The organism is Streptomyces montanus, from assembly GCF_005786655.1.
GTDB classification, from domain to species: domain Bacteria; phylum Actinomycetota; class Actinomycetes; order Streptomycetales; family Streptomycetaceae; genus Streptomyces; species Streptomyces sporangiiformans.
The window spans coordinates 43,709-91,487 of sequence record NZ_VBZC01000040.1 but is presented as its reverse complement, the minus strand read 5'-3'; the positions used below and the strand labels follow the sequence as shown (position 1 = coordinate 91,487).

Below are 47,779 nucleotides of genomic sequence, written 5' to 3'. Positions count from 1 at the left end.
GGGGCCCACCGCGGGCGCCGCGTCCAGCAGGGCCCGGGCGAGCCGCGGATGCAGCCCCAGCCGGGCCATGCGCGCGCCCCGCTCGGTGGCCCGCCCCGCGGAGTCGACCGCCCCGATGGAACGCAACACGGCCCGCGCCGCCGCCATCGCCCCACCCGGCGGTGGATCCAGCAACGCGAGCCCGGACGCCTCCGGATCGCCCCAGCACGCCGTCTGCAGGGCGAACGCCGTCAGGTCGGCCACCTTGATCTCCGGCGCGGGGAAACGCGGCAGACGGGCATCCTCCGCCTCCGCCCAGCACCGGTACACGCTCCCCGGCGCCTCACGCCCGGCCCGCCCCGCACGCTGGCGTCCGGCCGCCTGCGACGCCCGTACGGTCGTCAGCGCGCTCAGCCCGCGCGCATGATCGACGCGCGGCTCCCGGGCGAGCCCCGAGTCCACGACGACCCGTACGCCGGGCACGGTGAGGGAGGACTCGGCCACGGATGTCGTGAGCACGACCCGGCGCCGTGCACCGGGGGAGAGCACCGCGTCCTGCACGGCAGCGGGCGCCCTCCCGTGCACCTGGAGTACCTCGACACCGGCCGTGTCCCCCAACTGCCCGGCGACACGGGCGATCTCCCCGACGCCGGGCAGAAAGCACAGCACGTCCCCCTCACGCTCGGCCAGCGCCCGCCGCACCACCGACGCCACATGCGTCAGCAGCGCCGGATCCACCCGCATCCCGTGCGGCGGCCGCACCGGCCGCGCTGGCGGCGCCCACACCACCTCGACCGGGTGGGAGGCATCCTGTGACGCGATCACGGGGGCATCGCCCAGCAGTCGCGCCCACCCCTGCGCGTCCGTCGTCGCGGAGGCGGCCACCAGCCGCAGTTCGGGGCGGAGGGCGGCCCGTACGTCGCACAGGAAGGCCGCGACCGTATCGGCGTCCAGATGCCGCTCATGGCACTCGTCGAGGACCACCACATCGACACCGGCCAACTCCTGATCCCGTTGCAGCCGCTGCAACAGGACGCCGGTCGTCACGACCTCCACGCGCGCGTGGCGCCCCACGACACGCTCTCCACGCACCGTGTAGCCCACGCGCCCGCCGACTTTCTCGCCCAGCAGCCACGCCATCCGCCGCGCGGCGGCACGGGCGGCGATCCGCCGCGGCTCGGCGACGACGACACGACGCCCCGGACGAGCCGCACCCGCATCCGCCCCCGGCTCCAGCAGCCCGGCCAGCTCCAGCGGCACCAGCGTCGTCTTGCCCGTCCCCGGCGGCGCACACAGGACCGCCGTGCCGTGCCCCTCCAGGGCTTCCCGCAGCGCGGGCACGGCGGAACGGACGGGCAGCCGGTCGAGGGCGTCGGTACGGATCACGCGTCCCGCTCGTCCCGCACGCACACGAAGATCGCCGTCCCCGGGATCAGATTCCCGCGCAGCGGCGACCAGCCGCCCCACTCCTGGCTGTTCCAGGAGGGCCACTCCGGCTCGACCAGGTCCACCAGCCGGAAGCCCGCCGTCACCACGTCCCGGACCCGGTCACCGAGCGTCCTGTGGTGCTCCACGTACACCGCGTGGCCCGCCTCGTCCTGCTCCACGTACGGCGTGCGGTCGAAGTAGGAGGCGGCCACGCTCAGCCCCTCGGGGCCCGGCTCGTCGGGAAAGGCCCAGCGGATCGGATGCGTGACGGAGAAGACGAACCGGCCGCCGGGGCGCAGTACGCGGCGCACCTCCCGCAGGACCGGCACCGGATCCGCCACGAACGGCAGCGCCCCGTACGCCGAGCAGGCCAGGTCGAACGTGCTGTCCCGGAAGGGCAGCGCCCCGGCGTCCGCCTCCACGAGAGCGATGCCCTCAGTGCCGATGCGCAGGGCGTGCTGGAGCTGCCGGTGCGAGAGGTCCAGAGCCACCGGACGGGCCCCCTGGGCGGCCAGCCAGCGCGAGCACTGGGCGGCCCCCGCACCGATCTCCAGGACGGCCTTGCCCTTCAGTTCCTCGGGCGGCCCCAGCAGCTCCGCCTCGGTCTCGTCGAGCCCCTCGGGCCCCCATACGAAGCGGTCGTCGCCGAGGAACGTGCCGTGCTCGACCTGATAGTCGTCCGCGTTCCGGTCCCACCAGCCACGATTGGCGCGGGAACTCTCCGTGGCCCCTGCCGTGCGCCGGGTCGCCTCGGGCTCGAAGGGTTCAGGCTCTTGGATGATCGGCTCCCTCGTCGTACTCTTCCGTCCAGCCCGTCCCGGTAGTGACACGGAAGGGGCCTGTCAGGTCTGCGTGACTTCCATGCGGTGCCTGATGTGCGGCTGCCGCCGCATGGCGTCTTGTGCCGGGTATGCGACATTCCGCCCTGGGTGTGCGCGTTCGCGCATTGACCCTGTCCGGCCACCCCCGTATGCTACAAGTTGCGCTGCGGGCCTGCGCTCCTCAGACGTAGCAGGCTGCGCTCGCATCTGTATGTATGTCCCCTCGGTTGTCGAGGCGCCATCCGGTCATCGGAATTCGGCGCTTCCTAGGCTGTCCGGCTTCTGCAGAGCGATAACGGGCTCCCGGCGTAAGCAGTACCTACGACTCACTGTCCGTACCGGAGCCCTTTCCCACATGACGAGCAGCACCGAGACCACCGCCACCACCCCGCAGGTAGCGGTCAACGACATCGGTAACGAGGAAGCCTTCCTCGCCGCGATCGACGAGACGATCAAGTACTTCAACGACGGCGACATCGTCGACGGCGTCATCGTGAAGGTCGACCGGGACGAGGTCCTGCTCGACATTGGTTACAAGACCGAAGGTGTCATCCCGAGCCGCGAGCTCTCGATCAAGCACGACGTCGACCCGAACGAGGTCGTCGCCGTCGGTGACGAGATCGAGGCCCTTGTTCTCCAGAAGGAGGACAAGGAAGGCCGCCTGATCCTCTCGAAGAAGCGTGCCCAGTACGAGCGTGCCTGGGGCACCATCGAGAAGATCAAGGAAGAGGACGGCATCGTCACCGGTACCGTCATCGAGGTCGTCAAGGGTGGTCTCATCCTCGACATCGGCCTCCGTGGCTTCCTGCCGGCCTCCCTCGTGGAGATGCGCCGCGTCCGCGACCTCCAGCCCTACGTGGGCAAGGAGCTCGAGGCCAAGATCATCGAGCTGGACAAGAACCGCAACAACGTGGTCCTGTCCCGCCGTGCCTGGCTGGAGCAGACCCAGTCCGAGGTCCGCCAGACCTTCCTCACGACCCTCCAGAAGGGTCAGGTCCGTTCCGGTGTGGTCTCCTCGATCGTCAACTTCGGTGCCTTCGTGGACCTGGGTGGCGTCGACGGTCTGGTCCACGTCTCCGAGCTGTCCTGGAAGCACATCGACCACCCGTCCGAGGTCGTCGAGGTCGGCCAGGAGGTCACGGTCGAGGTCCTGGACGTCGACATGGACCGCGAGCGCGTCTCCCTGTCGCTGAAGGCGACGCAGGAAGACCCGTGGCAGCAGTTCGCCCGCACCCACCAGATCGGCCAGGTCGTGCCCGGCAAGGTCACGAAGCTGGTTCCGTTCGGTGCGTTCGTCCGCGTGGACGAGGGCATCGAGGGTCTGGTCCACATCTCCGAGCTGGCCGAGCGCCACGTGGAGATCCCGGAGCAGGTCGTCCAGGTCAACGACGAGATCTTCGTCAAGGTCATCGACATCGACCTCGAGCGTCGCCGGATCTCGCTGTCCCTGAAGCAGGCCAACGAGTCCTTCGGTGCCGACCCGGCCTCGGTGGAGTTCGACCCGACGCTGTACGGCATGGCCGCGTCGTACGACGACCAGGGCAACTACATCTACCCCGAGGGCTTCGACCCCGAGACCAACGACTGGCTCGAGGGTTACGAGAAGCAGCGCGAGGAGTGGGAGCGCCAGTACGCCGAGGCGCAGACGCGCTTCGAGCAGCACCAGGCGCAGGTCATCAAGTCCCGCGAGGCCGACGCGCAGGCCGAGGCCGAGGGCACGGCCACCCCGGGTGCGGCTCCGGCCGCCGCCGGTGGCGGCGGTTCGTACTCCTCGGAGTCGGACGACAACTCCGGCGCCCTGGCGTCGGACGAGGCGCTGGCAGCCCTCCGCGAGAAGCTGGCCGGCGGCCAGAGCTGATCGCTCGCCCTGGCTCCAACAGCAGGTAACGCTCCAGCAGGTAACTGGGCCCGCATCCCCTCGGGGGTGCGGGCCCCGTGCTTTGCCCCGCCGGCCCCTCCACGCGCGCGGTCTGCTCCCGGCGCAGCTGATGAAGGCCAGTAAGAGGGCCAGGAAGCGGTGTGAGCCGGGAATGCCCGCGTCCCAGAGCGCGTTGTGGAGTACGGACACGAGGAGGAGCGGTCACAGTGCTTGATCCGCAGGGTTTGTACGCATGGGAGCCGAAGGGCCTGGCCGTCGTCGACATGGCGCTGGCGCAGGAATCGGCGGGACTTGTCATGCTCTACCACTTCGACGGATACATCGACGCGGGCGAGACCGGCGACCAGATCGTCGACCGGCTCCTCGGCTCGCTGCCCCACCAGGTCGTCGCCCGCTTCGACCACGACCGGCTCGTGGACTACCGGGCCCGCCGCCCGCTGCTGACGTTCAAGCGCGACCGCTGGACCGACTACGAAGAGCCCACACTCGACGTCCGGCTCGTCCAGGACGCCACAGGCGCCCCCTTCCTGCTCCTCTCCGGACCCGAGCCGGACGTCGAGTGGGAGCGCTTCGCGGCAGCCGTCCAGCAGATCGTGGAGCGGCTCGGCGTCCGCCTGTCCGTGAACTTCCACGGCATCCCCATGGGTGTCCCGCACACCCGCCCCGTGGGCCTCACTCCGCACGGCAACCGCAATGAACTGGTGCCCGGCCACCGCAGCCCCTTCGACGAGGCCCAGGTGCCCGGCAGCGCCGAGGCGCTGGTCGAGTACCGCCTCATGGAGGCCGGACACGACGTCCTGGGCGTCGCCGCGCATGTCCCGCACTACATCGCCCGCTCCCCGTACCCGGACGCCGCGCTGACCGTCCTGGAGGCCATCACCGCCGCGACCGGCCTGGTCCTGCCCGGCATCGCGCACTCCCTGCGCACCGAGGCGCACCGCACCCAGACCGAGATCGACCGGCAGATCCAGGAGGGCGACGAGGAACTCGTCTCGCTCGTTCAGGGGCTTGAGCACCAGTACGACGCGGCCGCGGGCGCCGAGTCGCGGGGCAACATGCTCGCCGAGCCCGCGGACATCCCGTCGGCGGACGAGATCGGGCTCGAGTTCGAGCGCTTCCTGGCGGAGCGGGAAGGCGACGCGTAGCGGCCCCCCGGGCCGCCGGGGTTGCCCTGTCGGTGGCGTTGTCCGAGGCAGGTCCTAAGCTTTCGAGCATGCTGAAGGTGGGCCTGACCGGCGGGATCGGCGCCGGCAAGAGCGAGGTGTCGCGGCTGCTGGTGAAGCACGGTGCCGTGCTGATCGACGCCGACAAGATCGCGCGCGAGGTCGTCGAGCCGGGAACTCCCGGTCTCGCGGCGGTCGTCGAGGCCTTCGGGGAGGACGTGCTGGCCCCGGACGGCAGCCTGGACCGGCCGAAGCTCGGTTCCATCGTCTTCGCGGACGCGGAGAGGCGCGCGGTGCTGAACTCGATCGTGCACCCCCTCGTCGGCGCCCGTTCCGGCGAACTCGAAGCCGCCGCCGCGCAGGACTCCGTCGTCGTGCACGACGTCCCGCTGCTCGCCGAGAACGGCCTCGCGCCGCTGTACGACGTCGTCGTGGTCGTCGACGCCGCCCCGGAGACCCAGCTCGACCGTCTCGTACGGCTGCGGGGGATGACCGAGGAGGAGGCCCGCGCCCGTATGGCCGCCCAGGCCACCCGCGAGAAGCGCCTCGCAACGGCGGACATCGTCATCGACAACGACGTACCGCTGGAGACACTGGAGGGGCGTGTACGAGAGGTGTGGGCGGAGCTGGTGAGGCGGGCGCAGGAGCAGACCCCCTTGGAATAGCGGGCCCCGACCGGGGCGTTGAACGGGGGCAGTGAGGGAAGGACTCAGGGGTGCCCGAGATCAGCGGTTCGACCGGACCTACTCCGGAGACACATGTCATCGACTTCCGCGCCGCCGAGCAGCTGCTGGCCGCGCGTGATCCGCAGGGCGCGGTGAAGCTGCTCGACGGAGTCATCGCCGCGCACCCGGAGAACACGGCGGCGCGGCTGCTGCGTGCGCGTGCCTTCTTCGCGGCCGCCCAACTGCGGCCCGCCGAACTGGAGTTCACGATCGTGCTGGAGCGCGAGCCGGACAACGCGTTCGCGCATTTCGCGCTGGCCCGCACCTATGAGCGCTCGGGCCGCCCCCATCAGGCCATCCGCCACTTCCGGCTCGCCGCGGCGCTGGACCCGCAGCCGGAGTATCTGGCCGCGGCGCGGTTCGACTCCTGACTCCTGAGGTCTTTCCGGGGGCCGGTGATGGCCGGAGGGAGTGCGTGGCTAGGGCCTGGGTTCGGGCGGCCGGTACGGCGGGACATCGGGTCCCGGCTGGTAGTGAGGTCCCTGGCGGATGTGCCGGAGGATCACCGCCAGATCGATCGTGATGATCAGCCACAGGACCCCGAAGGCGGCTGCCCATCCGGGCCGGCCGACCAGGGCGAACGCCACGGTCCCCGCGATCGCCCAGACCAGACCCCACAGACTGAGCCAGAGGCGCGCGCGCAGCGCACTGCGTGCGGTCGCGGGTTCACTGCCGGTACGCATCGGGCTCACTCCTCCTACTCGAAAACGTACTCTTCGTGGTGCACGGTCACCAAAAAGCGGACGAACGGGGGAGCGGGCTGTGCTGCTGGAGGCGTTGCGGGCGGACAAGAGGCTCGCCGAGTGGCTGAGGGACCTGGAGAGGGAGGGCGACCCGCCGCCGGCGACCGGCCGGGGGGATCCCCATCCGGCTTCGCTCGCGGATGCCGTCCTTCCAGATGTGCCCCCTCCGGATGTGGCCCTTCCGGATGTGGTCCTTCCGGATGCGGCCGAGTTGCCGGACATACTCCTCGACCTGACCGTGCCGCACGAGTTCATCAATGAACTCGTCGCGCTGCGCGGTGCGTTGGCGGCGGATCCGGAGGCGATGAGGCTGCTGCGGCGGTGCGTCGGCCGGTTCGTACGCGACATGGGGGAGATCGGCAAGGGATGGGAACCGCCGGCGTTTCCCGAGTCCACGGGACCTCTCGGCCGTAATTTCCACGCGTTCGTCTTCGTCGCCGCGCTGCCGTACGTGCGCGCGTACCACCGGGCCCGGGGCATCCCGGAGGCGGTCTCCCGGCGTACCTTCGCGGATCTGGGCCGGCACATGGCCGTGCACCGGAGGCGTTTCGGCACCTGCGGACTCTTCGTCCCGTGGTGGCTCGCCCTGCATTTCCACGGGGAGCTGTACCAGCTGGGGCGGCTGCAGTTCCAGCGTGCGCGGCTCGGTGGGCGCACCGGACGGGCGGCCGCGGCCACGGGCCTCGAGACCGGACCGGGCGACCTCTGTCTGAGCCTGCACATCGCCGACTTCCGCGGGCCCCTGTCGCCGGAGGCCTGCGACCACTCACTGCGCTTGGCACGGGAGTTCTTCGCCCGGCACTATCCGGACGAGCGGTACACGGTGGCGGTCTGCCACTCCTGGCTGCTCGACCCGCAGTTGAAGCGGTACCTGCCGACGGACTCCAACATCGTCCGCTTCCAGGAGCGGTTTCAGGTCGCGTACCAGGAGACGCAAGCGGACGACAAGAGCCCTCTGGGCTTCGTCTTCGGCGATACGGAACTGCCGGTGGAGGGGCTGCCGAGGCATACCGGTGTGCAGCGGGCCGTCGGGGACCACCTGCGGGCAGGCGGTCACTGGTACGGCGGTCATGGCTGGTTCGCGTGGTAACTCGAACGGGTGATACGGCGGGGAGGGGGAACGGGGCGTCGGGCACGGGCCGTTGGACGGGTATGACGATCGAGATGCGTGAGGGATACGAGGGGACCGGGCCCGGAGCGATCACACCGGACGGCTGCGCGGTGGAGCTGTACTCGCGCCTGCCCCTGTGGGGCGAGCCGGACATCATCACCGCGGCCGTGCCCGCGGGCGCGCACATCCTCGAACTGGGCTGCGGTGTGGGGCGGATGACGCATCCGCTGCAGGAGCGGGGGTTCACGGTCACGGCCGTGGACGAGTCGGCCGAGATGCTGGAGCGGGTGCGTGGCGCGCGCACGATATGCGGCCCCATCGAGTCGCTCGACCTGGGAGAGAAGTTCGACGTGGTGATGCTCGCGTCGTTCTTGGTGCACAGCGGCGATGTCGAGGTGCGACGCGGGATGCTGGATGTGTGCCGGCGCCATGTCGCGGACGACGGGTGCGTGCTGATTCAGCGCGAAGGGGAGGACTACCACACGAATCTGCCGCGCGAGCGAAGCGTGACGGCGGTATCCCCGGCCGACGGCTCGGGGCGGGGCGATCCGAGCGCGTTCACGATCCGGATGCTGTCCTCGGAGCCGGTCGGGGACGGGGTGAACTCGGTGCGTGCGGAGTATGTCTTCCCGGACGCGACGTGGACCCAGACGTTCCTTGCCCGACCGCTCACGAAGGAGCAGTTCGAGGGGGCGCTGGCGGAGGCGGGACTGAAGGTCGACCGGTATCTGACGGAGGACGAGGTATGGGTGCGGGCAGTCCCTGTGGGGGCGTGAGGTTGGTTCTCGCCGTTCGGCACTGAAGCCTGTGTGGCGTGTGGCGTGTGGTTTGTGGCGCGGGCGATGAGTTTCGGGCGTCGGGTCGGTCTGCCTTTGTGACAGCAACACGAACCGCTTCACACGGGAGATTCTCATGTCCGACAGCACCGCTTCCGTCAGCTCGGCCGCCTCTGCCGCGGCCGTCGCCCCCGCGACCTCCGGCACCGGCATTGTCATCGCCGAGTCCGCGACGGCTCGTGGCCGCCGTGCCCGGATCGCGCTGCGCGCCCTGCAGGTGGTGCTCGCGCTGTTCTACGGCCTCGCGAGCGCGCTGCCCAAGCTGATCGCCCACCCGTCGGCGGTCGAGCCCTTCGAAAAGATCGGCTGGGGCAGCGCGGGCATGTACAGCATCGGAGTGCTTGAACTGCTGGGCGCTGTCGCGCTGTTGATCCCCGTGCTGTCGTCCGTGGCGGCGGTGTCGTTGAGCGCGCTGATGGTGGGGGCGTTCATCACGCAGGTCGTCGTCTTCGACGGGCAGTACGCGGCGACTCCGCTGATCCTGATCGTCCCGCTCTCCCTGATCGCCTGGGCCAGGCGGGGGCACAACGCCGAACTGCTGCGGCTCATACGACGGCGGTCGTAAGCACATGGGCCGACGACCGGCGTGAGCACGTGGGTCGGTTGAGCTTGCGAGGGACGCTTTCGGTGGGGCGAGCACGCGGGCTGTGCCGGATGGTGGCATCCGGCACAGCCCGCGTGCTCGACCGCTGCGGTCAAGGCGTACCGGGGCCAGGTCCCGCGCCGGAGGGGCCGGGTCCCGCGAGGCCGCGCAGCCGTTCCATTTCGCGGCGGTCGCGTTTCGTGGGGCGGCCTGTGCCGCGGTCGCGGATGCCCGCGGGGGCGACGGCTTCGCGAGGCGGGGGTGGTGGGCTGTTGTCGATGTAGCACTCGGCGGCGACCGGGGCTCCCACCCGCTTGCGGATCAGGCGCTTCACGACGACGATCCGTTCGCGGCCGCCGTGGCGCAGCCGCACCTCGTCGCCGACACGGACCGCGTGTGCGGGCTTGACACGCTCACCGTTCACACGGACATGGCCGCCGCGGCAGGCGGTGGCGCCCATCGAGCGAGTCTTGACGAGACGAACGGACCAGATCCAGCTGTCGACGCGAACGGTCTCACCGTTCGCGGGTGCGGCAGCCTTCGCGGCGGCCACCGCCTCCTCGGAGCCGCCCGCGTCCACGGAGCCGCTCGCGCCGATGGAGCCGGTGTCGGCGGCGGAGGCCTTCGCCCCGTTCCCCTGAGTCCCTGAAGCCATGCTTCGACCTTAGCCCTCGGGGAGCGGGCAGCCGGAACCCTTTTCGGTCCCGGCTCCCGGCTTCCGCTCCCAGCGCCCGCTGCCGGCTTCCGCCCTTCTCTGAACGGGCGGCGGCCGAGCGTTCACCGCTCGCCGGACACGGCACCCTCGCGCAGTTCCAGCCGGGAGCCGGTGAACCGCGTCCGCATCCGACGGTCGTGGGTGACCAGCACCAGCGCGCCCGCGTAGCCGGCAAGCGCCGCCTCCAGCTCCTCCACGAGTGCCGGCGAGAGGTGGTTGGTGGGCTCGTCCAGCAGAAGCAGGTCCACCGGTTCACTGACCAGCCGGGCCAGCTCGATGCGGCGGCGCTGTCCGTACGACAGTTCCCCGACGCGCAGCCGCAGCGCCTCCGGCTCGAACAGGCCGAGCGACAGGAGCCGGTCGGCGTGCTCGTCCCGGTCGCCGGGGCGGCCGTGGGTGAACGCCTCCAGCACGGTCAGTCCCGGCGGCCACGGTGTCTCCTCCTGCCGCAGGTGGCCCACACGCCCGGGAACACTTACCGTGCCCGCGTCCGGCCGCAGTTCCCCGGCCAGGACCCGCAGCAGGGTGCTCTTGCCCGCCCCGTTGGGACCGGTGACCAGCAGCCGCTCGGCCGGGCCGAGCCGTAGCTCCGGCACATGCAGCCGGCCTTCCACCATGACCCCGTCGAGCTGTGCGGCCGGCGCCACGCCCGGCCCGGCGGGCCCCTCGTGCCCGCTCGCCGTGGCGATACGGGCCGTGAAGGACAGCGGGTCGGGCGGCGGCGTGACCGGATTCGCGGTGAGCCGCTCCACCCGCTCCTTGGCGTTGCGGATACGGCTCATCGCGCCGTGCGCACGCCCGCGCATCCGGAACCCGCCGTGACCGAAACAGGCCTTCGGCATCTTGCGCGGGATACCGTCCAGGCGAGCCACGCCTGCCTCGGCCAGCCGACGGCTGCGGTCGAGCTCCGCATGCCACTCGTCGTACTGCTGCTGGCGCCGTCGGCGTTCGGCGGCCTTGGCGGCGCGGTATCCGGCGTAGCCGTTGCCGTGGCGGGAGACGCGACCGCCGTCGACCTCCAGGACCGTGGTGGTGATCCGCTCCAGGAACACCCGGTCGTGGGTGACCGCGACGACGGTGCCGCGATGGGCCCGCAGATGCTCCTCCAGCCAGCACACGGCCCGGTCGTCCAGGTCGTTGGTCGGCTCGTCGAGCAGCAGCAACTCCGGCCGGGACGCCAGCGTCGCGGCCAGCGCCAGCCGTGACCGCTCGCCGCCGGAGAGCGTCCCCAGCCGCCGGCGCCGCTCCAGCCCCGGCAGACCGAGCCCGTGCAGCGCGGCATCCACGCGAGCGTCGGCCCCGTACCCGTCGCGGGCCTCGTACTGCTCGGTCAGCCGCGCGTACGCGGCGAGGGCATCCTCCAACTCCGCGTCCGAGGTCGCTTCGGCCAGCGCGACCTCGGTCCGCCGCAGTGCCGCCTCGAGCGCACGCAGCTCCGCCAGCGCCAGATCGACGGCGTCCTGGACGGTGGACTCCGCCGGCAGGCCGAGCGTCTGGGCGAGGTACCCGACCCCGCCGGGCGCGGCCACGGTCACCTCACCCACGTCGGGCCGCTCCTCGCGGGCGAGGAGCCGGAGCAGCGTGGACTTCCCGGCCCCGTTGTCACCGACGACGCCGGCCTTATCACCGGGGGCCAGGCTGAAGGAAACCTGGTCGAGCACGGTGCGGTCGCCATATCGCTTGGTGACACCGTGCAAGGAAAGCTGGGAGGAGTGGGAGGAGTGGGAGGAGTGGGAGGAGTGGAAGGAGTGGGAGGAGTGTTCGGAATGGATGGAATGCGAGGAAGGTAACGCACGCATGTGAAAGCCCCTGTTCTCGGCCATGCCGACAGAACGGTTCGTGAGGACGAGTGAGTGCCACGACGGCGGAGCAGAGCTCTACGCGGTCGGGCGCGGGGCTGTCACAGAGTTCCCATGCGGATCACCGTACGTGAGCACCCGTCACCGGGCTACTCACTTTTCCGCCGATCACACCGCTCTGTGGCTGAAGTGTTCCCTACGGTCATTCTTTTCTGTCATTCCTTACGGTGGAGGGTATGGACCGGGGCCTGGCCGAGCTGGATGAGCGCATCGCAGGGTGTCGGGCCTGCCCGCGGCTGGTCAGCTGGCGCGAGGAGGTGGCCCGGACCAAGCGTGCCGCCTTCGCCGACTGGACGTACTGGGGCCGGCCGGTGCCCGGCTTCGGGCCGCCGGACGCCTCGCTGCTCGTCGTCGGGCTCGCGCCCGCGGCGCACGGCGGAAACCGGACCGGGCGGATGTTCACGGGCGATCGGTCCGGGGACGTGCTGTACGCGGCGCTGCACGACGTGGGGCTGGCGTCGCGCCCGACGTCCGTGAGCGTGGACGACGGGCTGACGCTGTACGGCGTGCGCGTCACCTCGCCCGTGCACTGCGCGCCGCCCGCCAACAAGCCGACCCCGAAGGAACGCGACACCTGCCGCCCCTGGCTGGTGACCGAGCTGAGGCTGCTCAAGCCCACCCTCCGGGCGGTCGTCGTGCTCGGGGCCTTCGGGTGGCAGGCCGCGCTGCCCGCGTTCGCCGAGGCGGGCTGGACCGTGCCCCGGCCCCGGCCGGCCTTCTCCCACGGCGCGCGGGTCGGGCTGGAGAGCCCGGGGGACAGGCCCGTGGAGCTCTTCGGATGCTTCCACGTCAGCCAGCGCAACACCTTCACCGGGCGACTCACGCCCGAGATGCTGCGGACCGTGCTGCGTACGGCCGCCGCGGCGGCAGGGCTTCCGACCAGCCCATACGCGGGCTAGGGTCGCCCGATGCCTCTGTACCCAGAGATCGAACCGTACGACCACGGCATGCTCGACGTCGGTGACGGCAACCACGTGTACTGGGAGGTGTGCGGCAATCCGCGCGGCAAGCCCGCGGTGATGCTGCACGGCGGGCCCGGCTCGGGCTGCAACCCCGGCTTCCGGCGCTACTTCGACCCGGCCGCGTACCGCATCGTCCTGCTGGACCAGCGCGGCTGCGGCCGCTCGACGCCGCACGCGAGCGCGTACGAGACGGACATGAGCGTCAACACGACGGCACACCTGATCGCGGACCTGGAGCGGCTGCGGGCCCATCTCGGTATCGGGCGATGGCTGGTGTGGGGTGTGTCGTGGGGCTCTGTGCTCGGGCTGCGGTACGCGCAGACGCATCCGGAAGCCGTGTCCGAGCTGGTGCTGACCGGTGTGGCCACCGCCGCCTCCCGCGAAGTGGCCTTGCTGACCCGGGGGTTGGGGAAGATCTTCCCCGAGGCCTTCGAGCGGTTCCTGGAGCTCGTCCCCGAGGACGAGCGCGACGGCAACCTCGCGGCGGCGTACAACCGGCTGATCGAATCGCCCGATCCCGACCTGCGGGCGAGGGCGGCACGCGGCTGGACCGACTGGGAGACGGCCTTCGCTCCCGCGCCGCCCCGTTCCATCCCGCGCTACGAGGACCCTGCGTTCCGCCTGTCCTTCGCGCGCACCGTCACCCACTACTTCGGCAACGACCACTTCCTCGGCGAGGGCAATGATCAGGGCGTCGTCCTCCGTGACGCCCCGCTCCTGAAGGACATCCCCGGCACACTCGTCCAGGGCAGCCTCGACTTCGGCAACCTCCTCGGCACCGTCTGGCACCTCCACCAGGCCTGGCCCGGGAGTCAGTTGGTCATGATCGACGACGTGGGGCACCACGCGGGAGCGGCGGGCGTTGTGGACGCGCTGGTCGCGGCGACGGACAAGTACGCGGCGGTCGGCTAGTGCCAAGCCCCGCCGGCGCCCTGCCCCGCCCTGCTTACTCGTGTCCCTCGAGACCGGCGTCGGCTCCAGCTTCGGCTCCGGCGTCGGCTCCAGTTTCGGCTCCAGGGTTGGCTTCGGTGTCGCCGAAGAGCTGGCGCACCGTCGACCGGTAGTTGGCCTGGACGTGCGTGAGGGCGTGGGCGCGGGCGCGTTCGGGGTCGCCGGAGGCGATGGCGGCGTACAGCTCGCGGTGCTCGACGAGGAGCCGGGGCCATTCCTCGTTCTGGTGGGTGAGCCAGCGCAACCGGCCGCCGACCGGCTCCATGACCGAGACGAGCAGGGTGTTGCCGGCCATCGCCAGGATGCGTTCGTGGACGCGCGTGTTGATCTCGGTGATCGTCTCCGCTTCCTGGGCTCGGGTCGCGATCGCCGCGCGGTCGAGCAGCTCCTCCAGTTCGGCGAGGTCGGCCCGTGTGGCACGCTGAGCGGCGAGACCGGCGGCGTACACCTCCAGGGCCTCGCGGAGCTCGAAGAGCTCCTTGACGTCAGTGGGGGTCAGTCGGCGTACGACCGTGCGGCGCGGTGTCGCGAAGACGACGAACCCCTCGGCGACCAGAGACCGGATCGCCTCGCGGACCGGGACCCGGGAAACCGCGAAGCGGTCGGCCAGCTCGCGTTCGACGAGCCGGTCGCCGGGCCGAAGCCGACCGGTGATGATCTCCTGACGCAGCGTGGCCAGCACCCGCTCACGCACCGCCCCCAGCGGTTCCACCGTTGTCATGAGTCCATCCTCGCCGAGCCAGGGGCCGTTTTACCCAGTCGTAACCCTACGGACATTGCCGGATGCCCTTGACGGGAGCAGTATGGCGCAAGTTTGGTATACCAAAGGCTTTCCAAGCCTGAGCCTGCCTCGTCCCCCATGTCCCCGCGTCCCCCACTCCCCGCCCTCCGCCCCCTCGCTCCATGGAGGCCTCGTGTCCCTCGCCGACCCGACAGCAGCCCCCGGCCGAACCGAGTTCGTCCCCGATCCCCGGCTCACCAACGAAGACCTCGCGCCCGCCGGCGAGCGCAAGTGGAAGGTCTTCGACCTCTTCGCCATGTGGATGTCCGACGTCCACAACCTCGGCAACTACACGTTCGCGGCGGGGCTGCTGGTCCTCGGCATGAACGTATGGCAGGTCTTCACGTCCCTGCTCGTCGGCTTCGTCCTGATCTACATAGGGATGAACTGGATGGGGAAGATCGGCCAGCGCCACGGCGTGCCCTTCCCCGTCGTCAGCCGCATCAGCTTCGGCGTCTGGGGTGCCAACATCCCCGCGCTGATCAGGGCCGTCATCGCCATCATGTGGTACGGCATCCAGACCTATCTGGCCTCCGTCGCCGTCAACGTCATGCTGCTCGCGGCCTGGCCCAGTCTGGAGTCCTGGACCCACAACTCCTTCCTCGGCCTCCACGGGCTGGGCTGGATGTCGTTCATCACGCTGTGGCTGGTCCAGGCGATGATCATCAGTCGGGGCATGGAATCCGTCAGGAAGTTCCAGGACTTCTGCGGTCCGGCCATCTGGATCGTCATGATCGCGCTCGCCATCTGGATCCTTGCCAAGGCCGGCTGGACCATCTCGCTCACCTCGACCCCGCACCCGGTCTCCACGGGGGAGCAGTGGCGGCAGTGGTTCGGAGCGATCGGTCTGATCCTCGCCACGTACGGCACGCTGATGCTCAACTTCTGCGACTTCTCGCGCTTCGCGCCCAGCTACAGGACCGTCAAGCGCGGCAACTTCTGGGGCCTGCCCATCAACTCGACCGCCTTCGTGGTCGTGTCGGTCATCGTCACGGCGGGCTCCATCGAGGTGTTCGGCAAGGCCATCACCGACCCGGCAAACCTCGTCGCCGAGATCGGCAACACCTGGGTGCTGGTGATCGGCGCGCTGACCTTCGCGATCGCCACCATGGGCGTCAACATCGTCGCCAACTTCGTCTCACCGGCGTACGACCTGGCGAACGTCTGGCCGCAGAAGATCACCTTCAAGGTCGGCGGCATGATCAGCACCGTGGCCGCGCTGGTCGTGACCCCGTGGAACCTCTTCTCCAACCCCACGGTCGTCAACTACTTCCTCGGCGGCCTCGGCGCCTTCCTCGGACCGCTGTTCGGTGTGATCATGCTCGACTACTTCTGGGTCAAGCGCGGCCGCATCGACGTCAACCAGCTCTTCAACGCCGAGCCGGGATCGCCGTACTACTACCGCAAGGGCGTCAACCCCAAGGCCCTGTGGGCGTTCCTGCCCTCGGCGGCGGTCTCCGCGGTGCTCGCGCTGGACAAGGACTTCAACGCGGTGGCCCCGTACTCGTGGTTCATCGGAACGGCGATGGCCGCCGGACTGTACATGGTGCTGTGCCGCTCCGAACGCGCCGCTGCCGAACCGGAGCCACTGGCCTCCGCCTCCGCCTCCGCCTCGGCCTCCGCCTCCGGCGAGAAACTGGCGGAGGGCTGAACGTGCGGATCGTCGTCACCAACTGCAACACGACGCAGGAGATGACCGAGGAGATCGTGCGAGGTGCCCGGGCCGCCGCAGGCCCGGGCACCACCGTGACCGGACTGACCCCGGCCTGGGGGCCCGAGTCCGTCGAGGGCTGGCTCGACAGCTACCTCTCCGCGGCGGCCGTCATCGACACGCTGCGCACATACGACGGCGCGTACGACGCCGTCGTCATGGCAGGGTTCGGCGAGCACGGGCGCGAGGGCGTACGGGAACTCGTGGACGTGCCCGTCGTCGACATCACCGAGGCCGCCGCCCATCTCGCGTGCCTGCTCGGGCGTCGCTACGGCGTCGTCACCACACTGGAGCGCTCGCGCGGCCAGATCGAGGACAGTCTGCACGCGGCGGGAGTCGCCCAGAACTGCGCCGTCGTCGTGGGCACGGGGCTGGGCGTCCTCGACCTGGGCGACACGCAACGCACGGAGGAGGCCTTCGTGGCCGCCGCCGTACAGGCGCGTGACGCCGGCGCGGAGGTGCTGGTGCTCGGCTGCGCCGGGATGACGGGGCTCCAGCGGCTGGTGGGGGACAAGGTGGGGCTGCCGGTCGTCGACGGGGTGGCCGCGGCCGTGAAACTCGCCGAGTCACTGGTCAGCCTGGGGCTGACGACGAGCCGGGCGGGCAGCTACGCGAAACCGCTGCCCAAGAGACGGACTTGGCGGCCGGGGGCAGGGCCAGGATCGGGGCCAGGGGTGTGATGACCTTCTACGGGGCGGTCGGCGGCCGCTCATCCAACGGCTGATCGTCGAGGTGGGCGCCGAAGTGGTCCGCCTGGCGGGCCATGATCTCCCGCATCGGCGTGCCGCGCGGGACACCGTAGACGGTTCCCGGAAAGTCCAACCCCCTTTGCACTTCCCAGAGTTCATCATGCCGGTCGGGTGCGAAGAGCTGTGCTTCCGGGGCCCCGGCGGCGACCCATCCGATGGGGACGACGGTGCCGGGCGGGAGTACGGAATTGACGTGGAGCACGCTGTTGATCCGCAGCTCCGAACCGGCGCCCGCGACGGCTCCGGGGAACGCCGAGGCGCCGGTGGCCACGAACACCTCGTCCCCGATACGGGCGCCGTTGATGTGGGCGTGCGGCCCGATGAGCACGGCGTCACCGATGATCGCGGGGTGCCGTGCCCGGCCCCGTACAAGCGCGTTCTCCATGACGACGACGTTCGCACCGACGCGTACCTCGCCGTCCTCGGCGGTGAGCACCGCACCGTGCAGCACGCGGGCGCCTTCGCCCAGGGTGACCGCGCCACAGAGGACGGCGCTCGGCGCGACGTAGGCGGAGGCGGGGACGACGGGGCGCCGCCCGCGGTGTTCGATCAGCATGGGGCGACCCTAGGCCTGACTGCCCGGTGCGGGCACGACGGCCGTCGCGGTGATCTCCACGAGCTGGCCCGTGTAGCCGAGGCAGGCCACACCGAGGAGTGTCGACGAGTGCGGGCCGGTGCTGAGACCGGAAGCCGCCACGACGTCCCAGACCTGGGAGAGCACGGTGGGCTCGCTCGTCACGACGTACACGTCGGTATACGCGACGTGCTCCAAGTCGCTCCCGATCGCGTGCAGTTGCTCGCAGAGGTTGGCCATGACCTGCTCGGCCTGCCGTACGGGGTCGCCCACGCCGACGATATTTCCGTCGGCGTCGAGCGGGACGGACCCGGCGAGAAACGCGAGGCGAGTGCCTGCCTCGACGACGGAGGCGTGAGAGTAGGTCGGGGGCGGAAAGAGGGTGGGGACGGTGACGCGGTGGAGCATGGGGCCTCCCGGGATCGGCGGGATATTCGGCAAGCGGCTGTGGCTTGCTGAGGAACAACCTGCCGATCGTGCGGGTGGCGGGGGTGGTCGCGCATCCGAATATCCGGGCGGCAACGCTCGGTCAGGGGGCTGCGAAGAGGTCAGCCACAAGGACTGCGCCGGTCGGTCAAAGGGCCGCGGCGGTCGGTCCGTCCGGCCGGCTCCGGCGCTGCTCGACCATTTCGCGGCTCAGCTCCTCCGTCTCCGACTCGGGCAGCCGCTCGAAGCCTTCCTCGGTGATGACCGACACGATGGGGAAGATCCGGCGACTGATGTCCGGACCGCCGGTGGCGGAGTCGTCGTCCGCCGCGTCGTAGAGAGCCTGGAGCGCGGCCAGTGCCGCCTCGCGTCGGGACATGCCCTCCCGGAACAGCTTCTTCAGCGCGCCCCGGGCATAGGGGGAGCCGGAGCCCTCGGCGTGGAAGCCGGGCTTCTCGTAAGGGCCTCCGGTGACGTCGAAACTGAAGATGCGTCCGTTCTCACCGTCGGGGGCCTTGTCGTCGTAGCCGACGAGCAGGGGCACCACGGCGAGGCCCTGCATGGCCTGGCCGAGGTTCTGCCGGATCATGCCGGCCAGCCGAGTCGCCTTCGCGTTGAGGGTCATCGGGATGCCCTCGATCTTCTCGAAGTGCGTCAGCTCGACCTGATAGAGCTTCACCATGTCCACCGCGAGCCCTACGGTGCCCGCGAAGGCCACCGCGGTGTAGTCGTCCGCGGGATGCACCTTCTCCAGGTCGCGCTGCGCGATGAGGTTCCCCATCGTGGCCCTGCGGTCACCGGCGATCATGACGCCGTCGCGGTAGGTGAGAGCCAGCACAGTGGTGCCGTGCGGAAACTGGTCGGGCGCGGCCCGCGCGCCCTCCGGGAGGATCCGCCGCGTACTCAGCATGTCCGGCCGGTGAGCGGTCAGAAACTCGGTGAAGGACGAACTGCCGGGGCTGAGGAATTCCTCGCCTAACCGGCCGCCGATCTCATTCCGTGCCACGTCACACTCCCCCTCAGTTGTATGCGCATGCATGTGCGCAACCGACTCCTACCATGAGCGAACAGAGGGGAAACGCGGCGGCCTCGGCGACCACGATTTCGGGGTTGTCACTGTGCGGGGCCGGCCCGATCAGCTGTCGAGGCGTTCGCGCACCGAAAGCGGCTCCCTCCCCTCCCAGCCCTGCCGCCGCAGAACCTCCGACACATCCGGTGCCCGATAGTGATCCCCTTTGAGGACCTTGCCGTCGGCCCGTCGGCTCACCCGCCCGTCGGGACCCAGCTTCGTCATATTGGCGCGGTGGATCTCGGCGATCACCGCGTCGAGGTCGATGCCGTGCACGAGCGCGGTGCCGTACGCGACGTAGACGACATCCGCCAACTCGTGCGCGAGCCTGTCGAGTGGGCCGGTGACGGACACTTCCGCCACTTCGGCGGCCTCCTCGGCCAGCAACTCCCCGCGGTGGGCGGCGAGTTCCGGCGAGACCTCCGTGGGCGTCGTACGAGCGTCGAGTCCGAAGGCAACGTGGAATTCACGGACGAGTCGGGCGGGAGAGAAGTGCATCGGGCGACTTTAACGAGGACATGCTTCAGCCGACGAGTGGGCGGAACTCCGGTGCCGACGAGCCGCCGGCACCGGAGTCCTTTGTTGTCGCGTGGCGGGCGGACCTCAACTCTTGACGGCCTCTGCGATCTGCAGGGCGGCCTGGGCGGGCGTGAGGTGCGTGGTGTCGACGACCTCGGCCTCGCCGTGCAGCCACGTGCGGGCCGCCTCGGCGTAGGGCTCGAGGTATTTGAGGCGGAACGGAGAGGGGCCAAGAACAGTGTCCTCCTCGATGCGCCCGCGGAGGGTGTCTTGGTCAGCGTGGAGGACGAAGTGCCTTACTGGGATGGCATGTTGGGCGAGACCCGTGCTGATCTCGCGCCAGTACTGCTCGACCAGGACAGTCATGGGCATCACCAGAGTGCCGCCGGTGTAGTCGAGTACGCGGCGGGCGGTCTCGACTACGAGCGGCCGCCACGGCGGCCAGTGCTGGAAGTTGTCCGTCCCGGGCCCGGGCAGCCCCGGCGTGATGTCCATGAGTGTCTCGCCGACCTTCTCGGCGTCGAACACCCGTGAATCCGGGATCAGCTGCTGCACGAGTGCACTGGTCGTCGTCTTGCCTGCGCCGTGGGTGCCGTTGAGCCATACGATCACGGGACCCGATGCTAGCGCTGTGCGAGCCGGGGGACGGCAGAACAAGACCGTCGAAAGACCCGAAGTGCGTCAGGCGCGCGGCCCGGCCTCCGGGTAGCGAACCGAGAACGACCCCGGCTTCTGGCCGCACCGCCCGGTCCGTGACGAACCCGACCTCCAGATCCAGGGTCATTGACGACTTTCCCCAGCCTCAGGAACACAGAGAGGCGACCGAAGCGGCTCGCACCGTTCTCCGCCGTGACCTCGGTTCCCTGGTCATCTCACCGGATGGTGACTCTGCGGCAGGCGAGGATCGGTGGGTCCGGCTAACGTAGATCTCCGGAACCGCGATGAAGGGGGCCCGATGGACGCGGAGTTGACGGCACTGGCGGCGGCGGGTGCGACAGCGCTGGTCCAGCAGATGGTGACCGACGGGTGGGGGAACGTACGGGATCGCGTCGTCGCCTTCTTCTCGCGGGGGAGGGACGAGGAGATCGTCGAGGGGGAGTTGGAGGAGTCGCGGGCGGAGCTGGTAGCCGCGCAGGACGCCGAGGACGAGGAGGCCGCGGCCGACGTACAGGCGTCGTGGCGCAGCCGGCTCAGGCGCACACTCCGCGACGATCCCGAGGCCGCCGCGGAACTCCGAGCACTGCTGGACGAGTTGGCGCCCCCGTCCGCGGCCCTCGCCCCAGGCACCGTCCACAACACCATCAGCGGTGGCGTAGTGAACGGCCCCGTGATCCAGGCGTACACGGTCACACGGTCGGGCGACGTGACGAGCGGAGAGTCGGGCCGCGGGGCGTAACGCCTCGCACCTAGGCGTTGTCGCGACCGAGCCTGAAATGGAAGATTCCCCAGGTGATGTGCTCGTTGCGGCCGCCGTCGACCCAGTGGCCGAGGCCCTTTTTCATCTGGGCCAGGTAGTCGTGGCTGACCTTCTTGGCCAGTCCTTCGGCCTCCTGGTGTCCGGTCTCCTCAAGCACGCGCGCGTAGTGGGTCACCAACTGCTCGCGGTGTTCCTCGAAGCCGCCGTCGACGGCGGTGAAGCCGAGTCGGGTCAGCTCGCGTGTGTAGAAGGCGGGGGAGCCCATGTCGTCCAGGTGAATGCGGTCGAGAATCGGCTGCAGGAGGCCAGGGGGGCAGCCGTCCGCCGCCATCGGGTCGGTGAAGATGAGACGGCCGCCCGGCCGCAGCACCCGGGCGATCTCCGTCAGCACCTGGACGCGGTTTCCGCTGTGCAGGAAAGCGTCCTGGGACCAGACGACGTCGACCGAGGCGTCCGGGTACGGGATGTCCTCGAAGGAGCCGTCCATGACCTCGATCCTGCCGGTGAGACCGCGGGCCGAGTTGAGCTCCTTGTGGCGCCGGTTCTCCACCTCGCTGAGGTTGAGGGCGAGGACCCGGCAGCCGTACGTGTCGGCCAGATACCGTGCCGAACCGCCGTAGCCCGAGCCGAGGTCGAGCACCACGGACTCCGGTGTCAGCTCCAGCTTCGAGGCCATCCGCTGGACGGTGCGGCGGCTGGCGTCCGCGATGGGCTCCCCATGGCGCTCGTAGAGGCCGATATGGATGTCCTCGCCGCCCCACACCGTGGCATAGAAGGTGTCGGCGTCAGACGAGTTGTAGTAACTGCGGGCGGTGCTGACCGCGCCGGTGTATCGCCCCTCCTTCTCGTCATCCATCCGGTATTCCTTCTCCGCCACATGCACGAAGAAGTCCGGCTGCTCGCCCCGGTAGGTGTGCTGGAAGTCGCCGTAGGTCTGGATGCGCTGGAAGCCTACGTCGGACATGAGCCGACGGGCGTATTCCTTCCGCAGCGGGAACATGTTGAGGTGATACACGGATTCGTCCGGGAAGCTGTACCGCATGCGGCACAAACCCTCGTCGACATACTCCGGCTCCACGGTGACGTCGTCACCACAGTAGTAATACGTGTGCTTGCTGGTGTACCCGTCGTCCAGAATCGCATCGTAATTGCGCTGGTCCAGAACGAGGATTCCGTCGTGCTTGAGCATCGCGTAGAACTCGGCCAGTGCCTTGCGCCGGTCGCGCTCCGAGAAGAGATGCGTGAAGGAGTTGCCGAGGCAGACGATGGCGTCGTACTCGCCGTGGACATCCCTGTTGAGCCAGCGCCAGTCCGCCTGGACGACGCGCAGGATATGGCCCCCCTGCTTGGTGCCGTTCTCGAAGGCCATCGCCAGCATTTCCGCGCTGCCGTCCGCACTTACTGTTTCGAATCCGGCCGACAGCAGTCGCACGGAGTGAAATCCGGTCCCCGTGGCGACGTCGAGCACGCTCTTCACGCCCCACTTGCGCAGCAGGTCGATGAAGAAATTCCCTTCGCTTTCTGCTCTCTTCTCCCAATCTATGAGTGAGTCCCATTTCTCGACGAAGCTGGGGACGTACTCCTCGGTGTAGTGCCCGGTTTCTCGTACCTCGACGGGGTTGTCGCCGAACTCTTGGGCCGGTTGCACGGTGGAGGAACCCTTCGGTTGTGGGGAATCACGCCCGGGCGCAGCAGCCTCGCACGGCTCAGGCTCCCGGCCTCAGGAGCCGTGCGGTCTGAGCGCATCGCTATCCAGGGTTCGAGAGTTCCATGCGTCCAAAGTTCGTATACAGATGCGGAGTTGACGCGAATCGCCGCCTTGGCCAGCGCCTTTCCGTTCTGAGATTCTTTGGGTGGTAGGAGTCCTGGATTTGCCCCATATCGGATGCCAAATGCCCACTGGGCAGTCGACGATATCCAGCCGGTCACTCGAGGAGCCGCCGCACCCGGGCGGCCGCCCCTGCCGGGTCCGCGACCGGTACGCCTCCGGGAGGGCAACGCCGCTGTCCTTCGTGGCCAGGACGTCGATGCGATGGCGGCGCAGCAGCTCCCGTTCGCCGCCGAGGGCGAAGGGCTCGAATACAACAGCGCGTCTCGCGGCGCGATTTCGCGTCATTCAGCCCAGGAACATGCTCCGAATTCCTCCCGGCTCAACCGGGAATACATCAAGGCGGGCGCTTCTCTGGCGCACTCGGCCCATACGGTCTTTCCGGGAGCGGTCGGGCGAGGGGCGACACCCCAGTGGCGGGCCGCCGGGGTCCCGGGGTCGGTGGTGGAGCGGGAACCGAGGGCCGGAGGATCAGAGGGCGCACAACCCGATTGCGTTCATAAAGAACGCGGGTCTCCCGAGGATCGTCACATCGTGGAAACATCTGGGTTCCAGTTCCTCCAGGACCGCGATCTAACGTGGAGACCACACCCACCCACCGCCCGGCCGACGTCGCCCGAAGGCACACCCCCGCCCTCGTCCTGACAGGAGCCCCGTGTCCCGCCTCGCCCTTGCTCTGCCGCCATGGCTTGCTCATGCCCTCCGTGCACAGAGGGGGCCTGTGCCGTGGAGTGCCGTCGTGCGGGGTGCGCTTGCCGCTGGGCCGCTGTTGCTCGCGGCTGTTCTGGTCGACCGGGTTTCCGTCGGGGTCGTGGCCGCGCTCGGGGCCATGCTGGCCGGGATCAATGACCGGCCCGGGAGCCGGAGGGTTTCGATCAAGCGGCTCGGTGTGCCCGCGCTGGCCGGGGCCGGGGGGATGTTCATAGGGACGTACCTCGGGGCGCATGCCGGAGCGGTTGTGCTGACCTTGGGGCTGACCGGGCTCGGGCTGGTCGCCGGGGCTGTCAGTGCTGTGGGGACCGTGGCGTCGGGTGCCGGGACGCAGCTGCTGGTGGCCGCCGCCATCGGGGCCGGGATGCCGTTGCCCGAGGCGGGGTGGCAGCGGGCGCTGTTCTTCGCCGGGGGTGCGGGCTGGCTGATGGTGTTGCGGCTCGCGCTGCCCACGCCCTCGGCCCTGGTCAGTGACTTTCGGTTCGATGGGGAGCGCGATGCCGTTGCCGCCGTGTACGACGCCATCGCAGCGCTGCTCACCGCCGTGGGCGGGGAAGCGGCCACAAGTCGTCGTGCCGCGCTGACCGCCGCGCTCGATCACGCTCAGGACGCTCTCGCGGGACCGCGGCTGCGGCGGTACGCCAGTTCCTCGGCCGAGCGGCGGTTGCGGGCGCAGTACGCCGCCGCCCTGCCCCTCGCCGAGGCGGCGACCGCTCTCGCCTGGGCGGAGGACGCGTTGCCCGAGCGTGCGGCGGAGGGCCCGCGGCGGCTCGCCGTCGCCGTACGGACGGGGGAGCCCTGTGGGCCGTTGCCCGCGCCCTCGCGATCCGTGCCGGGGTTGCGCGCCCTCGATGACGCCCTGCTGCATGCCGCCGAGGCCTTCGACAAAGGCCGTCCGGGGGCACGGAGTTCCCAGGGCGACGCTTCCGAGACCAGCCCTCTCGATCTCGGTACCCAGCGGACCGCGCGCTACGGTCCGCGCCTGCGTCCCCTCCGGGCCAAGGTCCCGCTCCTGATCCGTACCGTCACCGGCGCCGGTGGCCGTGAGTACGGGTTCCGGGTAGCGCTGTGCTTCGGTGCGAGCGCCGCTGTCGCGCAGGCGCTGCATCACGTGCACTGGTACTGGCTCCCGGCCACCACCGTCTTCCTCGTCAAGCCCGACCTCGGGCCGCTCGTCTCGCGCGTACTGAACCGGGCGGCGGGCACCGTCTTCGGTGCCCTCGTCTTCGCCGGGTTCGCCGCCGTGCTGCCCCGGCCGGAAGGGCTCGTGGCGCTCGTCGCCCTCAGTGGCGCGCTGATTCCTGTCGCCACGCGGCACTTCGCCGCCCAGACCGCCGTCGTCACCGTCCTGGTGCTCTCGCTCGTCATGGTGGGCGGGGATCCGCAGGCCTCCTGGAGCCGGATCGGCGAGACGCTGCTGGCCTGCGCGATCGTGCTGCTCGTCGGGCATCTGCCGGTGCCGGGGCAGCGCGGCGGGAACGTACGGGCCCGGCTGGGGCGTGCGACCGAGGCGGCGCACGCGTACCTGGCGCACGTGCTGAGCGGAGCCGACGACCGTGCCGCGCGCTGGGCACTGCGCCGCGAGGCCTATCGGACGCTGGCCGAGGCCCGTGCCGCGATCGACCGCGCCTCCGCCGAACTTCCCGCCCTGGCACGGCACACGGAAGGCACCGACGAGGTCGCCGCCACGCTCGAACGTCTCGTGGACACCACCACCGCCTGCGCCGTCCACCTCGACGACACAGGGCGGCTCACCCCACGGCACACCGGGCGTCTCGCCACGCTCCTCGACGAGCTCGTGGAGCAGCGCGAGCGCGCCGGGCTCGCGGAGCCCCCGGCCAATCTCCTCAGCGCCTGAGCACCGTGTGCACCAACGCCGTCCCGGGCGCCGTCCGCCCGCCCGGGCCCGCCGTGTGCGTCACCTCCTCGGGTGTCAGCTCACCCCCACAGTGCCCGCACGTCACCCGCGGATCGGCCGGCCGGCCGCACGCGCTGTGCACCGGGACCAACGGCGGCCCCGCCACCACCCGATGCCGGTCGCCCCATGTGAGAAGGGTCAGTACGACCCCGTACAACTCCCGGCCCGCAGGCGTGAGTACGTACTCGTGGCGCGCAGGCCGTTCCTGATACGCGACCCGCTCCACGACCTCCTCGGCGACCAGGTGATCGAGCCGGTCCGCCAGGATGTTGGTCGCGATCCCCAGGTCGGCGCGCAGATCCTCGTAGCGGTTCAGGCCGAGGAAGAGGTCGCGGAGGATCAGCACCGTCCACTGGTCGGCCACGACCGCCGAGGCCCGCGCCACCGAGCAGTGCATTCCTGCAAAACGTTCGCCTCTCACACCCACCACCGTACTTCCTTGTGGTTTGCAAGGGACCTGCCTAGCCTCTACGTAGCAAGTCACTTGCAATCAGCAAGTCAGTTGGCGAGGCAGATCAGGGAGGGCTCGGATGTACCACGCCATCGTCCGTAGCAAGGTCCGCAAGATGTGGCGCACCGTCGGCAGCGGCGACGGCGCGTACCGCCAGGCCGTCGAACTCGCCTCCCCGGACGTGCACTTCCGCTTCGTCGGCGACACCCCGATGGGCGCCGACCTGCACGGCCGCGCGGCCTTCGCCGACTGGTTCGAGCGGTTCCAGAGGGTCTTCCCGGGGTTGCGGCTGACGCTCACGGACGTCGTCGTCAAGGGCTGGCCCTGGAACACCACCGTCGTGACGCGGCTGCGCGTCCGCGGAAGGCTCGCGGACGGCAGCGCGTACGAGAACGAGGCCTTTCAGTGGGTACGGATCCGCTGGGGGCGCATGGTCGAGGACACGGTCCTGGAGGACACCCTGCGTCTCAACGAGGCCTACCGTCGGCAGGAGTTGGCGAACGCGACCTGAGCAACAGCAGGGAAACGCCGGCCGCGGAAGAGGATCACGACTGTCACGGCTGTCACGGCTGTATACGCACCCACACCGGTGCGTGGTCCGACGCCGGCTTGCCCCTCCGCTTGCCAGGCTCGGGGCCCACGGACGGCAGATCGGGGGCCTTCGTGTCCGGCAGCCCCGTACCGGCGGCCGTGACCCGGTGGACCAGGCGGTGGCTGGTCAGTATGTGGTCGATGAGTTCGGGGCGCCCCTCGTGGATCCGTGAGAAGCGCTGCTCGGCGGGTATGAGCGGCGCCACGTTCCACAGGCGGAACCGGTCGCCCTTGTCCTTGATCTTGAATCCCGGCCTGTCGATCTCGGAACCGGGCGGGCCGAGCAGGATCTGTGTGGTCGCGGCGCCGGCCTCGTCGTTGAGGTCGCCGAGCACCGCCACGTCGCGATCGCGGCCGTCGCCGTCCAGAAGCTGGTCCGCGAGCGCGCGCAGCGCCGTCGCCTCCGCGGCCCGCCGGTAGAGGGCGTACGCGCCGTAGCGGGCCCGTTCGCCCTCGTCACGAGGGTTGAAGCGGCCACCCGGGTACGTCAGCAGCTTCGACTTCAGATGGCAGACCGCCACCTTCAGCGTCATCGCCCGCGTCGCGATCTCCACGGCCAGGAAGCCACGGCCCGACGCGGACACGGGCTCGCCTTCGTCGTCGCCCTGGACGGGCCGGAGCGGCGCGGGGAATGTGTTCGTGTCGGCGAGCACCCGCGGGACGACGTCGCGGCTGAGGAAGCCGACCCTGATGCCGCGGCCGTCCGGGTGCTCCGAGAGCGCGACGTGCCAGTCGCCGTCCAGCTTTTTGGCCAGGTCCTCCAGCGCCTCCGGGTCGCCGACCTCCTGCACGCCGAGCAGGGTCGGGTCGAGTGCGCTGATGGTGGAGGCCAGGGAGGTGAGTTTGGCCTCGTACTCGGCCTCGGTCTTCGGACCGAACTCCCCATCGGGCCGGTACAGGTTCTCCAGGTTCCAGGTGCCGAGAAGCATGCCGGGCTCCCTTCCGGAAGCGCTGCCGAAGCGCCGCCTGTGGAAATGGTGTGGCCAGCGTGCGCGCGAAACCGTTACGGCGACAGGGCGGGGAACGGGATGCGCGGTTAACGTCACCCGGCGGCACGACCCCGTCGTACCGTGGCGTGATGACCTCGTCCGACATCTCGCCCGAAGCGGAGACTGCCGCCGATCTCATCATCACCGGATGCACCGCCCTCGTGCACGACGATCATGAACAGATCGACTTCGTCGAGGGCGCCACCATCGTCGTACGGGACGGGATCATCGAGGCCGTCACGACCGACCCCGAGGACCTCTCCGGCCTTCCTGACCCGACCGGCCTCCCCGAGGCCGGGGGAATGACACGCATCGACGCGCGCGGCCAGGTCGCGATGCCCGGACTGGTCAACTGCCATACGCACACGCCGATGGTCGCGCTGCGCGGCATCGCCGAGGACCTCCCGATCGAGGAGTGGTTCAACGACGTCATCTGGCCCATCGAGTCCAACCTCACGGACAAGGACGTGGAGTTGGGAGCGCGGCTCGCCTGTGCCGAGATGATCCGGGGCGGCGTCACCTGCTTCGCGGATCACTACTTCTCGATGGACACGGTCGCGGCCGTCACCGCGGAGAGCGGGATGCGTGCCAATCTCGGGCAGGCCTTCTTCTCCTCCCAGGGGGCCGAAGGGCGCGAGCGGTCACTGGACTTCGCGCTGCGCCACCGGGGAGGAGCCGCCGGCCGCATCAGTACCTCGCTCGCCCCGCACGCCCCCTACACCGTCGACGACGCCGACCTCGCCGCCACCGCTGAACTCGCCCGTGAGAACGGTCTGTTGGTGCACATCCACGCCTCCGAGAACCGCGACCAGACCGACACCAGCCTGACCCGGCACGGCCGTACGCCGATCGAGATCCTTCAGGGCGCGGGGCTGCTCGACGTCGACCTGCTCATCGCCCACGGCACGGGCATCGTGGAACGCGACCTGCCCGTTCTCGCCGGTGCGACGGGACGCGTCGCCGTGGCCGGCGCACCCCGCGGCTACCTCAAGTTCGCCTGGCCCACCACGACTCCGGTACGTGCCCTGCGGGAACTCGGGATCCCCGTCGGGCTCGGCACGGACGGGGCCGCCTCGAACGGTTCCCTGGACGTGTGGGACGCCATGGCCCTCACCGCGCTGGTGCAGAAGTCGACCGAGGGCGACCCACGCTGGCTCACATCCCGTCAAGCCCTGCACCACGCCACGCTCCAGAGCGCGCGGGCGGTCGGACTCGGCCAGGAGATCGGCAGCCTGGCTCCGGGACGCAGGGCCGACATCATCCTCGTCGACCTGACCGGCCCGCACACCCAGCCCGTGCACGACCTCGCGGCCACACTCGTGCACAGCGCCCGCTCCAGCGACGTACGCACGACGATCGTCAACGGGCGGGTGCTCATGCGCGAGCGCGAGCTGCTGACGCTCGATGTCCCGGGAATCGTGGGGGAGTTGGGGGAGCGGATGCCCTCCCTGCTCGACCGGAGCCACGGCAGGAAAATCCAGGAGTACGACACCTAGGGTGGAGCGCATGCCGAACATGCAGAACAGGGCGCACACGCCGAACAGGGCGCAAACGCCGAACATGGCGCACACGTCGAACCAGGACCCGGCCGCAGACCTGCTCGCCGACCCCTACGCCGTCTACGAGCGTCTGCGCGACACCGCCCCCGTTCACCGCATCGCCGGCACGGACGGCAGGCCTGCCTGGCTTGTCACGCGCTACGAGGACGTGCGCGAGGCCCTGGGGAACCCGCTCCTGTCGCTGGACAAGAGCCATGCCCTCCCGGGTAATTACAAGGGCCTGTCTCTGCCTCCGGCCCTGGACGCCAACCTCCTCAACATGGATCCGCCCGACCACACCCGCATCCGCCGCCTGGTCGTGCGGGCCTTCACGCCCCGGCGCGTCGAGCAACTGCGTGTCCCCATCAGGCAGACCGCCGACCGGCTCCTCGACGCGCTCGGGCCGCACGGCAGCACGGATCTGATCACCACATACGCCGCGACCCTGCCGATCACCGTCATCTGCGACCTGCTCGGGGTACCGGACGAGCACCGCAGGGACTTCCGGTCCTGGACCGACGTGCTCGTCACCCCGGACCCGGAGAAACCGCAGGCCGTCAAGGAAGCGGTCGTGGCGATGCTCGGCTTCCTCACCCAGCTCCTCGTCGACAAGAGGAAAGAGCCCGCCGACGATCTGCTCTCCGACCTGATCGCGGTCCGGGACGAGGGCGACCGGCTCACCGAGGACGAGCTGATGTCGCTCGCCTTCCTGATCCTCTTCGCGGGATACGAGAACACGGTGCAGCTCATCGGCAACGCGGTCCTGGCGCTGCTCCAGCACCCCGAACAGCTCGCGGCCCTCCGCGCCGACCCGGCCCGATTGCCCGCCGCCGTCGAGGAGATCGCCCGCTACGACGGACCCGCCCTGCTCGCCATCCGGCGCTTTCCGTTGGAGGACGTGACGATCGGCGACGTCACCGTCCCCGCGGGCGAGACCGTCCTGCTGTCCCTGTCCGCCGCCAACCGCGACCCGCACCGCTTCCCGGACGCCGACCGGTTCGACCTCGGCCGCGACGCCTCCGGGCATCTCGCGCTCGGCCACGGCATCCACTACTGCGTGGGCGCACCGCTGGCCCGACTGGAGACGGAGATCGCCCTGTCGGCACTCCTGGAGCGCTTCCCGGATCTCGCGCTCGCAACCGAACCCCACGACGTGCGGTGGCGCCCCTCCCTCCGGTCACGCGGCCTGCTCGCGCTCCCGGTGACCTACTGACGAAGCTGAGAGTTCACTCACACCGGGCATGTCACCGAGTGTCAGCTACGTCTCAGTACGGTTACTTTGCGAGACGTTCACGCGCGGATTGGCGTTTAACTCTATGAGAACAGCGCTGGAACGGAACAGCGCTACATGGAGGTGCAGGGTGAACGGGCGAACGGTGCTGGAGCGGTTTCCCGCCGGTGGGCCTCGTGGCTCGTGGCCGGCGGAGGAGTTTGCGCAGGCGCGCCGCCTGGAGGGGCAGATGGCGGAGGTCGTGATGGATCTGACGTCGGACGCGTTCCTGGTGGTCGTACGGGACCTGGACCTCACGGAGTGAGCCGCGAGCGGGGGCGCGGCCCGGGCCCGGGTACCTTCACCGCGAACTGGTCGGCCTGCAGGGAGTAGAGCTCCGCGTAGACCCCGCCCGTGGCGAGGAGTTCGTCCGGGGTGCCGGACTCCACGAGACGGCCCTGGTCGAGGACGTACACCAGGTCGGCGTGGCGTACCGAGGCGAGGCGGTGCGTGATGAGGATGACCGTCTGGCCGGTGCCCGCCAGGGCCCGGATCTTCTCGAACACCTCCAGTTCGGCGCGGGCGTCGAGGGCCGCCGTCGGCTCGTCGACGACCAGGATCGCCCCCCGCCGGTACGCGGCCCGCGCGATGCCGAGCCGCTGCCACTGACCGCCCGACAGCTCGTGCCCGCCGCTGAACATGCGGGCCAGCAGCGTGTCGAACCCGTGCGGCAGATCGGCCACGACGTCCTCGGCGCCGGCTTCGGTGACGGACGCGGACAACCGCTCCTCGGTGAGCGGAGCCGAGGTCCGGCCGATCGCGACGTTCACGCGTGCGGTGAACGGCCATCGTTTGAAGTCCTGCGCCACCATCGCGATGCGCTCGGCGAGTTGGTGCCGGTCGGCGGTCGCCGCGTCGACGTCGTCCCACATGATCCGGCCGCTCTGCGGCGCGTACAGACCCGACAGAAGTTTGACCAGGGTGGTCTTGCCGGAGCCGTTCTCGCCGACCAGCGCCACGATCTTGCCGAGCGGCACGGTCAGCGTCACCTCGGAGAGGGCGGGGCGCGAGGCGCTGCCCGGGTAGGTGAACGTGACGTTCTCGAAGCGGACCTCGCGCGGGTTCTCGGGCAGCGGCTCGCCGCCGGCCGGGATCGCGCGGCGCGCCGCCTCGGCATACAGGCGTTGCAGGTCTCCGACGAACAGGGCTTCCTCGTGCAGCCTGTTGACCTCCAGGACGAGCGTGTCCAGGTTCGCGGAGCCCGTACGGATGGCGATCACGGCCGTGCCCGCCACGGACAGCGACATCGCGCCGACGAGCAGCAGTCCGCCGAGCGTCGTGTACGTCGCCACGGTCGCGAGGCCCGTCCACGCGGCCGCGATCAGGCCGGTACGGGCCGCGAGCCGGGCCAGCCGTGCCTGCTCCTCCTCCGCGGACTCCGACATCGCGCGGTAGTGGCGCAGCAGGAAGGGACCGACCCCGTGGACGCGGATCTCCGGGGCGGCGGCCGGTTCGGTCAGCAGCCCGCTGATCAAGTGGCCGGCCCGGGCGTGCTGCACCCAGGTGTGGAACGACTCGTAGCGGCGCCGGGCGATCGTCAGCGCGCTCCACGCGCTCGGCAGGGTCATCGTCACCAGCAGCGGCAACAGCGACGGGTGCAGCACCGTCAGGACGCCCGCCGCCGCGACGAGCGAGATCATCGCGTTCACGACGCGCGTGGCGATCGCGATCATGCGCCGGGCCGACGAGGCGCCGTACTGCGCGGTGTCCAGCAGCTTGTGGAAGGCGTCGTCCTCGATCGCGGACAGCTCGACCGCCGCCGCCCGTTCCAGATACAGCTCCGTCGCGACGCGCTCCACCTTCGGTTCGAGGCGGCCGGTGGCGTAGGTCGACGCGGCCCGCAGCAGCGCGGCGAGCAGCATCACGACGGCGACCGTGACGAGCGCGGGCACCGCGCCACGCAGCCGGTCGTCTACGGGCCCCTCCGCCATCAGCCGGGCCAGCACGACGTTGACCGCGAGCAGACTCACCGCCTGGACCACGCCGCGGCCCACCTCCGCGCCCACGACGGTCCGGGCGGCCCGCCGGTCCGCCTGCCAGGCCAGGCGGAAGCTGGCCGCGAGGAGCGAGGGGAGCTGCGTCACCATGGCGCGGAAGCCCAGTTCCAAGAACGCGTCGGAGTGTTGCGACCAGCCGGTGTCGTAGCGTAACGGGCCGCCGAACAGCAGCCGCTCCGACTCGGAGGGCTCGGGCCTGCCCGCGCCGCGTTTCCGTTTCGTCGATCCTGAACTCAACGGCTCTCCCCCGCTCGTGGGCGAAACGGCCACTATCGCGGTGCCGGAGGCCGCCGGGGAAGGCGCGCGTCCCGTGCGCCCCGGCGCAACCGGAGCACACCCGGCGCTCGACGCCGCGCTGTGCCATGCGCCGCGTGCTCGGCCATGCCGAGGAACGCGACCCTCCACCCGGGCGGGCAACCGGATTTCTTCACGACCAGCACACTTTGGACACCATGCGATGTCACAGGCGTCTCATACACTGCTGGCGCGTCAGCCAGAGCCATCATCGGGGGAGTTGGACAGATGAACGCCTGGAATCCGCCGGGGTCGGGGCCGGGGCAGCCACAAGGGCCGTATCCACCGCAGGGGCCGTATCCGCCTCAGGGTCCGTACCCGCCCCAGGGCGGGTATCCGCCCCAGGGTCCTTACCTGCCGCAGGGGCCCTATCCGCCTCAGGGGCCTTACCCACCCGCGCCCGCTCGCGTGGGTCTCGGGCGCAGACTGTGGAGCACGGTGGGGCCGATCGCCGTCGGTCGGCGGGTGTTCAGGCCGTCGCGGCCGGACCGCGTCGAGGACGAGACCGTCGGCAGAATCCAGAAGATCCGTACGGCCGTGGGACTGGCCGCGGTCGTCGGGGTGATGCTCGCCTACAGGCTCGTCGACTCGGCCGAGGGCGTGGCGAGCGACCGCGGCAAGCAGGCCTGGCTCAGCATCTGCGTGCTTGCCGCCACCTTCCCGGTCGTGGTCGGTGGCTTCATCGCCATGGCCCGCCCGCCCGTCAGGCGGGAGCTGCTGCGCCGGACGGCCAAACCGATCGGCTCCCTCGTGGCGCTCTTCGCCGCGATGGCGACGTTCCCGTTCGCCGTGTTGACGGCCAGCCAGTGGACTTTGACGCCCGCAGTCAAGGCGGCGGTGATATTCGGCAATGTGCTCATATTCCTGTGGGTGCTGCCGTTCGTGGTCTACGGCGTCGCCATGTCGCTCGTGCACGTCTTCCGCACGGCCGACATCCACGAGGTGGTGCCACCCCTGCTGGCCACCGTACTGGTGTGGGAGATGGCCGTCCTCGACGTTGTCAACGGAGCCTACGAAGGTGCGCCGTTCATCGTGCGCGTGGTGTTCGTCCTGGGAGCGCCCGTCTCCGTGACCGCGGTGGCGCTCTGGGAACTCCGCAGACTGCGCACCCTTCACGCCCTCACGATCCGCGGGGCGCTGATGCGGTGACCGGGGCCCACAGGCCGAGGCCGACAAGAGGAAGAAGCAGGAAGGGAAAGAACGTACCGATCAGGTGCTGACCGGCCGCGACCACGAGGGGGCCGCCCCCATGATCCGGCACAGCGCCAGATAGAGCGGGATCGGCGGAGTGTACGGAATCTCGCTGTCAGGTTTGTGGATGAGGCCGGGCAGACGCGGTGCGTCGTGCACCACCGCTCCCGTGGCGTAGTGCGCGGGAGCCGGCCACTCGAGGGAGACGTCGGAGTCGGAGGGGACGAGCCACCACCACTGGGTCCCGTCGGCGTACACGCACCCGACGCGCGGCAGCCGGGGTATCAGCAGTGGCCCGAATCTGGCGGGCATCGCCACCGCGTCGCAGCCGAGGGGCACCTGCATGCCCTCCGGGACGGCGAGCTGCTGCGGTGACCCTGCATGGGACGTCCGCAGTCCACGCCGCAGACGGACCAGCGTGTCCAGGTTCAGTACCCGGGGAGTTCCGGCTGACGTAGCCCTCACACTCATTCAGCCCCCGTCCGATCTCAAGGTCGCGGCACCATCAGAACCATTCGTGTCCGGCCGAGGGCGGCGTCCTGGCCTCGGTCCGCGAGGAGCCGGCTGGGGTCGGCCGGCTCCTCGCACTCCAGCCCAGATCCGACCGCGGCTCGGCGCCGTTGTTCGCCGAGCGCGGTAGATCGGCCCAGACCAGCAGTCCGGGACCGGTCTCCTGGGCGCCCCAGGCACTGCACACCGCCGCAACGAGGAGCAGTCCCCTTCCGTGCTCCTCCTCGGGGCGCTGTGGCGACGGGTGGGGTTCACCCGGCGCACACCCCTCATCACGTACGGCTATCCGAACCTGGTCGTCGCTGTCGTGCAGCTCGCACACCACCTGGCGGCTCGCCGTGTGCACGACCGCGTTGGTGACCAGCTCGGAGACGACCAGCTCCGCCGTCGCGCAGGTGTCCTCGCAGACGGCCCACCCCGAAAGCCGGGCACGGGTCAGGCGCCGGGCCTGCGCTGCAGAACCCGGGTGCGCGGCCAGCTCGAAGCTGAATCGGCGATGGTGGGCCGCATCGGGGCGCACCCCGGCGGCACCGAGACCGAACCAGTCCTCGGCGGCGTCTGCTCTTAACGGCGCGGGCGGAGTCACGCTTGCCACTATCTCCCCGCCGTGAACACTTGGCAAGTGTCACTCTGAAAATTGCAGAGTGCAGTGTGACGTCCCGAAGGGCCATGGCACACTGCTCGCAACAGCATGTGGCGCGGCGTCAGTTGGGTACCCGGCCTGGGTACGCACCGGGCGCCGCCCGGGCTGTCAGGACTATGTGGAGGTGGACGTGAGCGAGCCGCGGTCCGCACCGACGGTCGGTCAGGTCGTCCTCGGACGGCGCCTGTTGGACCTGCGGGAGCGCGCGGGGCTCAAGCGCGAGGAGGCCGCGCGCATCCTTCGCGTCACGGCCGCCACCGTCCGCCGCATGGAGACGGCCGAAGTCGCCCTGAAGATCCCGTATCTTCAACTTCTGCTGAAGTCGTACGGTGTTTCCGACGGCGAAGCTGAGGCCTTCGTCACACTCGCCGAGGAGGCCAACCAACCCGGCTGGTGGCAGCGGTTCCACGACATCCTGCCGGGCTGGTTCTCGATGTACGTGAGCCTGGAGGGCGCGGCCACCCTCATCCGGGCGTACGAGCCCCACTTCGTACCCGGTCTGATGCAGACCCAGGAGTACGCCCGGGGCGTCATGGAATCAGGCGCCCTCGGTCAGACGAGACCAGAAGACATCGAGCGCCATGTGGCGCTGCGCATGCAACGTCAGCAACTGCTCACGCGCGAGGACGCGCCGCGGTTGTGGGTCGTGATGGACGAGACCGCGCTGCGCCGGCCCGTCGGAGGCCCCGAGGTGATGCGCGCGCAGATCGACAAGTTGCTCGAGACCACGAAGCTGCCCAATGTGACGCTGCAGATCGCCCCGTTCTCCTCGGGGCCGCACGCGGGCACGTACGGGCCTTTCGTGCTCTTCCGATTTGCCATGCCCGAACTGCCGGACATGGTCTACAGCGAGTACCTGACCGGCGCCGTCTACCTGGACGCGCGTGCCGAGGTGGCCACCCACCTCGAGGTCATGGACCGCATGGCGGCGCACGCCGCCACAGCACATCGCACGAAGGAGATCCTCACCGATCTCCGCAAGGAGCTGTGAATGAATCCCATCAAGGCCCGGGTACACAACGCGCCGATCTACAACGGCATGCCCGCACGGGAACTGGGCAGCGAAGGCTGGCACAAGCCGTGGAGCGGGGGCAACGGCGGCAACTGCCTGGAGGCGATGAAGCTCGCCGACGGCCGCATCGCGGTCCGTCAGTCGGCGGACCCGGACGGACCCGCCCTCATCTACACCCCCGGTGAGATGACCGCGTTCATCCAGGGCGCCAAGGCCGGAGAGGCGGACTTCCTGCTCTCTTGACGCTGTTGATGTCCCCGCATCGCGCATGTGTGCGCATTTGATTGATGACTAACCACGGCAGACGCCGCAGATGCTTACGGAGTACCTCATGACCGTGACCGAGGAGGACCCCTCTCAGGACACCGGCCGGGCCGTCCGGACCGTCCGGATCGACGTGTGTACTACAGCCATGACCCCATGCGACGTGGCGCGTCCACGAGGCGGCTGAGCGCGATCACCGGGAACGGCGGCTGCTCTGCGCGGTCCCGGCCCAGGCTCAGCCCGTAGTAGATCTGCTCGATCGACGGCGGTCCGACCGCGAGGTTGCGGCGGACCGCCGCCGTCGGTGACTCCTGTCCGGCGTGGACGAGATACGCGGCCGCCATCGTCCCTGTACGCCCCACGCCTGCGCCACAGTGCACGAACACCGGCCCCGGCACCGAGCCGACGACGTTCAGGAAACGTCGTACCTGGTGAGGTGTCGGGGTCTGTCCGTCGCGGATGGGCAGACGGACGACATCGAGCCCGGCCTTGTGGGGGCCGGCGAGCTGGGCGGCGCTCAGGTTCTCGGCGCGCAGATCGACGACGGTGGTGAAGCCGAGGCGCGCCAGCGCCCGGTAGCCCGCGGGGGAGGGGGCCGCACCGCGCCACAGTTGCCCGTCGGTGTCCACGGGCTGGAAGTGGTGGATGCCCCTCACGGGGCGAGTTCCCTCGGGTGGCGGGGTGTGTTCGCGCATCCAGTACGACACCGCGAGGATGCCCAGCGCGCCGGTCGCCCAGAGGGCGAGATAGCCGAGAGCGAGGGTGGCGAGCGCCCGGAGGAGGACTCGGCGGCGAGGCATGCGGGGCCGACCGGTCGGCAGCGTGAGTCGGGGCGAGGACGGGGCGATGACAGCCATGGGCGAGCCGGGGTGCTCTCGGGGACGAGGGGCGCGCAGGCATCGTAACCTCGGGTGCTGGGGCGGGAGCGGCCTGTGATGACAGTGGGGCGGTTGTAGTCATATGGGCCCGCTGGGATTCAGTCAATCGGGCTGCGGGCTGCGGGCAGCAGGGCGGCGCCGACGGCGGTGACGGCGGTCAGGCGGCTGTGCTGCCTCGCTGCCCCGGGGCACCGAGCGGCGGCAGTCTTCGGGTCGGAGTAGGTGCTCACCCGTTGCCGCCGGGCGGCGGAAGTCCGAGAGACAGTCCAGGGCTCATACCGTCATCGGCCGGTCGTGCGGCCCTATCGGTGCCGGAAGCCGGGAGTTCCCCGTCAGATGACGGTCCACCGCTGCCGCGACCGCCCGCCCCTCGGCGATGGCCCACACGATCAGGGACTGGCCGCGGGCGGCGTCCCCGGCGGCGTACACGCCCGGGACGTTGGTCGCGAAGTCCGCGTCGCGGCTGATCGTGCCGCGGGGGGTGAGGGCGAGGCCGAGCTGGTCGACGAGGCCGTCGGTGCGGTCGGGGCCGGAGAAGCCCAGGGCGAGCAGGACCAGGTCGGCGGGGATCGAGCGCTCGGTGCCGGGGAGTGGCCGGCGCTCGGGGTCGACCTCGACGATATGCAGTGCGCGGACGTGCGCATTCGCGTCGCCGGTGAAGCGGAGCGTGGACGCCGCGAAGAGCCGCGCGTCCGCGTCCGCCGCGGGCGCGGTCCGCAGGTCGCGAGCCTCCTCGTGCGCGGCCGACAGGCGGTAGATCTTCGGATAGACCGGCCACGGCTCGGTGTCCTCGTCGCGCTCCGCGCCCGGCTGCGCGTAGATGTCCAGCTGGGTCACGGACGCCGCGCCCTCGCGCACCGCCGTGCCCAGGCAGTCGGCCCCCGTGTCGCCGCCGCCGACTATCACGACGTGCTTGCCGGCAGCGGACAGCGGGGACGTCTCCAGGTCTCCCTCGCACACCCGGTTGGCCAGCGGCAGATACTCCATCGCCTGATGAATGCCGTCCAACTCCCTCCCGGGCACAGGGAGTTCACGCCAGGCAGTGGCACCCACGGCGAGGACCACAGCGTCGTAACGGGCCCGCAGCTCGGCAGCTCCCAGGTCCCTGCCGACGGCCACTGACGTGCGGAACTTGGTTCCCTCCGCCCCCATTTGACCGAGCCGTCGCTCCAAGTGCCGCTTCTCCATCTTGAACTCGGGGATCCCGTACCGCATCAGCCCGCCGATCCGGTCGTCCCGTTCGTACACGGCGACGGTGTGCCCGGCCCGGGTCAACTGCTGGGCCGCGGCGAGCCCGGTGGGCCCCGAGCCGATCACCGCGACCGTCCGCCCGGACAGCCGGTCCGGCGGTCGCGGCGGCGTGAACCCGTCCTCCCAGGCCCGGTCGGCGATGGCGGCCTCGACGTTCTTGATGGTGACCGCGGGCTGGTTGATCGCCAGCACACAGCCCGCCTCGCACGGCGCGGGACACAACCGCCCGGTGAACTCGGGAAAGTTGTTGGTGGCGTGGAGCCGGTCGCTGGCCGCGCGCCAGTCGTCGCGCGAGACGAGGTCGTTCCACTCGGGGATCAGGTTGCCGAGCGGACAGGCCTCGTGGCAGAAGGGAATGCCGCAGTCCATGCAGCGGTCGGCCTGCGTGCGGATGATGGGCAGCAGCGCCCCGGGGACGTACACCTCGTCCCAGTCACGGACCCGCTCCTCGACGGGGCGGCGTGGCCACTCCTCACGGGAGGCGTTGAGAAAACCCTTGGGATCGGCCATGGCCGTCTCACTCACGTACGCGTACGGGGGCCCGTGCGCCTCCGGCCTACGACCTCCGGGCGGCGGCCGGGGCGGCAGGGAGCAGGGCCTTCGGTTGACTCTCCCCGCCACGATACGTCGCCCGCGCCGCGCACGCCTCAGGCATGCGCCGGCCTGTGCGCCCAAGGCGTGCGCGCCCGGCGTGTATGCCTCAGGTGAGGGCCAGCACGTACGAGATCGCCGCGGCGGCCGACGCGACCATGCGGACGTGGTTCCACATCGTCCACTCGCTCACGAACGTGGGCCAGTACCTGGCGGCCTCCGGGGTGCCGGGGTCCATCTTGGCCAGCGCGTCGTTGCGCGGGACGTTCGCGACCATCGTGACTCCGAACGAGCCGAACAGATACAGCGCGCTGCCGAGCAGCAGCTCCACCGTGCCCTCGTCGGGCCACAGCACGAACGTGACCACCGCGAGCACGGTACACAGCACCGCCGACCCGACGAACACGACCATGAAAGCCGGCATCAACGCGGTCACGTTGATCGCCTGCATCGCCGCGACGCCCTGCGCGGGCGGCAGTGCGGCGAGCCCCTTCATCACGAACGTCGAGAACGCGCAGAAGACCCCGGCCACCAGCCCGGTGCCGAGCACACCCAGCAACGTGAACACGAAGTACGGTCCATCGATCATGGCAACTCCCGCATAGAGCAAGCCCGTGGGCAACAACTCGGCGCACCGCTCCCAGAACCGTCGGGCCGAACGCTCCCGAACCCCAAGATCCTGCCCGGAACTCCCTGTCACTACTAGTGAAACCCGGTACCAGAAGAGTGACCATGGTTGAGAGGCTCGGGGCCATACGCGGGCGTCTTGGACGCTGAGCGTATGCGCCTTCGAATGCCGCCCGGCCGACCTGCCGCCGAGCGGCCCGTCGAGTGGGCCGAGCGGCCGCCGAACGGAGCCGAGAGCCGCCTGGCATGTCGGCCCGCGCGGCATCATGGGCCTTGTGCGACTCGAAGCGATCACCTGGGAACGGCTCGGCGACCTCCTCGCCGAGCGGCTGCTCGACCTGAAGCCGGGCGACGGCAGTCCGTGGCCGCGCATCGCCTTCGACGGAGCACCGGCCGCACAGCCCGGCCACCTCGCCGAGAGCGTGGCCGAGGCGCTGCGCATACGTGGCCGCTCCGCACTGGTCATCGGCACAGAGGGCTTTCTGCGCCCCGCGTCACTCCGGTTCGAGTACGGCCACCAGGACGTGGAGGCCTACTACAACGGCTGGTTCGACACCGCAGCCCTGTGGCGCGAGGTCTTCGGCCCGCTGGAACCGGCGGGCGACGGCCGTGTCCTGCCCGACCTCTGGGACCCCGCCACCGACCGCGCCACCCGCAGCCCCTACGTCCAACTCCCTCCCGGCGCCCTGCTGTTGCTGCACGGCCCGCTGCTCCTGCGCCACTGGTTCCCGTTCGACCTGGCCGTCCACGTGCGCCTCTCCCCGGGCGCTCTGCGGCGGCGCACCCCCGAGAGCGAGCACTGGACGCTGCCCGCGTACGAGCGCTACGAGAGCGAGGTCGCCCCGGGTGACACGGCCGACGTCCTGGTGCGTGCCGATGACCCGCGCCGCCCGGCGTGGAACGGCTGACGTCGGCGAACTCCAGGTGCGTATCTCTCCGTCCTTCGCGAGAATGTAGAGGCGCCGGGACCAGCGGTGCGTCCCCGCGCCGCGCCGGCCCGCCGGCAACGGGAGGTATTACATGACCACCGCCGGAGACATCATGCACCGCGGCGCCCAGTGGATCCCCGCTCACGAGACGCTGGACCGTGCCGCCCAGCTGATGCGGGAGCTCAACGTGGGCGCGCTGCCCATCAGCGACCAGAACGAACGGCTCTGCGGCATCCTCACGGACCGCGACATCGTGGTCGGCTGCGTGGCCATGGGGCACGACCCGGCCCGCGTCACCGCGGGCGAGATGGCCAAGGGCACGCCGCGCTGGATCGACGCCGACGCCGATGTCAGTGAAGTGCTCGGCGAAATGCAAGGACACCAGATCCGCCGCCTTCCTGTGATCAAGAACAAGCGCCTGGTCGGAATGATCAGCGAGGCCGATCTGGCCTCGCATCTGACGGAGGAACAGCTCGCGGGCTGGGCCGAGAGCGTCTACGCGAAGGCCACGACACGCTGACACCGGGAACGCGCCCTCGTCCGGCACGAGCCGCCCTCGTCCGGCCGGCCGTGCCGGACGAGGGGCACACGCTTGTCACAACCAGCCGTTGCGCTTGAAGCCTCGGTGCAGGAAGAAGCAGGCGACACCGATCACACCGAGCGCCCAGGCGTAACCGAACTTCCAGTGCAGCTCCGGCATGAATTCGAAGTTCATGCCATAGACACCGCAGACCATCGTCGGCACGGCGATCAGCGCCGCCCACGCCGTGATCTTCCGCATGTCCTCGTTCTGCGCGACGCTGACCTGCGCGAGGTGCGCCTGCAGAATCGAGTTGAGCAGGTCGTCGAACGCGGCTATCTGCTCGGTCACCCGCAGTAGATGGTCGGAGACATCCCGGAAGTACGCCTGTATCTCCTGGTCGACCACCCGTATCGGCCGGGTGGCGAGATCCGTGATCGGGCGGCTCAGTGGCACCACCGCCCGCTTCAGCTCTAGGAGTTCGCGCTTGAGCTGGTAGATGCGCCCGGGGTCGGCCCGCGCGCCGTTCTCCGCGAACACGTCGGTCTCGACCTGGTCGATGTCCGCCTGCACCGCGTCGGTGACGTTCAGATAGTCGTCGACCACATGGTCCGCGATCGCGTGCAGTACCGCGGCCGGCCCCTTGGCGAGCTGCTGAGGGTCGGCCTCCAGCTCCTCGCGCAGCGGGCCCAGCGAACCGTGCAGGCCGTGCCGCACCGTGATCACGAAGTCGGGGCCGACGAAGACCATGATCTCGCCGGTGTTCACCACCTCGCTGGTCGCGGTCAGTTCAGTGTGCTCGACGTAGCAGACCGTCTTGAACACCGCGAACAGGGTCTCGCCGTACCGCTCCAGTTTTGGGCGCTGATGGGCGTGCACCGAGTCCTCGACCGCCAGCGGGTGCAGGTCGAAGAGCTGGGCGATGACCGCGAACTCCGCCTCGGTCGGCTCGTGCAGCCCGAGCCAGACGAAGCCTTCGTCGTCCTTGCGGATCTTCTCCACCGTCTCGACGAGGTCCCGGCCGCCGGGCACTCTGACCCCGTCCTCGTACGCCACGCAGTTCACCACCGAGGAGCCCAGTGGGGACCGGGCGGGGTGGCTGAGGTCCACACGGGCCCGCCGCCGTCCCAACCGCGCCACCTTGCGAAGGCCACCGGCCCTGCCCAAGCCCGTGACCTTCCGCAGATTCCCTGCCATGGACATCTGGATCTCCTCGTGTGGATCTCCTCGCGCCGCGCTCTGCGCCTTGCCGCGGCCAGTTTGCCAGGATGTACCGATGGCCGGGAAAAGGCTGGGGGAACGGAACGTTCCGTTCCGCAGCCTGCCACGACACGTGAAGAACGGGAGAGTCGGCCATCGTGGGCAAGCCGGACAACTGGGATGATCTACGCATGACGCGAACCCACGGGTATCTCCTCGACAACCGGCAGACCGAGGCGAGTCAGCGCTTCCAGGCCCTCGCCACCCTCTTCGACCCCACGACGTTCCGGCACATCGAGCGGCTCGGCATCGGATCCGGCTGGCGCTGCTGGGAGGTCGGCGCCGGCGGCACGTCCGTGGTGTCGTGGCTCGCCAAGAAGGTCGGCCCCACCGGACGGGTCGTCGCGACCGACACCGACGACTCGTGGGCTACGTCGCCCGCCCGCCCGCCGGTCGAGGTGCGCGTCCATGACGTGGGCGTGGACGAGCCGCCGGGCGACGGCTTCGATCTCGTGCACGCCCGGCTCGTCCTGTCCCATGTGCCGGACAGGGAACGGGCATTGCGGTCGATGGCCGGGGCGCTGCGGTCCGGCGGACGACTCCTGATCGAGGACGCCGATCCCGCGCTGCAATCGCGGCTCTGCCCCGACGAGCAGGGCCCTGAGCAGCAGCTGGCCAACAAGCTGCGCCACGCCTGCGACAAACTGCTCGCCAAGCGCGGCGCCGACCTGGCGTACGGACGTCAACTCCCGCGCCTGCTCCGCGAGGCCGGACTGCGGCGGGTGGAGGCCGAGGCATGCTTCGCGATCGCCTCGCCGGCCTGCGCCGCGCTGGAGTCCATGACGGTCGGCCAGGTCCGCGAAGAGCTCGTCGCGGCGGGCCTTGCCTCGGACCAGGACATCGAGCGTCACTTGGCGAACGTGACAGCAGGCGTCATGGATCTGACGACGGCACCACTGGTCTCGGCGTGGGGGCGCAAGCCGTAGCCCAGGCGCCGTCACGCGCCCCTCTCCGGCCTCCCGCCCACCCGCTCCACCGCCCGGGCTCCCGCCCGGCACCCCTCCGCCGCCGCCTCGCCGGGGCGGCTGCCCGAGAGCACGGCAGCGAGGAAGGCGCCGGTGAAAGCGTCCCCGGCCCCCGTGGTGTCGACGGGTGTCGCGGGCGCCGCCCGAACGTGATCCCGTACGGCACCCGACTCGGCCACCAGTGCCCCGGCTCCGCCTTGCTTGACCACCACCAGCGGGACGTGGCGGCTCAACTTGGCCGCCGCGTCCCCCGGATCGGGCAGCCCGGTGAGCAGGCAGGCCTCGTCCCGGCTCGGCAGCAGTACGTCGATGCCCTCGGCGAGTGCCAGAAAGCGGTCGACGCCGAGCACGGTGAGGAACCCCGCCGACGCGGGATCCAGACTCACCGGCACGCCACGGGCGCGTGCCGATTCCAGAGCCACCGCGACCAGTGCCCGGCCCGGCTCGGAGAAGAACAGGTAGCCCGACAGGTGCAGCCACGCGACGTTGTCGAGCAGCGACGGCGACCAGTCGCCGGGGTCGAGCCGCAGGGAAGCGCCGCTGTCCGTGAGGAAGGTGCGCTCCGCCGCCGCATCCGTGTCCACCAGGCAGATCACCGTGCCTGTCGGTGCCGTGGGATCGACGACCAGGTGGGGACGCACCCCTGAAGCGGTCAGCTCCCGCTCGTGCCACGCGGCCGAGTCGGCGCCCACCCGGCCGAGGATCCGCACGTCCGGACAGCCCCAATGGGCCGCCCAGCACGCGACGTTGGCGCCCGCACCGCCCGGCATGGTCCGGATGGCGGCGGCCGTGTCGGTGCCCGAGGCGAGCGGTCCTCGATGCCGGGCGACGACGTCGGTGACGATGTCACCGACGACCAGCAGGGCCCCGTCATGACGACCCTGCCCCGTCGTCTCCCAGCCGGGCCCCGTCATACCCGTCCCCGTCGTCTCCCAGCCGGGCCCCGTCATGCTCGAGCCCGGCGCTCTCGCGGCCCCGTCGGCCTCGCCCTCGCCTCCGCCTGCCCCGGTCACGCCCCGGCCCAGGCCGCCGCGATCCGCCCCGCGAGTCGTACGTTGCCGCGTACGGCCGCCAGATTGGCGCTCAGGGACGCCCCGTCGGTGTGCCGCACCAGATAGTCGAGCAGGAACGGCGTGACCGCCTGGCCGGTCACGCCCTCCGCCTCGCACGCGTGCAGCGCGTCGGCCAGCACGCGCGCGTGGAGCTCGGGATCCAGTTGCTCCGCCTCGGGAACCGGATTGGCGACGATCAGCGCGGACTCGGGTCCGTCGAGCGCGTCCTGCGCGTGCATGACAGCCGCGACCTCGTCGGGCGACTCCAGCGTCCAGTCGACCGGGTGCCCCGAGTCGGACAGATAGAAGCCGGGAAAGCGCGCCGTCGCGTACCCGGCGACCGCGACGCCCAGTGTCTCCAGGCGCTGCAGGGTCGCCGGCACGTCAAGGATGGACTTCACGCCCGTGCACACCACCGTGATCCGGGTACGCGCGAGGAGACCCAGGTCGGCGGACTCGTCCTGGGTGAGCGTCCACTCCCGGTGCACTCCACCGAGCCCGCCCGTCGCGAACACCCGGACGCCCGCCCGCGCGGCCAGCAGCGCTGTCGCCGACACCGTCGTCGCCCCGCTCGCCCTCGTGGCGACGGCGAGCGGCAGATCGCGATGGCCGAGCTTGCGCATGGCGTCCTCGTTCGCCACCCGCTCCAACTGCTCCTTGTCGAGGCCCACCCGGGGCTCCCCGTCCAGGACGGCGATCGTCGCGGGAACGGCACCCTCCTGGCGTACGGCCGTCTCCAGCTCCAGCGCCACCTGGAGGTTGCGCGGGCGCGGCAGCCCGTGCGCGATGATCGTGGACTCAAGGGCCACCACCGGCCGGTGCGCGGCGAGCGCCTCCCGTACCTCTTCGGACACCACCAGCACGCGCCTGCCTCCTGTCTGTCGGTTCTCCCCTCATCCCTGGCGGGCGGCGCGCCCGGCCAAACCCTTGCGACGGCCGGAAGAGGGCAGCAGCCTGGGGGCATGACGGACAACTCGGCACGTCTCGACCATGTCGTCCTCTGGGTGCGCGACCCGGTCGCCTCGGCCGACTTCTACGAGAAGTCGGTCGGGCTGGAGCCCCTCAGAATCACCGAATTCACCGCGGGGAAGGTCTCATTCCCCTCCGTACGCCTCAACGAGGAGACCATCTTCGACCTCGCACCACTGTCGATGGCAGCGGGTATGGACATCGTCCCCGGGGCGGCCGAGAGCGCGGGGCACCCGGTCAACCATGTATGCCTGTCCCTTCGGGGCGAGGACTTCGATGAGCTCCGCGCTCGTCTGGAGCAGCGGGCCGTCCCGGTCTCCGACTTCTCGTACGACGCGTTCGGGGCCCGGGGAACGGCCAAGCGAAGCTTCTACTTCCGGGACCCGGACGGAAACGTCTTCGAGGCACGGCACTACGAGTAGCGCTCAGACAGGAGACGCCGGGTCTGCGACGCGCTTGCCTCGGGTGAACAGGGCCAGCGCGCCGAGCGGCAGCAACAGGCAGGCGGCGATGAGGTTCAGCCAGCCGTAGCTCGCCTGCGCGACGATGAGGCCCGCGGCCGCGCCGCCGACGCCCGCCGAGGTGTTCATGGTCAGGTCGGACAGCCCCTGTGCGGCGGCGCGCGCGGGCTGGGGCACGGAGTCCGTGAGGAGCGCGGAGCCGGAGACGAGGCCGGCCGACCAGCCGAGGCCCAGCAGGAAGAGCCCGGCGGCGCTCTGCTCGTGACTGGCGCCCGCGGTACCCGCGAGCAGTGCCGCACAGGCCAGCAGGGCCACCGCGAGTCCTATCACCGAGAGCCGCCCGAGGCGGTCCGACAATCGCCCCATGATCGGCGAGAACGCGTACATGCCCGCGATATGGCCACTGATGACCAACCCGATCAGGTCGATGCTCGCGCCATGGTGACCGAGGTCGACCGGCGTCATCGACATGACCGAGACCATCGCCGTGTGCGAGACGGCCACCGTCACCAGGGCGAGACGGGCGCGCGGCGAGGCCCGTACCGCGGCCAGCCCGGCCCGGATCGAGCGCGCGTCGGCTGACTGCTCCTCGACCGGCGCGAGCGCGCGGGCGGTGAGCAGCGGGTCGGGCCGCAGCAGCATCGCGACCAGGAGCGCCGAGACGAGGAAGACGCCGGCCGCCCACAGGAAGGGGCCCGCCGTCTCCGGTATGCCGAGCCCGGAGACGCTGCGTCCCGCGGGCGCGGCGATGTTGGGACCGAGAACCGCACCGATGGTGGTGGCCCACACGACGTTCGAGATGGCCCGGGCCCGCCGCTGGGGTTCGGCCAGGTCGGCGGCCGCGAACCGGGCCTGCAGATTCGCGGACGAGGCCGCACCGAACGCAGCCATGCCTAGGAGCAGCAGGGGAAAGCTGCCGACGGCCGCGGCGGCCACGACGACGCCGGCCCCCAACGCACCGATGAGATACGCCAGGACGAGCCCGGGACGGCGACCGCGCGCGGTCATCAGCGCCGCCAGCGGCATGGAGAGCACGGCCGTCCCCGTTACGGTCGCGGTGGGCGCGAGCCCGGCCAGTGACTCGGTGCCGGCCACCTGTTCGGCCAGCACCACGGCGAGCGCGATACCGGTGGCGACGCCCAGTCCGCCGAGGATCTGACTCGCGATGAGTACAGCGGATATGCGGCGCCGCAGTGCCGGTATCCCGTCCGCGTCGACAGGCGCGGCGACCTGCCGCTCGACGGCGGTCATCGCGAACGGGCCGGGGCGGCGCAACAGAACGCGCGCACGTCGGTCTCAGTGGCGAACCGTGCCGGGGCGGATGCGTACACACGTGCGCAGGATGTGGTCACCGGCGCAGTCTCCCCTTCTCCCGGACCGCAGTCTCCCCCTTTTCCCCGAACCCGGGACACCCTGGGCGCAACGGCCTTTCCCGAACTCGAGGCCCCCGTGCCTCCCCAGTGCCTTCCGGGTCCGACCGCCCTTCAGAACAACGGCTCGGGAAGCACCCCTTCCAGGGCCAGCAGCTTCCGCTTGGTCTCCAGGCCGCCGCCGAAACCACCGATGCCGCCGTCGCTCTCGACGACCCGGTGACACGGCACGACGACCGGCAGGGGATTGGCGCCCATGGCGATGCCCACGGCCTGGGCCGCGCCCGGCTGACCGACCCGCCCGGCCAGGTCGCCGTACCCGACAACCGTCCCGTACGGAACGCCGGACGCCAGTTCGCGCAGCACCTGGCGGTTGAACCCGGAGATCAGCGACCAGTCCAGTGGCAGCTCGAAGTCGTGCCGCGCACCCGCGAAGTACGCCTCGACCTGGCATATCGCCTCGGCCAGCAGCGGGGACCCGGCTGCCTCGACGGGCTCGGCGCCGAGCCTGGATCCGAGCCGGTCGAGCGCCTTGTCGCGCACCTCGTCCGTGGCGTGGAAGACGACATTGACCAGGCCCTCGCCGGTCGCGGCCAGCAGCAACGGGCCGATGTCGGTGCCGACGACGGTCCACACCACCTGCTGCTCGTTCTGCCCATGGCTGTTCATGCGGTCCACCGTACGGCGCACCACTGACA

49 protein-coding genes and 1 pseudogene are annotated in these 47,779 nt (G+C 70.3%); 24 read left to right on the top strand and 26 right to left on the bottom strand.

The genetic code is table 11. The annotated features are described in order from the left end of the window. Both FE633_RS30820 and FE633_RS30815 read right to left on the bottom strand, forming a co-directional pair. Positions 1–1,365: DEAD/DEAH box helicase (locus FE633_RS30820; protein ID WP_138048459.1), on the bottom strand; the 1,365-nt coding region annotated here is incomplete at its 3' end. Beyond that, entirely contained in the window at positions 1,362–2,237 is an 876-nt protein-coding gene (locus FE633_RS30815; RefSeq protein ID WP_138048458.1) for a class I SAM-dependent methyltransferase, read from the bottom strand. The genes FE633_RS30820 and FE633_RS30815, both read right to left, overlap by 4 nt. 346 nt (positions 2,238–2,583) lie before the next feature. Here FE633_RS30815 and rpsA point away from each other — a divergent pair, with 346 nt between their 5' ends. The 4 genes from rpsA to FE633_RS30795 all read left to right on the top strand — a co-directional run bounded on the left by rpsA (position 2,584) and on the right by FE633_RS30795 (position 6,366). Further along, positions 2,584–4,086, top strand: a complete 1,503-nt coding sequence (rpsA, locus tag FE633_RS30810) for a 30S ribosomal protein S1 (RefSeq protein WP_138048457.1) — start codon at positions 2,584–2,586, stop codon at positions 4,084–4,086. 227 nt (positions 4,087–4,313) lie between these two features. Continuing rightward, a complete protein-coding gene (locus FE633_RS30805; RefSeq protein WP_138048456.1) occupies positions 4,314–5,252 on the top strand; it encodes a PAC2 family protein in 939 nt (312 codons plus the stop codon). Between the two features lie 68 nt (positions 5,253–5,320). Continuing rightward, on the top strand, positions 5,321–5,935 hold the full coding sequence (coaE, locus tag FE633_RS30800) for a dephospho-CoA kinase (RefSeq protein WP_138048455.1): 615 nt from the start codon (positions 5,321–5,323) through the stop codon (positions 5,933–5,935). Positions 5,936–5,985: 50 nt separating this feature from the next. Further along, on the top strand, positions 5,986–6,366 hold the full coding sequence (locus tag FE633_RS30795) for a tetratricopeptide repeat protein (RefSeq protein WP_138048454.1): 381 nt from the start codon (positions 5,986–5,988) through the stop codon (positions 6,364–6,366). Positions 6,367–6,414: 48 nt separating this feature from the next. Here FE633_RS30795 and FE633_RS30790 read toward each other — a convergent pair whose 3' ends face one another. Next, positions 6,415–6,678 (bottom strand): DUF6343 family protein, encoded by a 264-nt coding sequence (locus FE633_RS30790; protein WP_138048453.1) that lies wholly within the window; start codon positions 6,676–6,678, stop codon positions 6,415–6,417. A 79-nt stretch (positions 6,679–6,757) separates the two neighbouring features. Here FE633_RS30790 and FE633_RS30785 point away from each other — a divergent pair, with 79 nt between their 5' ends. The 3 genes from FE633_RS30785 (at position 6,758) to FE633_RS30775 (ending at position 9,250) form a co-directional block, all read left to right on the top strand. Then, the gene (locus FE633_RS30785; protein ID WP_138048452.1) at positions 6,758–7,828 is read left to right on the top strand and encodes an acyltransferase domain-containing protein; all 1,071 of its coding nucleotides are present in this window, start codon (positions 6,758–6,760) and stop codon (positions 7,826–7,828) included. A 74-nt stretch (positions 7,829–7,902) separates the two neighbouring features. Further along, positions 7,903–8,625 (top strand): class I SAM-dependent methyltransferase, encoded by a 723-nt coding sequence (locus FE633_RS30780; RefSeq protein WP_138048465.1) that lies wholly within the window; start codon positions 7,903–7,905, stop codon positions 8,623–8,625. Between the two features lie 136 nt (positions 8,626–8,761). Further along, a complete protein-coding gene (locus tag FE633_RS30775) occupies positions 8,762–9,250 on the top strand; it encodes a DoxX family protein (protein WP_138048451.1) in 489 nt (162 codons plus the stop codon). Positions 9,251–9,380: 130 nt separating this feature from the next. Here FE633_RS30775 and FE633_RS30770 read toward each other — a convergent pair whose 3' ends face one another. Both FE633_RS30770 and FE633_RS30765 read right to left on the bottom strand, forming a co-directional pair. Further along, entirely contained in the window at positions 9,381–9,923 is a 543-nt protein-coding gene (locus FE633_RS30770; protein ID WP_138048450.1) for an RNA-binding S4 domain-containing protein, read from the bottom strand. Between the two features lie 122 nt (positions 9,924–10,045). Then, entirely contained in the window at positions 10,046–11,782 is a 1,737-nt protein-coding gene (locus FE633_RS30765) for a TlrC/CarA/OleB/SrmB family ABC-F type ribosomal protection protein (RefSeq protein WP_138048449.1), read from the bottom strand. Between the two features lie 236 nt (positions 11,783–12,018). On the opposite strand from FE633_RS30765, the gene FE633_RS30760 reads away from it, so the two are divergent. Beyond that, a complete protein-coding gene (locus FE633_RS30760) occupies positions 12,019–12,741 on the top strand; it encodes a uracil-DNA glycosylase (protein ID WP_138048448.1) in 723 nt (240 codons plus the stop codon). 9 nt (positions 12,742–12,750) lie between these two features. Next, the gene (gene pip, locus FE633_RS30755; RefSeq protein WP_138048447.1) at positions 12,751–13,716 is read left to right on the top strand and encodes a prolyl aminopeptidase; all 966 of its coding nucleotides are present in this window, start codon (positions 12,751–12,753) and stop codon (positions 13,714–13,716) included. A 34-nt stretch (positions 13,717–13,750) separates the two neighbouring features. Here the strand turns inward: pip and FE633_RS30750 are convergent, their stop codons facing one another. Next, a complete protein-coding gene (locus FE633_RS30750; protein WP_138048446.1) occupies positions 13,751–14,476 on the bottom strand; it encodes a GntR family transcriptional regulator in 726 nt (241 codons plus the stop codon). Positions 14,477–14,669: 193 nt separating this feature from the next. Here FE633_RS30750 and FE633_RS30745 point away from each other — a divergent pair, with 193 nt between their 5' ends. Both FE633_RS30745 and FE633_RS30740 read left to right on the top strand, forming a co-directional pair. After that, positions 14,670–16,187: an NCS1 family nucleobase:cation symporter-1 gene (locus tag FE633_RS30745; protein WP_138048445.1), complete on the top strand. Its 1,518-nt coding sequence runs from the start codon at positions 14,670–14,672 to the stop codon at positions 16,185–16,187. Positions 16,188–16,189: 2 nt separating this feature from the next. Continuing rightward, complete coding sequence (locus FE633_RS30740; protein ID WP_138048444.1) at positions 16,190–16,927, top strand: aspartate/glutamate racemase family protein; 738 nt, start codon at positions 16,190–16,192, stop codon at positions 16,925–16,927. A gap of 7 nt (positions 16,928–16,934) precedes the next feature. Here FE633_RS30740 and FE633_RS30735 read toward each other — a convergent pair whose 3' ends face one another. The 5 genes from FE633_RS30735 to FE633_RS30715 form a co-directional block, all read right to left on the bottom strand. Next, the gene (locus FE633_RS30735; RefSeq protein ID WP_138048443.1) at positions 16,935–17,552 is read right to left on the bottom strand and encodes a gamma carbonic anhydrase family protein; all 618 of its coding nucleotides are present in this window, start codon (positions 17,550–17,552) and stop codon (positions 16,935–16,937) included. A 9-nt stretch (positions 17,553–17,561) separates the two neighbouring features. Next, positions 17,562–17,978 carry a RidA family protein gene (locus tag FE633_RS30730; protein ID WP_138048442.1) on the bottom strand — a complete coding sequence of 139 codons (417 nt, stop codon included), beginning with the start codon at positions 17,976–17,978 and terminating at the stop codon, positions 17,562–17,564. A 166-nt stretch (positions 17,979–18,144) separates the two neighbouring features. Continuing rightward, positions 18,145–19,002 carry a proteasome subunit beta gene (prcB, locus tag FE633_RS30725; RefSeq protein ID WP_171060181.1) on the bottom strand — a complete coding sequence of 286 codons (858 nt, stop codon included), beginning with the start codon at positions 19,000–19,002 and terminating at the stop codon, positions 18,145–18,147. Between the two features lie 129 nt (positions 19,003–19,131). Further along, positions 19,132–19,563 (bottom strand): pyrophosphohydrolase domain-containing protein, encoded by a 432-nt coding sequence (locus FE633_RS30720; protein ID WP_138048440.1) that lies wholly within the window; start codon positions 19,561–19,563, stop codon positions 19,132–19,134. 105 nt (positions 19,564–19,668) lie between these two features. Beyond that, positions 19,669–20,196 carry a P-loop nucleotide/nucleoside kinase family protein gene (locus tag FE633_RS30715; RefSeq protein WP_138048439.1) on the bottom strand — a complete coding sequence of 176 codons (528 nt, stop codon included), beginning with the start codon at positions 20,194–20,196 and terminating at the stop codon, positions 19,669–19,671. 343 nt (positions 20,197–20,539) lie between these two features. Between FE633_RS30715 and FE633_RS30705 the strand changes: the two genes are divergently transcribed. Beyond that, positions 20,540–20,980 carry a hypothetical protein gene (locus FE633_RS30705; RefSeq protein ID WP_138048438.1) on the top strand — a complete coding sequence of 147 codons (441 nt, stop codon included), beginning with the start codon at positions 20,540–20,542 and terminating at the stop codon, positions 20,978–20,980. Between the two features lie 10 nt (positions 20,981–20,990). Here FE633_RS30705 and FE633_RS30700 read toward each other — a convergent pair whose 3' ends face one another. Next, positions 20,991–22,649 carry a glycine/sarcosine N-methyltransferase gene (locus FE633_RS30700; protein WP_138048437.1) on the bottom strand — a complete coding sequence of 553 codons (1,659 nt, stop codon included), beginning with the start codon at positions 22,647–22,649 and terminating at the stop codon, positions 20,991–20,993. A 344-nt stretch (positions 22,650–22,993) separates the two neighbouring features. Further along, positions 22,994–23,075, bottom strand: a pseudogene (locus FE633_RS48760) (cobalt-precorrin-6A reductase); the annotation flags it as partial. Positions 23,076–23,484: 409 nt separating this feature from the next. On the opposite strand from FE633_RS48760, the gene FE633_RS30690 reads away from it, so the two are divergent. Then, positions 23,485–25,398: an FUSC family protein gene (locus FE633_RS30690; protein WP_138048436.1), complete on the top strand. Its 1,914-nt coding sequence runs from the start codon at positions 23,485–23,487 to the stop codon at positions 25,396–25,398. On the opposite strand, the gene FE633_RS30685 is transcribed toward FE633_RS30690, so the two are convergent. Next, the gene (locus FE633_RS30685; RefSeq protein ID WP_246113908.1) at positions 25,388–25,888 is read right to left on the bottom strand and encodes a winged helix-turn-helix transcriptional regulator; all 501 of its coding nucleotides are present in this window, start codon (positions 25,886–25,888) and stop codon (positions 25,388–25,390) included. The genes FE633_RS30690 and FE633_RS30685 overlap by 11 nt on opposite strands. Positions 25,889–25,988: 100 nt before the next feature. Here FE633_RS30685 and FE633_RS30680 point away from each other — a divergent pair, with 100 nt between their 5' ends. Further along, entirely contained in the window at positions 25,989–26,420 is a 432-nt protein-coding gene (locus FE633_RS30680; RefSeq protein ID WP_212747300.1) for a nuclear transport factor 2 family protein, read from the top strand. Positions 26,421–26,472: 52 nt separating this feature from the next. Here FE633_RS30680 and FE633_RS30675 read toward each other — a convergent pair whose 3' ends face one another. Further along, on the bottom strand, positions 26,473–27,429 hold the full coding sequence (locus FE633_RS30675) for an endonuclease/exonuclease/phosphatase family protein (protein ID WP_138048435.1): 957 nt from the start codon (positions 27,427–27,429) through the stop codon (positions 26,473–26,475). Positions 27,430–27,578: 149 nt separating this feature from the next. Here FE633_RS30675 and FE633_RS30670 point away from each other — a divergent pair, with 149 nt between their 5' ends. From FE633_RS30670 to FE633_RS30660, 3 genes are all read left to right on the top strand, one after another. Beyond that, the gene (locus FE633_RS30670) at positions 27,579–28,985 is read left to right on the top strand and encodes an amidohydrolase (RefSeq protein ID WP_138048434.1); all 1,407 of its coding nucleotides are present in this window, start codon (positions 27,579–27,581) and stop codon (positions 28,983–28,985) included. Between the two features lie 64 nt (positions 28,986–29,049). Beyond that, positions 29,050–30,240, top strand: coding sequence for a cytochrome P450 family protein (locus tag FE633_RS30665; protein ID WP_138048462.1), 1,191 nt, complete (start codon positions 29,050–29,052; stop codon positions 30,238–30,240). A 148-nt stretch (positions 30,241–30,388) separates the two neighbouring features. After that, positions 30,389–30,562: a hypothetical protein gene (locus FE633_RS30660; protein WP_119100458.1), complete on the top strand. Its 174-nt coding sequence runs from the start codon at positions 30,389–30,391 to the stop codon at positions 30,560–30,562. Here FE633_RS30660 and FE633_RS30655 read toward each other — a convergent pair. Then, positions 30,552–32,531, bottom strand: a complete 1,980-nt coding sequence (locus FE633_RS30655) for an ABC transporter ATP-binding protein (RefSeq protein ID WP_138048433.1) — start codon at positions 32,529–32,531, stop codon at positions 30,552–30,554. The genes FE633_RS30660 and FE633_RS30655 overlap by 11 nt on opposite strands. Before the next feature lie 495 nt (positions 32,532–33,026). Here FE633_RS30655 and FE633_RS30650 point away from each other — a divergent pair, with 495 nt between their 5' ends. Further along, positions 33,027–33,737: a hypothetical protein gene (locus FE633_RS30650; RefSeq protein ID WP_246113907.1), complete on the top strand. Its 711-nt coding sequence runs from the start codon at positions 33,027–33,029 to the stop codon at positions 33,735–33,737. A gap of 60 nt (positions 33,738–33,797) precedes the next feature. On the opposite strand, the gene FE633_RS30645 is transcribed toward FE633_RS30650, so the two are convergent. Further along, the gene (locus FE633_RS30645) at positions 33,798–34,250 is read right to left on the bottom strand and encodes a hypothetical protein (RefSeq protein WP_138048432.1); all 453 of its coding nucleotides are present in this window, start codon (positions 34,248–34,250) and stop codon (positions 33,798–33,800) included. Between the two features lie 34 nt (positions 34,251–34,284). Beyond that, positions 34,285–34,884: an ATP-binding protein gene (locus FE633_RS30640; protein ID WP_138048431.1), complete on the bottom strand. Its 600-nt coding sequence runs from the start codon at positions 34,882–34,884 to the stop codon at positions 34,285–34,287. A gap of 178 nt (positions 34,885–35,062) precedes the next feature. Here FE633_RS30640 and FE633_RS30635 point away from each other — a divergent pair, with 178 nt between their 5' ends. Beyond that, the gene (locus FE633_RS30635; RefSeq protein ID WP_138048430.1) at positions 35,063–35,923 is read left to right on the top strand and encodes a helix-turn-helix domain-containing protein; all 861 of its coding nucleotides are present in this window, start codon (positions 35,063–35,065) and stop codon (positions 35,921–35,923) included. Continuing rightward, positions 35,924–36,187 (top strand): DUF397 domain-containing protein, encoded by a 264-nt coding sequence (locus FE633_RS30630; protein WP_138048429.1) that lies wholly within the window; start codon positions 35,924–35,926, stop codon positions 36,185–36,187. 161 nt (positions 36,188–36,348) lie between these two features. Here the strand turns inward: FE633_RS30630 and FE633_RS30625 are convergent, their stop codons facing one another. The 3 genes from FE633_RS30625 to FE633_RS30615 form a co-directional block, all read right to left on the bottom strand. After that, the gene (locus FE633_RS30625; RefSeq protein ID WP_246113906.1) at positions 36,349–37,008 is read right to left on the bottom strand and encodes a protein tyrosine phosphatase family protein; all 660 of its coding nucleotides are present in this window, start codon (positions 37,006–37,008) and stop codon (positions 36,349–36,351) included. A 351-nt stretch (positions 37,009–37,359) separates the two neighbouring features. Further along, complete coding sequence (locus FE633_RS30620; RefSeq protein ID WP_138048427.1) at positions 37,360–38,847, bottom strand: glutamate synthase subunit beta; 1,488 nt, start codon at positions 38,845–38,847, stop codon at positions 37,360–37,362. A 190-nt stretch (positions 38,848–39,037) separates the two neighbouring features. Further along, complete coding sequence (locus FE633_RS30615) at positions 39,038–39,517, bottom strand: anthrone oxygenase family protein (protein WP_138048426.1); 480 nt, start codon at positions 39,515–39,517, stop codon at positions 39,038–39,040. A gap of 304 nt (positions 39,518–39,821) precedes the next feature. Here FE633_RS30615 and FE633_RS30610 point away from each other — a divergent pair, with 304 nt between their 5' ends. Continuing rightward, positions 39,822–40,463: a nucleoside/nucleotide kinase family protein gene (locus FE633_RS30610; RefSeq protein ID WP_171060180.1), complete on the top strand. Its 642-nt coding sequence runs from the start codon at positions 39,822–39,824 to the stop codon at positions 40,461–40,463. Between the two features lie 112 nt (positions 40,464–40,575). Next, positions 40,576–41,004, top strand: a complete 429-nt coding sequence (locus FE633_RS30605; RefSeq protein ID WP_138048424.1) for a CBS domain-containing protein — start codon at positions 40,576–40,578, stop codon at positions 41,002–41,004. A gap of 75 nt (positions 41,005–41,079) precedes the next feature. Here the strand turns inward: FE633_RS30605 and FE633_RS30600 are convergent, their stop codons facing one another. Further along, positions 41,080–42,207, bottom strand: a complete 1,128-nt coding sequence (locus FE633_RS30600; protein ID WP_138048423.1) for a magnesium and cobalt transport protein CorA — start codon at positions 42,205–42,207, stop codon at positions 41,080–41,082. A 188-nt stretch (positions 42,208–42,395) separates the two neighbouring features. Between FE633_RS30600 and FE633_RS30595 the strand changes: the two genes are divergently transcribed. Then, entirely contained in the window at positions 42,396–43,190 is a 795-nt protein-coding gene (locus FE633_RS30595) for a methyltransferase domain-containing protein (RefSeq protein WP_138048422.1), read from the top strand. Between the two features lie 11 nt (positions 43,191–43,201). Here FE633_RS30595 and FE633_RS30590 read toward each other — a convergent pair whose 3' ends face one another. Then, positions 43,202–44,143, bottom strand: a complete 942-nt coding sequence (locus FE633_RS30590) for a carbohydrate kinase family protein (RefSeq protein WP_138048421.1) — start codon at positions 44,141–44,143, stop codon at positions 43,202–43,204. Between the two features lie 95 nt (positions 44,144–44,238). Continuing rightward, complete coding sequence (locus FE633_RS30585) at positions 44,239–45,144, bottom strand: pseudouridine-5'-phosphate glycosidase (protein WP_138048420.1); 906 nt, start codon at positions 45,142–45,144, stop codon at positions 44,239–44,241. 99 nt (positions 45,145–45,243) lie between these two features. Between FE633_RS30585 and FE633_RS30580 the strand changes: the two genes are divergently transcribed. Continuing rightward, positions 45,244–45,672 (top strand): VOC family protein, encoded by a 429-nt coding sequence (locus tag FE633_RS30580; protein ID WP_138048419.1) that lies wholly within the window; start codon positions 45,244–45,246, stop codon positions 45,670–45,672. 3 nt (positions 45,673–45,675) lie between these two features. Here FE633_RS30580 and FE633_RS30575 read toward each other — a convergent pair whose 3' ends face one another. Next, positions 45,676–46,962, bottom strand: coding sequence for an MFS transporter (locus FE633_RS30575; protein ID WP_138048418.1), 1,287 nt, complete (start codon positions 46,960–46,962; stop codon positions 45,676–45,678). Positions 46,963–47,195: 233 nt separating this feature from the next. Further along, positions 47,196–47,750, bottom strand: a complete 555-nt coding sequence (locus FE633_RS30570; protein WP_138048417.1) for a methylated-DNA--[protein]-cysteine S-methyltransferase — start codon at positions 47,748–47,750, stop codon at positions 47,196–47,198. Positions 47,751–47,779 lie beyond the last annotated feature (29 nt).

Coding starts and splice junctions, on each gene's coding strand:
- FE633_RS30735 (WP_138048443.1), bottom strand. CDS start 17,552: ATGCTGATCGAACACCGCGGGCGGCGCCCCGTCGTCCCCGCCTCCGCC.
- FE633_RS30665 (WP_138048462.1), top strand. CDS start 29,050: ATGGCGCACACGTCGAACCAGGACCCGGCCGCAGACCTGCTCGCCGAC.
- FE633_RS30705 (WP_138048438.1), top strand. CDS start 20,540: ATGGACGCGGAGTTGACGGCACTGGCGGCGGCGGGTGCGACAGCGCTG.
- FE633_RS30760 (WP_138048448.1), top strand. CDS start 12,019: ATGGACCGGGGCCTGGCCGAGCTGGATGAGCGCATCGCAGGGTGTCGG.
- FE633_RS30600 (WP_138048423.1), bottom strand. CDS start 42,207: ATGTCCATGGCAGGGAATCTGCGGAAGGTCACGGGCTTGGGCAGGGCC.
- FE633_RS30775 (WP_138048451.1), top strand. CDS start 8,762: ATGTCCGACAGCACCGCTTCCGTCAGCTCGGCCGCCTCTGCCGCGGCC.
- FE633_RS30620 (WP_138048427.1), bottom strand. CDS start 38,847: ATGGCCGATCCCAAGGGTTTTCTCAACGCCTCCCGTGAGGAGTGGCCA.
- FE633_RS30670 (WP_138048434.1), top strand. CDS start 27,579: ATGACCTCGTCCGACATCTCGCCCGAAGCGGAGACTGCCGCCGATCTC.
- FE633_RS30575 (WP_138048418.1), bottom strand. CDS start 46,962: ATGACCGCCGTCGAGCGGCAGGTCGCCGCGCCTGTCGACGCGGACGGG.
- FE633_RS30570 (WP_138048417.1), bottom strand. CDS start 47,750: ATGAACAGCCATGGGCAGAACGAGCAGCAGGTGGTGTGGACCGTCGTC.
- FE633_RS30680 (WP_212747300.1), top strand. CDS start 25,989: ATGTACCACGCCATCGTCCGTAGCAAGGTCCGCAAGATGTGGCGCACC.
- FE633_RS30625 (WP_246113906.1), bottom strand. CDS start 37,008: ATGCCTCGCCGCCGAGTCCTCCTCCGGGCGCTCGCCACCCTCGCTCTC.
- FE633_RS30590 (WP_138048421.1), bottom strand. CDS start 44,143: ATGACGGGGCCCGGCTGGGAGACGACGGGGCAGGGTCGTCATGACGGG.
- FE633_RS30580 (WP_138048419.1), top strand. CDS start 45,244: ATGACGGACAACTCGGCACGTCTCGACCATGTCGTCCTCTGGGTGCGC.
- coaE (WP_138048455.1), top strand. CDS start 5,321: ATGCTGAAGGTGGGCCTGACCGGCGGGATCGGCGCCGGCAAGAGCGAG.
- FE633_RS30720 (WP_138048440.1), bottom strand. CDS start 19,563: ATGCACTTCTCTCCCGCCCGACTCGTCCGTGAATTCCACGTTGCCTTC.
- FE633_RS30770 (WP_138048450.1), bottom strand. CDS start 9,923: ATGGCTTCAGGGACTCAGGGGAACGGGGCGAAGGCCTCCGCCGCCGAC.
- FE633_RS30675 (WP_138048435.1), bottom strand. CDS start 27,429: ATGCTTCTCGGCACCTGGAACCTGGAGAACCTGTACCGGCCCGATGGG.
- FE633_RS30630 (WP_138048429.1), top strand. CDS start 35,924: ATGAATCCCATCAAGGCCCGGGTACACAACGCGCCGATCTACAACGGC.
- FE633_RS30765 (WP_138048449.1), bottom strand. CDS start 11,782: ATGCGTGCGTTACCTTCCTCGCATTCCATCCATTCCGAACACTCCTCC.
- FE633_RS30605 (WP_138048424.1), top strand. CDS start 40,576: ATGACCACCGCCGGAGACATCATGCACCGCGGCGCCCAGTGGATCCCC.
- FE633_RS30750 (WP_138048446.1), bottom strand. CDS start 14,476: ATGACAACGGTGGAACCGCTGGGGGCGGTGCGTGAGCGGGTGCTGGCC.
- pip (WP_138048447.1), top strand. CDS start 12,751: ATGCCTCTGTACCCAGAGATCGAACCGTACGACCACGGCATGCTCGAC.
- FE633_RS30595 (WP_138048422.1), top strand. CDS start 42,396: ATGACGCGAACCCACGGGTATCTCCTCGACAACCGGCAGACCGAGGCG.
- FE633_RS30790 (WP_138048453.1), bottom strand. CDS start 6,678: ATGCGTACCGGCAGTGAACCCGCGACCGCACGCAGTGCGCTGCGCGCG.
- FE633_RS30780 (WP_138048465.1), top strand. CDS start 7,903: ATGCGTGAGGGATACGAGGGGACCGGGCCCGGAGCGATCACACCGGAC.
- FE633_RS30615 (WP_138048426.1), bottom strand. CDS start 39,517: ATGATCGATGGACCGTACTTCGTGTTCACGTTGCTGGGTGTGCTCGGC.
- FE633_RS30610 (WP_171060180.1), top strand. CDS start 39,822: ATGGGCCTTGTGCGACTCGAAGCGATCACCTGGGAACGGCTCGGCGAC.
- FE633_RS30730 (WP_138048442.1), bottom strand. CDS start 17,978: ATGCTCCACCGCGTCACCGTCCCCACCCTCTTTCCGCCCCCGACCTAC.
- FE633_RS30645 (WP_138048432.1), bottom strand. CDS start 34,250: ATGAGTGTGAGGGCTACGTCAGCCGGAACTCCCCGGGTACTGAACCTG.
- rpsA (WP_138048457.1), top strand. CDS start 2,584: ATGACGAGCAGCACCGAGACCACCGCCACCACCCCGCAGGTAGCGGTC.